This is a genomic window from Kribbella rubisoli (assembly GCF_004217145.1).
GTDB classification, from domain to species: Bacteria; Actinomycetota; Actinomycetes; order Propionibacteriales; family Kribbellaceae; genus Kribbella; species Kribbella rubisoli.
The window spans coordinates 55,832-113,267 of sequence record NZ_SHKR01000019.1; the positions used below are offsets into that span (position 1 = coordinate 55,832).

At 68.7% G+C, this 57,436-nt stretch carries 51 protein-coding genes (2 of these 51 cut by a window edge); 18 read left to right on the top strand and 33 right to left on the bottom strand.

What is annotated here, in order from left to right:
* Nucleotides 1–845 carry the 5' portion of a DNA polymerase domain-containing protein gene (locus tag EV645_RS40370; protein ID WP_130450405.1) on the bottom strand. It extends 247 nt beyond the left edge of the window, so 845 of the gene's 1,092 nt are visible here — the first part of the coding sequence; its start codon is at nucleotides 843–845; its stop codon lies beyond the left edge, outside the window.
* A 310-nt stretch (nucleotides 846–1,155) separates the two neighbouring features.
* On the opposite strand from EV645_RS40370, the gene EV645_RS40375 reads away from it, so the two are divergent.
* The 6 genes from EV645_RS40375 to EV645_RS40400 all read left to right on the top strand — a co-directional run bounded on the left by EV645_RS40375 (nucleotide 1,156) and on the right by EV645_RS40400 (nucleotide 11,030).
* Complete coding sequence (locus EV645_RS40375; protein WP_130450407.1) at nucleotides 1,156–2,751, top strand: M4 family metallopeptidase; 1,596 nt, start codon at nucleotides 1,156–1,158, stop codon at nucleotides 2,749–2,751.
* A 100-nt stretch (nucleotides 2,752–2,851) separates the two neighbouring features.
* The gene (locus EV645_RS40380) at nucleotides 2,852–4,591 is read left to right on the top strand and encodes an NAD(P)/FAD-dependent oxidoreductase (RefSeq protein ID WP_130450410.1); all 1,740 of its coding nucleotides are present in this window, start codon (nucleotides 2,852–2,854) and stop codon (nucleotides 4,589–4,591) included.
* On the top strand, nucleotides 4,584–5,942 hold the full coding sequence (locus tag EV645_RS40385; protein ID WP_130450412.1) for an adenylate/guanylate cyclase domain-containing protein: 1,359 nt from the start codon (nucleotides 4,584–4,586) through the stop codon (nucleotides 5,940–5,942). Before EV645_RS40380 ends, EV645_RS40385 begins: the two co-directional genes overlap by 8 nt.
* An 82-nt stretch (nucleotides 5,943–6,024) precedes the next feature.
* Nucleotides 6,025–8,412 carry a lamin tail domain-containing protein gene (locus tag EV645_RS40390; RefSeq protein WP_130450414.1) on the top strand — a complete coding sequence of 796 codons (2,388 nt, stop codon included), beginning with the start codon at nucleotides 6,025–6,027 and terminating at the stop codon, nucleotides 8,410–8,412.
* Nucleotides 8,413–8,475: 63 nt separating this feature from the next.
* Nucleotides 8,476–8,892 (top strand): peptide-methionine (R)-S-oxide reductase MsrB, encoded by a 417-nt coding sequence (gene msrB / locus EV645_RS40395; protein WP_130450416.1) that lies wholly within the window; start codon nucleotides 8,476–8,478, stop codon nucleotides 8,890–8,892.
* 68 nt (nucleotides 8,893–8,960) lie between these two features.
* Nucleotides 8,961–11,030 (top strand): AAA family ATPase, encoded by a 2,070-nt coding sequence (locus EV645_RS40400; RefSeq protein ID WP_130450418.1) that lies wholly within the window; start codon nucleotides 8,961–8,963, stop codon nucleotides 11,028–11,030.
* Here EV645_RS40400 and EV645_RS40405 read toward each other — a convergent pair.
* Genes EV645_RS40405 through hemE form a run of 5 tightly spaced genes read right to left on the bottom strand, consistent with a single transcriptional unit; the run spans nucleotide 11,027 to nucleotide 15,048 of the window.
* Nucleotides 11,027–11,404: a VOC family protein gene (locus EV645_RS40405; protein ID WP_130450420.1), complete on the bottom strand. Its 378-nt coding sequence runs from the start codon at nucleotides 11,402–11,404 to the stop codon at nucleotides 11,027–11,029. The genes EV645_RS40400 and EV645_RS40405 overlap by 4 nt on opposite strands.
* Nucleotides 11,404–12,099, bottom strand: coding sequence for a hydrogen peroxide-dependent heme synthase (hemQ, locus tag EV645_RS40410; protein ID WP_242000965.1), 696 nt, complete (start codon nucleotides 12,097–12,099; stop codon nucleotides 11,404–11,406). The genes EV645_RS40405 and hemQ overlap by 1 nt, the downstream gene beginning before the upstream one ends.
* Complete coding sequence (gene hemG / locus EV645_RS40415; protein WP_130450422.1) at nucleotides 12,096–13,505, bottom strand: protoporphyrinogen oxidase; 1,410 nt, start codon at nucleotides 13,503–13,505, stop codon at nucleotides 12,096–12,098. The genes hemQ and hemG overlap by 4 nt, the downstream gene beginning before the upstream one ends.
* Nucleotides 13,502–14,011 carry a GNAT family N-acetyltransferase gene (locus EV645_RS40420; protein ID WP_242000966.1) on the bottom strand — a complete coding sequence of 170 codons (510 nt, stop codon included), beginning with the start codon at nucleotides 14,009–14,011 and terminating at the stop codon, nucleotides 13,502–13,504. Before EV645_RS40420 ends, hemG begins: the two co-directional genes overlap by 4 nt.
* Complete coding sequence (gene hemE, locus EV645_RS40425; protein WP_130450424.1) at nucleotides 14,008–15,048, bottom strand: uroporphyrinogen decarboxylase; 1,041 nt, start codon at nucleotides 15,046–15,048, stop codon at nucleotides 14,008–14,010. The genes EV645_RS40420 and hemE overlap by 4 nt, the downstream gene beginning before the upstream one ends.
* 107 nt (nucleotides 15,049–15,155) lie before the next feature.
* On the opposite strand from hemE, the gene EV645_RS40430 reads away from it, so the two are divergent.
* Both EV645_RS40430 and EV645_RS40435 read left to right on the top strand, forming a co-directional pair.
* Nucleotides 15,156–15,758, top strand: coding sequence for a DUF3000 domain-containing protein (locus tag EV645_RS40430; RefSeq protein ID WP_130450426.1), 603 nt, complete (start codon nucleotides 15,156–15,158; stop codon nucleotides 15,756–15,758).
* Entirely contained in the window at nucleotides 15,755–17,017 is a 1,263-nt protein-coding gene (locus tag EV645_RS40435; protein WP_130450428.1) for a ribonuclease D, read from the top strand. The genes EV645_RS40430 and EV645_RS40435 overlap by 4 nt, the downstream gene beginning before the upstream one ends.
* 81 nt (nucleotides 17,018–17,098) lie before the next feature.
* Here the strand turns inward: EV645_RS40435 and EV645_RS40440 are convergent, their stop codons facing one another.
* The 5 genes from EV645_RS40440 to EV645_RS40460 form a co-directional block, all read right to left on the bottom strand.
* Complete coding sequence (locus tag EV645_RS40440; RefSeq protein WP_130450430.1) at nucleotides 17,099–18,370, bottom strand: MFS transporter; 1,272 nt, start codon at nucleotides 18,368–18,370, stop codon at nucleotides 17,099–17,101.
* Entirely contained in the window at nucleotides 18,367–18,957 is a 591-nt protein-coding gene (locus EV645_RS40445; RefSeq protein WP_130450432.1) for a winged helix-turn-helix domain-containing protein, read from the bottom strand. The genes EV645_RS40440 and EV645_RS40445 overlap by 4 nt, the downstream gene beginning before the upstream one ends.
* A 92-nt stretch (nucleotides 18,958–19,049) precedes the next feature.
* Entirely contained in the window at nucleotides 19,050–19,538 is a 489-nt protein-coding gene (locus EV645_RS40450) for a glutathione peroxidase (protein WP_130450434.1), read from the bottom strand.
* Nucleotides 19,539–19,540: 2 nt separating this feature from the next.
* Entirely contained in the window at nucleotides 19,541–20,203 is a 663-nt protein-coding gene (locus tag EV645_RS40455) for a dienelactone hydrolase family protein (RefSeq protein WP_130450436.1), read from the bottom strand.
* Complete coding sequence (locus EV645_RS40460; RefSeq protein ID WP_130450438.1) at nucleotides 20,200–20,868, bottom strand: hypothetical protein; 669 nt, start codon at nucleotides 20,866–20,868, stop codon at nucleotides 20,200–20,202. The genes EV645_RS40455 and EV645_RS40460 overlap by 4 nt, the downstream gene beginning before the upstream one ends.
* 158 nt (nucleotides 20,869–21,026) lie before the next feature.
* Here EV645_RS40460 and EV645_RS40465 point away from each other — a divergent pair, with 158 nt between their 5' ends.
* Complete coding sequence (locus EV645_RS40465) at nucleotides 21,027–22,229, top strand: thiolase family protein (RefSeq protein ID WP_130450440.1); 1,203 nt, start codon at nucleotides 21,027–21,029, stop codon at nucleotides 22,227–22,229.
* Nucleotides 22,226–24,337, top strand: coding sequence for a 3-hydroxyacyl-CoA dehydrogenase NAD-binding domain-containing protein (locus EV645_RS40470; protein ID WP_130450442.1), 2,112 nt, complete (start codon nucleotides 22,226–22,228; stop codon nucleotides 24,335–24,337). Before EV645_RS40465 ends, EV645_RS40470 begins: the two co-directional genes overlap by 4 nt.
* Nucleotides 24,338–24,428: 91 nt before the next feature.
* On the opposite strand, the gene EV645_RS40475 is transcribed toward EV645_RS40470, so the two are convergent.
* From EV645_RS40475 to dxs, 5 genes are all read right to left on the bottom strand, one after another.
* The gene (locus EV645_RS40475) at nucleotides 24,429–25,733 is read right to left on the bottom strand and encodes a hypothetical protein (RefSeq protein ID WP_130450444.1); all 1,305 of its coding nucleotides are present in this window, start codon (nucleotides 25,731–25,733) and stop codon (nucleotides 24,429–24,431) included.
* A 54-nt stretch (nucleotides 25,734–25,787) separates the two neighbouring features.
* Entirely contained in the window at nucleotides 25,788–27,266 is a 1,479-nt protein-coding gene (locus tag EV645_RS40480) for an APC family permease (protein ID WP_130450446.1), read from the bottom strand.
* 86 nt (nucleotides 27,267–27,352) lie between these two features.
* A complete protein-coding gene (locus tag EV645_RS40485; protein WP_242000967.1) occupies nucleotides 27,353–28,711 on the bottom strand; it encodes a gluzincin family metallopeptidase in 1,359 nt (452 codons plus the stop codon).
* A gap of 67 nt (nucleotides 28,712–28,778) precedes the next feature.
* On the bottom strand, nucleotides 28,779–30,116 hold the full coding sequence (locus EV645_RS40490; RefSeq protein WP_242000968.1) for a hypothetical protein: 1,338 nt from the start codon (nucleotides 30,114–30,116) through the stop codon (nucleotides 28,779–28,781).
* Between the two features lie 27 nt (nucleotides 30,117–30,143).
* A complete protein-coding gene (gene dxs / locus EV645_RS40495; protein ID WP_130450448.1) occupies nucleotides 30,144–32,036 on the bottom strand; it encodes a 1-deoxy-D-xylulose-5-phosphate synthase in 1,893 nt (630 codons plus the stop codon).
* A gap of 178 nt (nucleotides 32,037–32,214) precedes the next feature.
* On the opposite strand from dxs, the gene EV645_RS40500 reads away from it, so the two are divergent.
* Nucleotides 32,215–32,715 carry a ribonuclease FAU-1 family protein gene (locus EV645_RS40500; protein WP_130450450.1) on the top strand — a complete coding sequence of 167 codons (501 nt, stop codon included), beginning with the start codon at nucleotides 32,215–32,217 and terminating at the stop codon, nucleotides 32,713–32,715.
* A gap of 181 nt (nucleotides 32,716–32,896) precedes the next feature.
* On the top strand, nucleotides 32,897–33,391 hold the full coding sequence (locus tag EV645_RS40505) for a DUF402 domain-containing protein (RefSeq protein ID WP_130450452.1): 495 nt from the start codon (nucleotides 32,897–32,899) through the stop codon (nucleotides 33,389–33,391).
* Here EV645_RS40505 and EV645_RS40510 read toward each other — a convergent pair.
* Nucleotides 33,388–34,023: an alpha/beta hydrolase gene (locus EV645_RS40510; RefSeq protein ID WP_130450454.1), complete on the bottom strand. Its 636-nt coding sequence runs from the start codon at nucleotides 34,021–34,023 to the stop codon at nucleotides 33,388–33,390. The two genes, EV645_RS40505 and EV645_RS40510, sit on opposite strands and share 4 nt — an antisense overlap.
* 4 nt (nucleotides 34,024–34,027) lie before the next feature.
* Complete coding sequence (locus EV645_RS40515) at nucleotides 34,028–35,536, bottom strand: CocE/NonD family hydrolase (protein WP_130450456.1); 1,509 nt, start codon at nucleotides 35,534–35,536, stop codon at nucleotides 34,028–34,030.
* Between the two features lie 133 nt (nucleotides 35,537–35,669).
* On the opposite strand from EV645_RS40515, the gene EV645_RS40520 reads away from it, so the two are divergent.
* Nucleotides 35,670–37,577, top strand: a complete 1,908-nt coding sequence (locus EV645_RS40520) for a Na+/H+ antiporter (protein WP_130450458.1) — start codon at nucleotides 35,670–35,672, stop codon at nucleotides 37,575–37,577.
* A 4-nt stretch (nucleotides 37,578–37,581) separates the two neighbouring features.
* Nucleotides 37,582–37,998 (top strand): HIT family protein, encoded by a 417-nt coding sequence (locus EV645_RS40525; RefSeq protein ID WP_130450460.1) that lies wholly within the window; start codon nucleotides 37,582–37,584, stop codon nucleotides 37,996–37,998.
* On the opposite strand, the gene EV645_RS40530 is transcribed toward EV645_RS40525, so the two are convergent.
* The 8 genes from EV645_RS40530 to EV645_RS40565 form a co-directional block, all read right to left on the bottom strand.
* Nucleotides 37,975–38,526, bottom strand: a complete 552-nt coding sequence (locus EV645_RS40530; protein WP_242000969.1) for a GNAT family N-acetyltransferase — start codon at nucleotides 38,524–38,526, stop codon at nucleotides 37,975–37,977. The two genes, EV645_RS40525 and EV645_RS40530, sit on opposite strands and share 24 nt — an antisense overlap.
* Nucleotides 38,507–39,064: a HEAT repeat domain-containing protein gene (locus EV645_RS40535; RefSeq protein ID WP_130450464.1), complete on the bottom strand. Its 558-nt coding sequence runs from the start codon at nucleotides 39,062–39,064 to the stop codon at nucleotides 38,507–38,509. Before EV645_RS40535 ends, EV645_RS40530 begins: the two co-directional genes overlap by 20 nt.
* Before the next feature lie 44 nt (nucleotides 39,065–39,108).
* A complete protein-coding gene (locus EV645_RS40540) occupies nucleotides 39,109–39,339 on the bottom strand; it encodes a S1 domain-containing protein (protein WP_130450466.1) in 231 nt (76 codons plus the stop codon).
* 3 nt (nucleotides 39,340–39,342) lie between these two features.
* The gene (gene acnA / locus EV645_RS40545) at nucleotides 39,343–42,117 is read right to left on the bottom strand and encodes an aconitate hydratase AcnA (protein WP_130450468.1); all 2,775 of its coding nucleotides are present in this window, start codon (nucleotides 42,115–42,117) and stop codon (nucleotides 39,343–39,345) included.
* Nucleotides 42,118–42,273: 156 nt separating this feature from the next.
* The gene (locus EV645_RS40550) at nucleotides 42,274–43,206 is read right to left on the bottom strand and encodes an LLM class F420-dependent oxidoreductase (protein ID WP_130450470.1); all 933 of its coding nucleotides are present in this window, start codon (nucleotides 43,204–43,206) and stop codon (nucleotides 42,274–42,276) included.
* Nucleotides 43,207–43,216: 10 nt separating this feature from the next.
* Complete coding sequence (locus tag EV645_RS40555; protein ID WP_130450472.1) at nucleotides 43,217–47,359, bottom strand: hypothetical protein; 4,143 nt, start codon at nucleotides 47,357–47,359, stop codon at nucleotides 43,217–43,219.
* Nucleotides 47,360–47,394: 35 nt separating this feature from the next.
* Nucleotides 47,395–48,594, bottom strand: coding sequence for a class I SAM-dependent RNA methyltransferase (locus EV645_RS40560; RefSeq protein WP_130450474.1), 1,200 nt, complete (start codon nucleotides 48,592–48,594; stop codon nucleotides 47,395–47,397).
* Between the two features lie 115 nt (nucleotides 48,595–48,709).
* The gene (locus EV645_RS40565) at nucleotides 48,710–50,737 is read right to left on the bottom strand and encodes an APC family permease (protein ID WP_130450476.1); all 2,028 of its coding nucleotides are present in this window, start codon (nucleotides 50,735–50,737) and stop codon (nucleotides 48,710–48,712) included.
* 94 nt (nucleotides 50,738–50,831) lie between these two features.
* Here EV645_RS40565 and EV645_RS40570 point away from each other — a divergent pair, with 94 nt between their 5' ends.
* Both EV645_RS40570 and EV645_RS40575 read left to right on the top strand, forming a co-directional pair.
* On the top strand, nucleotides 50,832–51,494 hold the full coding sequence (locus EV645_RS40570; protein WP_130450478.1) for a potassium channel family protein: 663 nt from the start codon (nucleotides 50,832–50,834) through the stop codon (nucleotides 51,492–51,494).
* Nucleotides 51,494–52,168 (top strand): potassium channel family protein, encoded by a 675-nt coding sequence (locus EV645_RS40575; RefSeq protein WP_130450480.1) that lies wholly within the window; start codon nucleotides 51,494–51,496, stop codon nucleotides 52,166–52,168. The genes EV645_RS40570 and EV645_RS40575 overlap by 1 nt, the downstream gene beginning before the upstream one ends.
* Before the next feature lie 33 nt (nucleotides 52,169–52,201).
* On the opposite strand, the gene EV645_RS40580 is transcribed toward EV645_RS40575, so the two are convergent.
* From EV645_RS40580 to dut, 4 genes are all read right to left on the bottom strand, one after another.
* The gene (locus EV645_RS40580; RefSeq protein WP_130450482.1) at nucleotides 52,202–52,984 is read right to left on the bottom strand and encodes a DUF3159 domain-containing protein; all 783 of its coding nucleotides are present in this window, start codon (nucleotides 52,982–52,984) and stop codon (nucleotides 52,202–52,204) included.
* On the bottom strand, nucleotides 52,977–53,366 hold the full coding sequence (locus EV645_RS40585) for an OB-fold nucleic acid binding domain-containing protein (protein ID WP_130450484.1): 390 nt from the start codon (nucleotides 53,364–53,366) through the stop codon (nucleotides 52,977–52,979). The genes EV645_RS40580 and EV645_RS40585 overlap by 8 nt, the downstream gene beginning before the upstream one ends.
* A 19-nt stretch (nucleotides 53,367–53,385) precedes the next feature.
* Entirely contained in the window at nucleotides 53,386–54,039 is a 654-nt protein-coding gene (locus EV645_RS40590) for a DUF3710 domain-containing protein (protein ID WP_130450486.1), read from the bottom strand.
* Nucleotides 54,040–54,125: 86 nt separating this feature from the next.
* A complete protein-coding gene (dut, locus tag EV645_RS40595) occupies nucleotides 54,126–54,578 on the bottom strand; it encodes a dUTP diphosphatase (RefSeq protein ID WP_130450488.1) in 453 nt (150 codons plus the stop codon).
* Between the two features lie 52 nt (nucleotides 54,579–54,630).
* Between dut and EV645_RS40600 the strand changes: the two genes are divergently transcribed.
* Both EV645_RS40600 and EV645_RS40605 read left to right on the top strand, forming a co-directional pair.
* Nucleotides 54,631–55,086: a DUF3093 domain-containing protein gene (locus EV645_RS40600; protein WP_242000970.1), complete on the top strand. Its 456-nt coding sequence runs from the start codon at nucleotides 54,631–54,633 to the stop codon at nucleotides 55,084–55,086.
* 28 nt (nucleotides 55,087–55,114) lie between these two features.
* Nucleotides 55,115–55,432 (top strand): DUF4235 domain-containing protein, encoded by a 318-nt coding sequence (locus EV645_RS40605; RefSeq protein WP_130450492.1) that lies wholly within the window; start codon nucleotides 55,115–55,117, stop codon nucleotides 55,430–55,432.
* Between the two features lie 93 nt (nucleotides 55,433–55,525).
* Here the strand turns inward: EV645_RS40605 and EV645_RS40610 are convergent, their stop codons facing one another.
* The 3 genes from EV645_RS40610 to EV645_RS40620 all read right to left on the bottom strand — a co-directional run.
* On the bottom strand, nucleotides 55,526–55,825 hold the full coding sequence (locus EV645_RS40610) for a DUF4193 domain-containing protein (protein WP_130379292.1): 300 nt from the start codon (nucleotides 55,823–55,825) through the stop codon (nucleotides 55,526–55,528).
* A gap of 295 nt (nucleotides 55,826–56,120) precedes the next feature.
* The gene (locus EV645_RS40615; RefSeq protein ID WP_130450494.1) at nucleotides 56,121–56,927 is read right to left on the bottom strand and encodes an inositol monophosphatase family protein; all 807 of its coding nucleotides are present in this window, start codon (nucleotides 56,925–56,927) and stop codon (nucleotides 56,121–56,123) included.
* A protein-coding gene (locus EV645_RS40620; RefSeq protein ID WP_130450496.1) for a ferrochelatase crosses the window boundary here: on the bottom strand, nucleotides 56,924–57,436 show its end. It continues 558 nt past the right edge of the window; the window shows 513 of its 1,071 coding nt (coding positions 559–1,071); the start codon falls outside the window, past its right edge; its stop codon occupies nucleotides 56,924–56,926. The genes EV645_RS40615 and EV645_RS40620 overlap by 4 nt, the downstream gene beginning before the upstream one ends.

Genomic DNA, 57,436 nt, shown 5'->3' on the forward strand with positions numbered 1-57,436 from the left:
TCGACCTCGGCCAGCCGCTCCCAGGACATCGGCGTACTCACCGGGGCACCGGGCCGGGGCCGCAGCGACCACGCACCAGCGACCGTGCGGTCGCGGAGGTTCTGGTTGAAGTCCAGGAAGATCGCATCCTCACGGCGCTGCTCCTTCCACCACGCCGTCGTCACACCGTCGTCGCGGCGCTCGAGCTCACGGCCGAGACCGATCGCGGCGTGCCGGACCTCGTCGAAGGACCACTCCGGCCGGATCCGCACGTAGATGTGGATCCCCCGGTTGCCGCTGGTCTTCGGATACCCGCGAAGCCCCAGCTCCTCGAGGAGCTCCCGGGCGACACCGGCTACCCGTCGGGCGTCGGCGAAGGTCGCACCCGGCTGGGGATCGAGGTCGATGCGCAGCTCGTCGGGGCGGTCGAGATCGGTCTTACGGACGGCCCACGGATGGAAGACCAGCGTGCCCATCTGGGCCGCCCACACCGCGGCGGCCGGCTCGGTCAGGCAGAGCTCGTCGATCGGGCGGTCGTTCGGCGTCAGCACGCGGCAGGTCTCGAGCCAGTCGGGAGCGCCCTTCGGGAGACGCTTGGAGTAGAAGCCGTCGCCCGTCTGCCGACCGACCGCGTCCACCGACAGCGTCATCCCTTCGCGCCAGCCACCCGGCCAGCGCTCCAGGGCGACCGGTCGGTCGCCCGAGGCGCGCATGAACGCCGGAGCCACACCGATGAAGTACTCGCAGACCTGAAGCTTGGTGACCTCCGGAGCCCACTCGGTCGCCTCGTAGACAACGCGTTCGGGGCTGGAAACCCGGACCTCGCGGTCCCCCACAGTGAGCATCACCGCTGTGCTCTTCGCCATGAGCACGACGGTATCGCCCCCCACCGACCATCCCGCGTCACCACTCCCGCCGACCATCCCGCGTCACCACTCCCGCCGAGGCCGTCTGAGGGGTCAACCCCGCAGGTTGCCGGTTGCCCCCCGAGAATCAGCCTCCGCAACCGGCCAGGTCAGGGGTTGACCCCTGAGACGTCCGGGAGCGGGGAGGAGTGCTGGGCGGGAAAGGCAACCTTTCCCGAGCTATGGCCACGGTAGGTGACCGAGCGGTAACGTTCCTGCACCTCGTTCCTGGGGCGTGAGGCCCCCGGGACACCTGAGAAGGAGCGCGAGGATGAACAGATCCGCCCTGTTCGCCGCTGCTACCGCAGTGGTGACCACTACCGCCCTCGGACTGACCAGCGCCACCACAGCAACCGGCGCGCCGACGGCCTCGCCTGTCCCCACCCCCGCCGCGGCCATCGCGAAGGCCAAGTCAGCAATCACCAGCAACCTCACCGCGCTACGGGCCACGACTGCCGACGCCTTCGTGGTCAAGGACGTCATCGTCGACGCCGACGGGTCCAACCACGTCCGGATGGACCGCACGATCGGCGGCCTCCCGGTGCTCGGCGGCGACGTCGTCGTGCATCAGGCCAAGGACGGCGCGTTCAAGGGCGCCAGCCTGACGCTGAGCAAGAGCGCGAACGTCGGCCGTACGCCGAAGGTCAGCGTCGCGACCGCGACCGCGAAGGCACTCGTCAAGGGCCTCAAGGCCGAGGGCAAGCCGAGCCTGGTGATCGAGGCCCGCAAGGGCGCTCCGCGGCTGGCCTACCTCGTCACCACCGGCGGCACCCAGGCCGACGGCACGCCGAGCCGCATCACCACGACGATCGATGCCCTGACCGGCGCGAAGCTGGTCAGCGAGCAGCACATCGAGACCGCGGCCGGTGACGGCAAGAGCCTGTACTCCGGGACCGTGCCGCTGCAGACGTCGACGGCCACCGGCGGCTTCACGCTGACGGACGCGACTCGCGGCAACGGCTTCACCGCGGACGCGAACAACAAGACCGACTCGATCCTGTGCCAGATCCTCCAGCTGGGTTGCCCGACGCCGACGAAGTTCGTCGACGCGGACAACCACTGGGGCACCGGCACCACCGCCGACCGCGCATCGGCGGCCGTCGACGCGCACTACGGCGCCGCGACCACGTTCGACTACTACAAGAACGTGCACGGCCGGAACGGGATCTTCGGCGACGGCAAGGGCGTTCCGAGCCGCGTGCACTACGGCACCAACTACGTGAACGCGTTCTGGGACGGCAAGCAGATGACGTACGGCGACGGCGACAACGTCGCGGCGGGACCGCTGGTCTCGATCGACGTGGCCGGCCACGAGATGTCCCACGGCGTCACCGAGCACACCGCCAACCTCACGTACTCCGGTGAGTCCGGCGGCCTGAACGAGGCGACCAGCGACATCTTCGGCACCCTCGTCGAGTTCTACTCCGACAGCGCCGCCGACCCGGGTGACTACTACATCGGCGAGAAGATCATGAAGGACCGTCCGGCGCTGCGGTACATGGACAAGCCGAGCAAGGACGGCCAGTCCCCCGACTGCTACAGCTCCGGCGTCGGCAACCTCGACGTGCACTACTCGTCGGCGATCGCGAACCACTTCGCGTACCTGCTCGCGGAGGGCACCGGCGCGAAGACGATCGGCGGTCTGCCGCACAACTCGCCGACCTGCAACGGTTCGTCGATCACCGGCATCGGCCACGACAAGCTCGGCAAGATCTGGTACCGCGCGCTGACGACGTACATGACCAGCGGAACGACGTACGCCCAGGCCCGGACCGCGACGCTGAACGCGGCCACCGACCTGTACGGCGCCGGCAGCGGCGAGCGCGCAGCCGTCGCGGCCGCCTGGTCCGCGGTCGCAGTGAACTAAAGGGTTTTGCCGGATCCCTGTCCCACTGGGGCGGACAGGGATCCGGCGAACAAACGCTTTACGCATTGCCACGCGGTTTGTGCGGACCTACCGTCACACCATGGGTGGGGAGCCCCGGGGGCATCGTGAACCGAAACGGCCGCGCTTGAAGGCGGCCAGACCGCTACTGCTCGTCGTCGACGCTGACCCGGAGCGTCTGGAGCGTTGCGAAACGGAGTTGGACCGCGGCTTCGGCGCCGACTTCCGCGTGCGGGGCGAGGCGACGACCGCGGCTGCGTTGGACGTTCTACGCCGAGCACACGAGTCGGAACAGCGGGTCGCCGTCGTCATGGTCGACAACGCGCTGCCCGACGACGAACGCGCCGATCTCTTCGCGGCCGCACGGACCCTGCATCCGGACGCGCGCCGTGCGCTGCTGATCGAGTGGGGCGCGTGGGCCGACCGTGCGACGGCCTCCGCGATCCTGACCGCGATGTCGGTCGGCGACATCAACTACTACGTCCTCAAACCGTGGATCGGGCACGACGAGCTGTTCCACCGGACCGTGGCCGAGTTCGTCCAGGAGTGGTCGCGGTTCGAGGTCGCGAACCTGCGTGAGGTCGTGGTGATCGCGGCCGAGCTGTCGGTCCGGGGCCAGGAGATCCGCAGCCTGCTGGCCCGCAACGGGATCCCGAGTGCGTTCCGGGCCAGCGGTACGCCGCTCGCGAACGACGCGCTGGAGTTCATCGGCGAGCCGGATCCCGGCGACCGTGTGCTGGTGTGGATGCCGGCAGTCGGCGGCACCCTGCTGCGTGATCCGACCGATGTGGAAATCGCCGAGGCCTGGGGTGTGCCGACGACGTTGGCGTCGGACGACACGTCGTTCGACGTACTGGTGATCGGGGCCGGTCCTGGTGGATTGGCCGCCGCGGTGTATGCGTCGTCCGAGGGTTTGCGGACGCTCGTCGTCGAGCGGGAGTCGATCGGCGGGCAAGCCGGTACGAGTTCGCTGATCCGGAACTATCTCGGTTTCTCGCGCGGTATTCGCGGGTCGGATCTGGCGCAGCGCGGGTATCAGCAGGCGTGGGTGTTCGGGGCGCATTTCGTACTGATGCGGACGGTCGAGCATCTCGAGAAGAGCGACGGCGAGTTCCGTGCCGTGATCGGTGATGTGGGCGAAGTGACGGCGAGAGCAGTCGTCCTCGCGACGGGCGTCACGTACCGGCGGCTCAACGTTCCCTCGCTGGAGAAGCTGATGGGGAACGGCGTGTACTACGGCGCGAGCGTCTCGGAGGCGCACGGGCTGATGAATCGGGACGCCTGCGTGGTCGGCGGCGGGAACTCAGCGGGACAAGCGGTTCTGCACCTCGCGCGCTACTGCCGGCAGGTGCTGCTGGTGATCCGCGGCGAGGACCTGACGGCGAGTATGTCGAAGTACCTGATCGACGCGATCGATGCCGCGGACAACGTCACGGTGCGGGCGTCGAGCGAGGTGGTCGACGGCGGCGGCGACGGGCGGCTGCAGCGGATGACGCTGCGCGATCGCAAGACCGGCGCCGAGGAGACCATGCCGATCGACGGCTTGTTCGTGATGATCGGCGCGGTGCCGGGGACCGAATGGCTGCCGGAGGGCGTGGCGCGGGATCCGCGCGGGTTCGTGCTGACCGGATCGGACGCGGCCGCGGATCCGTTGTGGCACGAGAACCGGCCGCCACAGCCTTACGAGACGACGGTCCCCGGGCTGTTCGCCGTCGGGGACGTGCGGTCGGAGTCGGTGAAGCGGGTGGCCTCGGCGGTGGGCGAAGGATCCGTGGTGGTCTCGCAGATCCACACCCATCTCAGGGTCTCGTCGGATGCCTGAACGGCGGTTCGTCTACACGCCGGCGATGGTGGCGCTCACCGCGCTGGTGCTGCTCGTACCGCTCGCGGGTCTGGTGTTGCTCCTGCGCCAGCCACAGTTGGACCTGCACTGGGAGCATCATCCGACGCACTTCTGGCTGGTACTGCTGACGGCGAGCCTCAGCGCCGGTCTGGCGTATCTGACCGGCGCCACGGCACTACGCCGAGGCGACGCGCGCGTGCTGTTCGTGTCGCTGGCATTCCTGTCGGCGGCTGGATTTCTCGGACTGCACGCGCTCGCGACTCCGAAGGTCCTGCTCGACACGCCGAACGCCGGATTCACGCTCGCAACGCCGGTGGGCGTCGCGCTGGGGTCCGTGTTCGCATTCCTGTCGAGTCTGACCATCTCGGGCGTCGCCTGGGGCCGTCGTCTCCGCGTCGCCCTGCTGCTCCTGATGGTGTTGTGGGCGGTGGCTTCGGTACTGCGGTTGCCGCCGCTGCACCAGACGGCGGTTCCGGAGACCGCCGACGGCATCCTGACGGCCCTCGCCATCCCCGCGATCATCCTTTATGCCGTTGCGGCGGTGCGGTATCTGCAGACCTGGTGGGCCCGGCCGTCGTTGATGCTGCTGTCGATGGTGTCCGCGTTCGTGCTGCTCGCCGAGGCGATGGTCGCGCTGGTGTTCGCGCGGAACTGGCACCTGTCCTGGTGGGAGTGGCACGTGCTGATGCTGTCGGCGTTCGTGCTGGTTGTGGCCGGGGTGCGGATCCAGTGGTACGAGGAGCGGTTCGCCGACCTGTACCAGGCCGGCACCGTGTCCGGGGAGCGCGAGCTGAGCGTCCTGTTCGCGGACCTGCAGGGCTTCACGACGTTCTCCGAGAAGCACGGTCCGGCCGAGGTCACCGCGATGCTGAACACGTACTTCGAGGTCGTCGTACCGCAGGTGGTACGACGGCACGGCGGCGATGTCGACCGGATCATCGGGGACGCGTTGATGGTCACCTTCAACAAGCGGGGCGACCAGCCGGACCACGCACGCCTGGCGGCCGCCGCGGGGCTCGCGCTGCAGGCAGCCGCGGCCGCTGTCCAGGCCACGCACCCGAACTGGCCGAAGTTCCGGGTCGGGATCAACAGCGGGATCGCGTCGGTGAGCCTGCTGGGGACCGAGGGCGGGCGGACGCACACCGTGATCGGGGACACGGTGAATGTCGCGTCCCGGATCGAAGGCAAGGCTCCCGGCGGGGCGGTCGCGATCGGGCCGGCGACGAAGGCGCTCCTGCCGCAGGCACGCACCGAGTCACTCGGACTGCTGAGTCTGAAAGGCAAGGCAGAGCCGGTGGAGGTGTACCAGTTGCTCGCGCTGGGCGAATGATCACCCGTGCGTTCGAGGCGCGCACCGGGTGTTCACGCGTTGGACCTTGGAACGCACATCTGCCGGTGTGAGAATCCGGGCCATGTCTGCCCTGAACCGACCACGGCGCCGCCTGGGCGCCCTCGTGGTCACGACCAGTCTTCTCGCCTCCGGGTTGGCGGTGGCCATCCTCGCCACGCCCGCCCAGGCCGCTTCGACCGATGTGCTCGTCACCGAGGTGTACGGCGGTGGCGGCAACAGCGGCGCGCCGTACACGAACGACTTCGTCGAGCTGACCAACAACAGCTCGGCCGCGATCGATGTGAGCGGCTGGTCGGTCCAGTACGCGTCGGCTGCCGGCAGCACGTGGCAGGTCACCAAGCTGACCGGCAGCATCGACCCGGGAGCGACGTACCTGGTCCAGGAGGGCGGCGGCGCGAACGGCCAGCCGATGCCCACCCCGAACGTCACCGGCACCATCCCGATGTCCGCGACGGCCGGCAAGGTCGCGCTGGTCACCACGCAGACCGCGCTCGCCTGCGGGGCGACCTGCCACGCGGACCCGAGCGTGAAGGACTACGTCGGCTATGGCACCGCGGGAGACTCCGAGACCGCGCCTGCGCCGGGCCTGTCGAACACCACCTCGGCCGCGCGCAACGACCCGAAGCAGGACACCGACAACAACAGCGCCGACTTCAGCGCGGGCAACCCGTCGCCGGGAACGCTGACCGGTGGACCGGCCGAGCCGCCCGTGGACGCCAAGATCCACGACATCCAGGGCGCCGCGCACCGCTCGCCGCTCGAGGGCAAGCGGGTCTCCAACGTCACCGGTGTGGTCACCGCGGTGAGCAGCAACGGTTTCTGGTTCCAGGACCCGCAGCCGGACGACAACCCGGCCACCAGCGAGGGCGTGTTCGTCTTCACCAGCTCCGCGCCGACCGTCTCCGTCGGTGACGCACTGAACGTCGAGGGCTCGGTCGCCGAGTTCCGCCCCGGCGGCTCCGGCGGTACGACGAACCTGACGACCACCGAGCTGACCAACGCGAAGATCACCGTCACCGGCACTGCCGCCGTACCGGCCGCAACGATCGTCGGCCCGGGCGGACGCGTTCCGCCGTCGACCGTGATCGACGACGACTCGGCCGGTGACGTCGAGACCACGAGTACGGCGTTCGACCCGGCCAATGACGGGCTGGACTTCTGGGAGTCGCTGGAGGGCATGTGGCTGGGCATCAACCAGCCGCAGGTCACCGGCCCGACGAGCTCGTTCCGCGAGCTGTCCGTCGTGCCGGCCGGTGCCGAGGTGCGGACGGTCCGCGGCGGGATCCTGCTGCAGAAGACCGACAGCAACCCGGAGCGGGTGCTGCTGGACGACGTACTGGTGCCGATCCCGGACGCGAAGACCGGTGACAAGCTGGCCGGTGTCGTGACGGGTGTTCTGGACTACTCGTTCGGCAACTTCAAGTTCCTGCCGACCGTCACGCCGACCGTCATCGACGGCGGCGTCAAGCGTGAGGTCACCAAGAAGTCCTCGATCGCGCAGGTATCGGTGGCGACGTTCAACGTCGAGAACCTCGACCCCGCCGACGGTCCGGCCAAGTTCGACGGGCTGGCGCAGGCCGTCGTCAAGAACCTCGCCTCGCCGGACATCCTCGGGCTCGAAGAGGTGCAGGACAACGACGGCGCCGTGAACTCCGGGACGGTCGCTGCCGACGTCACGCTGAACACGCTGGCCGCCGCGATCGTGAAGGCGGGCGGACCGAAGTACGCCTGGCGCGAGATCGACCCGGTCGACGGCGAGGAAGGCGGAGAGCCGGGCGGCAACATCCGGGTCGCGTTCATGTATCGGACCGACAAGCCGGTCAAGTTCGTCGACCGCGCGGGCGGCGGCTCCACGGTCGCGACGACGATCACCACCGACCGGTTCGGCAAGCCGCACCTGAGCTCGTCGCCGGGCCGCGTCGACCCGGCCAACCCGGCCTGGGCCGACACCCGGGTCCCGCTGGCCGGCGAGTTCACCTGGCTCGGTCAGTCGCTGTTCGTGGTCGTCAACCACTTCAGCTCCAAGGGCGGCGACGACCCGCTCTGGGGCCGGTTCCAGCCGCCGGTGCAGTCCAGCGCGCCGAAGCGTCACCAGCAGGCCGAGGCGGTACGCGGGTTCGTGGACCAGATCTTCGCCAAGGACAAGGGCGCGAACGTCGTCGTGCTCGGTGACCTGAACGACTTCGACTGGTCGCAGACCGCGGACATCCTGGTCGGCTCGGGCAAGACCTCGCTGATCGACCTGCCGCGGACGCTGCCGCTGCCGGAGCGCTACAGCTACGTGTTCGAGGGCAACAGCCAGATCCTGGACCAGATCCTGATCTCGCAGAACCTGCGCCCGGCCTCGTCGTACGACGTCGTGCACATGAACGCGGAGTTCCCGGACCAGATCTCCGACCACGACCCGCAGGTGGTGAAGCTGATCCCGCTGCCCTCCTGGGTGCGATAACCGGAGTCTTACGTCGGACGGTCCGGGCGGGGTTTTCCTTGCCCGGACCGCGATAATTGAGACGTGACTGATTCAACCAAGCAGTACGCCGTCCAGAAGTCCGACGCGGAGTGGAAGGCGCAGCTCTCCCCCGCCGAGTTCCACGTGCTGCGCAAGGCCGGCACCGAACGGCCGTTCGTCGGTGAGTACACCGACACCAAGACCGTGGGCGTGTACAAGTGCCGCGCCTGCGAGGCCGAACTGTTCCGCAGCGAGACCAAGTTCGACTCGCACTGCGGCTGGCCGTCGTTCTACGCGCCGCTGGCCGAGGACCGGGTCGAGTACATCGAGGACAGCACCCTCGGCATGAAGCGCGTCGAGGTCCGCTGCGCCAACTGCGGCTCCCACCTGGGCCACGTCTTCGAGGGCGAGGGCTACGGCACCCCGACCGACCAGCGCTACTGCATCAACAGCGTCAGCCTGACGCTCGCCCCAGCCTGAGCTTGCGAACCAGTCGCCCGGTCTAGCTCTAGACTGGGTCGGCTGGTGGCTCCTGGGGAAGGATTTTGGTGGCAGACGACGTCCGCAGACCGCGAGTTCTGGATGTGCTGGCGGCATCGGAGCCGTGGGAGGTACCAGCCGAATGGACGGCTCGGGTTCGCGCTCAGCTGCGCGCCTGGGCCGACGACCCGGAGGCACTGCGGCCGTTGCGGGCGGAGGCGTTCCCGGGCTTCATCAAGGGCACCCCGGCGTCCGTCTGGTTCACCCACGAGATCGCGCCCCTGCTGACCGGGTGGATCCCGGTCCTGCACGGTGAGTACGCCGATCTCGGCACCGAGCTCACGCACGAGTTCTACCGCCCGTCCTCCCGGCTCGGCGGCGGCGGACACGTCGTGTACGTCGCGCCGACCGACTGGCACCTGCAGGCGATCGCCGGCGCCCGCGGCTTCCGCGACCACGGCCGGCGGCAGGCGCTGCGACTGACCCGGGACGTCGTCAGCCTGTTCCTCGACGCTCCTCCGATGGCGGCCCGCGCCCAGGCGCTGACGACCGCCTTCGACCGGGTCCTCGCCGACCGCGAAGCGACCCACCTGCACGTCACGGGCGAGTACGACGACATCGCGCAGTACTGGCGCAGCGACGCGCTCAAGGACAGCGAGCGCGCCGTACTCCCCGAGCTCGGCGGCCCGACCGCGGCCCTGCGCTACTCGCTCAATTCGATCCGCGACACCCACGCCCGGCTGCTGATGACGAGCCCGGACGAGTACGCCGGTGACTACGCCCAACTGATGGCAGAGCTGATTCTCGCCACCGGCCTCCGCGGCATCCCGCAGGCGGTCGCGAAGAGCCTGGGGAGCACCACCCAGGACCTGGAGAAGGCGCTCAGCTCGATCCACCAGACGTTCAACCGGCAGGTCTGGCTGGCCCATGTCAACCAGTGGCTCGCCCGTGCGATCCGCAACGACCAGGCGCCTGTCGCCCGGGCCTGGGCCGCCGCAGCCACGCGGGCCGCGATCCATCTGTCCGGCGTACTGTCCAAGGCGCCGTGGCCGGAGCCCGAGATCCCGGACCTCACGTCGCTGTTCCACATCCTCGACCGCGAACGCTGGAGTGCCGTCGAGGCCACCGCCGCCGCGGAGAGCGAGGCGAACTCGCTCTCGTCGGTCTGGAACACCGTGCGCACGGACGCCGACAGCACCGACAGTGCCGGCAGCGCCGACGGCACCTACGGCACCGACAGGGCCGGCGGCAACCTCGACGAGCCGCTCCCGAAGCCGCTGGACTTCAGCGACGACCCGCTCGCCGAGCTCGACTCGCTGATCGGCCTGGAGTCGGTCAAGAACGCGGTCCGCAAGATGGTGGCCGAGGTGAAGACCAACCTGCGCCGGACGGAGCTCGGTCTGCCGAGCCACGAACGCGCCCGGCACATGGTCTTCGTCGGCAAGCCCGGTACGGCGAAGACGACGATCGCCCGACTGCTCAGCCGGATCTACCACCAGCTCGGCGTGCTCGAGAAGGGCCATGTGGTCGAGGTCGACCGGTCCGACCTGGTCGGACCCAGCGTCGGTTCGACTGCGCCGATGACCGCGGGCAAGTTCCGCGAGGCGCTCGGCGGCGTGCTGTTCGTCGACGAGGCGTACAGCCTGACGCCGGAGAACACGCCGGGCGACTACGGCCTCGAAGCGGTCGCCACGCTGCTGAAGCTGATGGAGGACCACCGGAACGACTGCATCGTGATCGTGGCCGGATACCACCGGGAGATGCAGCGGTTCATGGAGTCGAACACCGGTCTGGCGTCACGCTTCCCGAAGCTGCTGTCGTTCAGCGAGTACGACACCGACCAACTGGTCGCGATCTTCGAGCTGCAGTCGCGGCAGAAGGGCATGATCTACGGCGAGGACGTGCTGGACAAGGTCCGCACCGTCATCCCGCCCGCGCCCCGTGGCCACAGCTTCGGCAACGGCCGTTTCATCCGGAACGTGCTCGAGGAGGCCATATCCAACCAGGCCACCCGGCTGTCCACCCGCGACCCCGAGAGCCTGACCGAGCGCGACCTCCGCGAACTCATCCCGATCGACGTGAAGCCGCCGACGTCGATGCGCGCCGAGGACTACCTGCTACAGAAGCCCGGCACCTAGACCGGCGTCGCCAGCGCGACCGGGTTGCCCTCGGGGTCGGCGAGGTAGGCCTGCCGTTCGCCCCAGGGCATGGTCGCGGGCTCCTGCAGGACGCGGTGGCCCGCAGCTCGGAAGACTTCCACCTCGGCCTCGACGTCGTCGACGTACACGAACAGCTCGAAGCGCGGCGCCGTGCCGACGGTGATGCCCAGTTGGGCCTCGGGCCAGTTCGCGTCGGACAGGCCGAGGGACGAGTCGCCACGCTCCAGGCCGACGTAGTGCGGGGTGCCTTCCAGCGGGAACTGGTACGTCGACTCGTAGCCGAGGAGCGTGTAGAACTCGACCGACCGGCGTACGTCCTGTACGTAGAGGACCGGGAAGGCCTTACGAGTCATCACACCAGGTTGGCGATCAGCTCACCGAGCTCGGTGCGCTTGCCGGTGTAGAACGGGACCTCTTCACGCACGTGCCGCCGGGCCGTCGACGCGCGCAGGTCGCGCATCAGGTCGACCATCCGGTGCAGCTCGTCGGCCTCGAAGGCGAGGATCCACTCGTAGTCGCCGAGTGCGAACGAGGCCACCGTGTTCGCCCGTACGTCGGGGTACGTGCGCGCCATCTTGCCGTGCTCGGCGAGCATGAACCGGCGCTCCTCGTCCGGCAGCAGGTACCACTCGTAGGACCGGACGAACGGGTACACGCAGATGTACCGGCGTGCCTGCTCGTCGGCCAGGAACGCCGGGATGTGGCTCTTGTTGAACTCGGCCGGCCGGTGCAACGCGAACTGCGACCAGACCGGGACCAGGTGCCGGCCGAGCCGCGACCGGCGCAGCGCGTGGTACGCCTGCTGCAGCGCGTCCGACGTCGACGCGTGCCACCAGATCATGAAGTCGGCGTCCGCCCGGAACCCCTCGAGGTCGTAGATGCCGCGGATCACCACGTCGTCGGCCGCGAGCTTGCCGACCAGATCGTTGAGCTCGGTGGTCAGCTCGTCGCGGTCGGCATCGCCGAGCGGCGTCTCGACCTTGAAGACCGACCACAAGGTGTAGCGGATGACGTCGTTGAGCTCACGGGCTTTCGGCTTACCAGTCACTTCGCCATTGTCTCCAATGCCTTGAGATGCTCCAGCACCCGGGTGGCCGCCTTGCCGCCGGACGCGATACACGCCGGAATCCCGACGCCCCGGTACGCCGCTCCACAGACAGCCAGCCCCGGTACGTCGGCCACCGCCGCCTCGACCCGATCGACCCGATCCAGGTGCCCAACGGCGTACTGCGGAAGGCCGCCACCCCAGCGCGTCACGAGCGACCCGACCACCTCCGCCTGCAGGCCGATCGCCTTGCGCAGATCGGCGGCCGCGAGCGCGACGAGCTCCTCGTCGGGGCGCTGCAGCAGGTACTCCTCACCGAGACGGCCGACCGAGGCACGCAGTACGGCCAGGTCTCCCCCGGCCTCCGCGGACCACGCCCACTTGGCGTGCGAGTACGTCGACGCCTTGATCGTGCGCTGCTCGACGGACGGCACGAGGAACCCGGATCCGGTGGCCGTGTCGGGCCAGTCGCGCTTGCGGACCGCCAGCGTGACGATCGCCATACTCGCGTACTCGATCGCCGCGAGCTCGGTCGACGCCGTCGGCGCCAGGTCGGTCAGCATCCGCGCGGCCGGGGCTGCCGGGACGGCGACAACCACCGCGTCCGCGGTCAGGTACGTCGGCGCGGGCACGGGTCCGGCCTCGAGCGTGAACCCGTCGGGCGTCCGCGAGATCCGTCGTACGGTCAGTTTGCGGCGGATCTGCACGCCGCGAGCCGTCAGGTCCTGCTCGAGCGCGGTGATGATGCGATTGATACCCCCGACGACGCCCGCGAACACCGGCTGGCCGGCGCGTTTCTGGCCCAGCTCGCGGAGCTCGGCTGTCGCGGCGAGCAGGCTCGACGCGGTCCGGAGCTTGGCGTAGAGGTCCGGTACGGCGGCTGCGAGCGAGATCTCGTCGGCCTTCCCGGCGTACACCCCGCCGAGCAGCGGGTCGATCAGCTTGTCGGTGACCGCGGACCCCATGCGATCGGCGACGAACCGGCCGATCGCCACGTCCTCGGTCAGCGCAGGCGCGGGGAGGTCAGCCTCATGGGCGACCTGCGCGGCGGCCTCTGGTCCGAGCACGTCGGCCGTCGCGGACGGATCGACCGGGACGCCCATCACGGTCGGCGGGATCGCGTGGATCCGGTCCCCGACCCACAACCCCGCAGAAGTCGTCGCCGGGTGGACGATGTCGTCACCCAGCCCGACCGCCCGGATCAGGTCGACACCCTCCGGTCGGCGCGCCAGCACCGACTCGGCGCCCAGATCTACGGGCACACCCTCGATCTCCGCACCGGCCAACTTCCCGCCGAGCCGCGGCGACGCTTCGAGCACGGTGATCTGCGGCGGATTCGGCCCGGTCGCGAGCGCATACGCCGCCGCCAGCCCGCTGATCCCGCCACCGACGACAACGACCCGGCTCACACGCCCTCCAGGATCAGTTCGTACCGCTTTCCCGGGCCGAGATCGGTGCTCGAGGTCCCGATCTGCCGGAAGCCGGTCCGGGTCAGCACCGTCTGGGAGGCGGGGTTCCGGTCCGAGGCCCCGGCCCGCAGCGTCGTGAGCGCGTACTCCGTCGCGGCGAGGCCGATGATCGCCCGTACGGCAGCCGTCGCCAGGCCCTGTCCCGCCCACTTCTCAGCGATCCGGTAGCCCAGCTCGGCCGACCCGTTCTCGAGATCGACCAGGTTCACCCGCCCGGCGACCGCGCCGGACCCGTCCACCAGCACGTGGAACCGGCAGATGCCGGCCGCCTGCTCGGCGAGCAGCGCCGCGTGCTTGGCGGCGAAGTTCGCGAAGTACTCGTCGCCGCGGTCCCAGATCCAGTTCGTGAAGTACTCGCGGTTCTCCCGCTCGAAGGCCAGGACGGCGTCGGCGTGGCCGGCGGTCAGCGGCTCCAGAGTCACCGGGTGGTCCGGCAGACGAATCACCGAGCGCTCCGGTTCTGGACGTACTTCGTGATCCGCGCCAGCACGTCGGGATCGGCGTTCGGCGGGACTCCGTGGCCGAGGTTGAAGATGTGGCCCGGAGCCTTCTTGCCCTCGTCGAGGATGCGGTCGATCTCGGGCTCGATCGCGTCCCAGCCCGCGAACAGCAGCGCCGGGTCCAGGTTGCCCTGGACCGGCTTCGGGGTGTCGAGCCGACGGACGGCCTCGTCCAGCGGCACGCGCCAGTCGACTCCGACCACGTCGGCGCCGGCCGCGCTCATCAGGCCGAGGAGCTCGCCGGTGTTCACGCCGAAGTGGACCCGCGGTACGCCGTACGACTTGATCGCCTCGAAGACCTTGGCCGAGTGCGGCAGCACAAACCGCTCGTAGTCGCGCGGTGACAGTCCACCGGCCCATGAGTCGAAGAGCTGGATCGCGGACGCGCCTGCCTCGACCTGGACCGCGAGGTACGCGATCGCGACGTCGGCGAGCCGGTCCGCCAGGGCGTGCCAGAGGTCCGGACTGCCGTGCATCATCGCCTTGGTCTTCGCGAAGTCCTTGCTCGGCCCACCCTCGACCAGGTACGACGCGACCGTGAACGGCGCGCCCGCGAAGCCGATCAGCGGCGTACCGCCGAGCTCGGAGGCGAGCTGCTGGACGGCCTCGGTGGTGAACGGCACGTCGGCCGCGGTGACCGGGCGGACCGCCGCGACCCCGGCCGCGTCCCGGATCGGGTCCGCCGCCACCGGGCCGACGCCGGGCTTGATCTCGATGTCGTAACCGGCGAACTGGAGCGGGGCGACGATGTCGGAGAAGAAGATCGCCGCGTCGACGCCGTAACGGCGGACCGGCTGCAGCGTTATCTCGACGACGAGGTCGGGACGCATACAGGACTCGAGCATCGTGATGCCCTCGCGCACCTTGCGGTACTCGGGCAACGCCCGGCCCGCCTGTCGCATGAACCACACGGGCGTATGCGGGACCGGCTCCCCCCGGGCAGCCAGCAGGTACGGGGAACGGTCGAGTGACGTCGAAGGCACACAGCGATGATCCCACGCGGTCCGCGGCGACTTGTCAGCACCGTCGCGGCCAGTTACCGGCGCGTCTAAACAAGCGTCGGTGAGTAATCGGTCGTAGGCTGCGAAGCATGGGTGCCCGCAAGCAGGTCGACGCGCCACCCGCGGAGTTCGCCGAGGCAGTCTCGCAGTTACGAGGTGCCCGGTTCCGGCCCGAGGTTTTCGTCGAGGAGATGCCCGCACCGCAGCGGATCGCACCGCACGCGGCCGCGGTCAGCGCCGACGTGACGGTTGACGGCGACGATGTCGCCACCGGCCGACTCGTCATCCTCTACGACCCGGACGGGAACGACGCCTGGCAGTCGACCTTCCGCTGTGTCGCGTACGTGCGTGCCGCCGTCGAACCGGAGATGGTGACCGACGCGCTGCTCGGCGGCGTGGGCTGGACCTGGCTGATGGAGGCGCTGGCCGACCGCGGCGCGGACTTCCTGGCCCCGAGCGGTACCGTGACCAGAGTGGTATCGGAGAGCTTCGGCGGCATGGCCGACGACGACGCGACGGCGGAGATCGAGATCCGCGCGTCCTGGAGCCCCGTGCCCGGACCCGGTGGAAATGTGGACGTGACCCGGCACGCCGAGGCGTGGGGCGAGGTTCTGTGTACGGCCGCCGGACTGCCGCCGGTTCCGCCGGGGGTGGTCGCGATGCCGACCCGGCGCGGACAGCGGGGCCGATGACCTCAGCCAACACTCCGCAGCCGTCCACCGCGGACGACCCGATCGCGAACCTGCCCCTGCTGGAGCTGCGGGACGGGCTGTCCGACGTGATCGACGTCGAGTCCGCGCTGACCGAAACGGTCGAGGCGTTCCGCGCCGGCACCGGCCCGGTGGCCGTCGACGCCGAGCGCGCCTCCGGCTACCGCTATTCGCACCGCGCGTATCTGGTCCAGCTGCGTCGTGAAGGATCCGGCTCCGCCCTCGTCGACCCGATCCCGTTCGGTGACCTGTCCGCGCTCGGTGACGCGATCGTCGATGCCGAGTGGATCATCCACGCCGCCAACCAGGACCTGGCCTGCCTGGCCGAGGTCGGGATGGTGCCGCGACAGGTGTTCGACACCGAGCTGGCCGGCCGTCTCCTCGGCTACCCGAAGGTCGGGCTCGCCTCGCTCGTGAGCGAAGTGCTCGGCTATCGGATGCGCAAGGAACACTCGGCCGCCGACTGGTCCACCCGTCCGCTCCCGTCCCCCTGGCTCGTGTACGCCGCTCTCGACGTCGAGATGCTGATCGAGCTGCGGAACGCGATCGAGCAGGAACTGCGCAGCGAGGGCAAGTGGGAGTGGGCGGAGCAGGAGTTCGCCGCGATTCTCGACGCTCCCCCGCGCGAGCCGAAGCCGGACCCGTGGCGTCGTACGTCGGGTATGCACCGGGTCCGTAACCGTCGCAGCCTGGCCGTCGTCCGCTCCCTGTGGGAGGCGCGGGACCAGATCGCCGAGTCCGCGGACATCTCCCCCGGCCGGATCCTGCCGGACGCCGCGATCGTCGAGGCCGCGTCGGCGATGCCGGCCGACCGGGACACGCTGCAGAAGCTCACGGCCTTCAAGGGCCGCGGCGCGCATCGGCACATGCGGACGTGGTGGGAAGCGGTCGACCACGCCCGCAAACTCCCCGACTCCGAGCTCCCCAAGCAAGGACCGCGGTACGACGGCCCGCCACCGGCCCGCGCCTGGGCCGACCGCGACCCTGATGCCGCCGCACGCCTCTCGGCCGCCCGCACCGCGGTCGCCGAGATCGCCGAGGCGCACCGCCTTCCGACGGAGAACCTGCTGGCCCCGGACACGATCCGCCGCCTCGCCTGGTCCCCGCCGAGCAATGTGAACCTCGAGGTCGTCACGACGTTCCTCCGCGACCATCACGCGCGCCCGTGGCAGATCGGCCTCACCGCCGACGTACTCACCGACGCCATGACCTCAGAGGCCCCGGCCAAACCGCTCGACTAGCGCTTCGCCCGGCGCGTTTGGGGGGTTGACCCCTGAGCTTGTCGGATGCCCCCTCAGATTCTCTGGGGCCAACCGACCGTTTCAGGGGTCAACCCCCGAGACGGTGCGCGGGGGCGGGCCGGCGGCGTCCGGCTGGGGTTCTGTTGGCGGCTCGCTGTCTCCGTAGGTCAGGTCGGGGTGGAGACGGTCGCGGAGGGTGACCACGATCTGCAGTGCGCCGAGAAGGATGACCGTGGCGATGATCGCGAAGATCTGGCGGTAGCTCAGCAGGCTGACGAGCAGGCTCCCGAGCGCGAGCGAGATCGCCTGCGGGGTGGACAGCAACACCTCGACCGCGGTCGACACCCGGCCGATCAAATGACCCGGCGACCGCCGCTGCATCAGCGTGGTGAACGAAACGAAGGTCCACGGCAGGCCAAGGCCACAGATGCCCGCGCCGATCAGCACCACGGCAATGGTGGGCGCGACGATGCAGACGATGGTGGCGACCGCGAGGGCGACCAGGCCGACCGCGCAGGTCGTGACCTCACCCAGCCGGCGCACGGCGCGGGCGGCGGTGAGTCCGCCGATGATCGCGCCGACGCCCTGGGCCGTCACGAAGGCGCCGGCGAACGTCGCCTGCTTGCCGAAGGCATCGAGCAGGGCGTAGATCGACGATTCGAAGAAACCGATGACGAGGATCGAGATCCCGAGCCCGGCCAGGACGTGGCGGAGTACGCGGTCACCGATCAGGAAGCGGATCCCGCCCATCACCTCCTCGCGGAAGGCGTGCTGGGTCGGGGCGGGTGTCTCGGTGACCTTGAGCGTCGCGATCAGGAGACCTGCGACCACGAAGGTAGCCGCGTCGACGACCGCGACCAGCCAGCCGCCGACCGTCGCGAAGATCGCCGCCCCGACCAGCGGGCCGAAGAGCCGGAAGCCTTCCTTGATCGTCGCCAGGCTGGAGTTCGCGTCGACGAGCAGCTCGTCCGGCAGCAGCTCTTTGAGCAGGCCGTTGAGCGCGGCCGGCAGGACGACGAACGAGACGCCGTACAGGAAGGCGACGACCCAGATCAGCCAGACATCGTCGGCGTTCCGCACGAGGACCAGCGGGAGTACGGCGGCCGCGCTGGCGAAGTTGCCCCAGACGAGGATCGCCTTGCGGGGCAGGCGATCCACCCACACGCCGAGCAGCGGGGCGCCGAGCGCCGGCAGCACCATGAAGAAGAACGTCAGGCCGGCCATCGCGTTGGAGCCGGTGAGCGTCTTCACCCACATGCTCAGCACCAGCAACATCACCGAGTCGCCGAGCATCGACGTACTCAGACCGCCGAACAGACGCGGGAACCCGGGCTGCGCAAACAGCTTCCTCATGCCGGCTCAACTCCCGGGAAGTACACCGGGACACCCCAGGCCACGAACTCGCAGAGTCGCGAACCCGCCGGCCGCTGGGTGGGATCGGTCAGCCGCTCGACATGGCGATCGAGGACGGCGTTGATCGCCTCGTTCATCTCCTTGAGCTCGTCGGCCGTCAACCAAGCGACCATCTCGGTGTTGCTGTTCGCCGCACGCCACTCCTCCGGCGCCTCCGGCGCGCGTTGCTGCGCCTCCCGCAACCGGTCGATCGCGCGGCCCATCACCACCTCGGACAACGCCTGGGCGGCCCGCCGCTCGTCGAGCGACCCCGACGCGTGCTCCTCGTCCCAGCGGAACCCGAGCCCCGGCACCTGCCACGGGCGCTGGCGGCCCTTCCCGCCTGCGGCCTCCTCGACGAACCCGTGCTGGGCCAGCTTGCGCAGATGCCAGGAGCAGTTGGCCGGCGTCTCGTCGAGCCGGTCGGCCAACTCGGTCGCGGTCAGCGGACCGCTGACCGACAGCAGTTCGATGATCGCCATCCGGACCGGATGGGCGAGCGCATTCAGCTCGCGGGGGTCGCTCAGGCGACGATGCGGGTCGGGCATGCGTCGAAAGTACTCTTTCGAAAGAGTTGTTGCAATCCTTCGCAAAGGAATCGCCCGCCGCGGTTTGCGACGGGCGATCCGATCGACAGGTGTTACTTCGGGAGCTGGGTTTCGATCGCGGCGACGACCTCGGCCGACTCCGGCTCGGTGCGGGGGCGGAAGCGGGCGGCGACGGTGCCCTCGGGGCTGACCAGGAACTTCTCGAAGTTCCACTGGATGTCACCGGCCTCGCCCTCGGCGTCCGGGGTCAGGGTCAACTCGGCGTACAGCGGGTGCCGGCCGTCGCCGTTCACCTCGAGCTTGTCGAGCATCGGGAACGTGACGCCGTACGTCGTCGAGCAGAAGGTGTCGATCTCCTCGGCCGACCCCGGCTCCTGGCCGCCGAACTGGTTGCAGGGCGCGCCGAGCACCGTGAACCCACGGGACTCGTACTTCTTCTGCAGGTTCTCGAGGCCTTCGTACTGCGGCGTCAGACCGCACTTCGACGCCACGTTGACGACCAGGACGGCCTTGCCCTTGTAGTCACCGAGCGACGTCGAGGCGCCGGACAGAGTGGTCAGCGGAATGTCGTACAGGCTCATGCTCATCCTTGGGAGGTTGGGAGGTGACGGGCAAGAAAGTCTTCGGTACGGCGCCACGCGAGCGCGGACGCGTCGGCGTTGTGGAACATCGGCAGCGGGTTGTCGAACGCGTGCCCGGCGCCGTCGTACCGGTGGATCTCGGCATCGCCGAGCGCGGGGACGATCGTGTCGACGTCCAGGTAGGCATCGGTGTTGCCGAAGTGGTGCAGGCTCGGCGCGGTGACCTGCGGGGTCAGCTCCAGAAGGTTCTTGAGGGCGGAGCCGTAGTAACTCACGAGCACATCCGGGCGCGAACGCGCTGCGACGTTGAAAGCGAGTCCGCCGCCGAAGCAGAAGCCGACCACGCCGGCGCCCTTGCCGCGTGCCTGCAGGTACTGCAGCGCTAGAAGGGCGTCGTTGACCGCGAGATCCCAGTCCAGGCGCCCGACGATGCCCATCGCACGCGGCAGCAGCTCGGGCGACGACTCATCCAGCTCGGTGTCGTCAAGGCGCCAGTAGATCTCTGGCGCGATGACGTAGTACCCCAGGGCGTGCAGATCCGCCGCACGCTGCTTGATGTAGCCGGAGACCCCGAAGATCTCCTGGAGGAGCAGGATTCCCGGCGCGTCGGCGTCGGCCGATCCCCACTCGTGGACTGGTAATCCGTCGTCGAGCTCCAAGGTCACACAGTGAAGCGTACGACCTCAGTGGGTATCGGCCTCGGCGCAGGTGCGGGCATCCACGACTTCGTCTCGGCGACCGCGTCGACGAGCAGCCGGTACAGCCTGTCGTCCGGGTCCGGCACGCACGCCTGCGAGATGCCTTCGACCGCGCAGGACACCGCGCGTGGCGCTGTCCGGCGAGCGAAGTCCGGCGCACCGCGGCGGGAGCGTGCGGTGAACGCCCGCGCCCACTTGGTCGCCGACGGGACCGCCTGCAGTACGGCGAGCGAGTCCGGCTCGATGTGGTCGAGCGGCCGCCCGTCGAGCTCGGCCAGCTGCTTCTCCCCCACCAGCAACGCGACGGCCAGGATGTACTGCCGCTCCTGCGAGACGACCGGCAGCGCGTGCTGGATGCAGCGCGCCGTGACCCGCGGTACGACATGCGGGTCGTCCGGGGTCATCCCGATCACCGAAGGGATCATCGGCGCCAGGCGGGACCGCCCGGAGTCCGTCGTACAGTCGTTGACGTCCCGCGCGACCCCGGCCAGCAGCGGATGCGTGCAGGCGGGATGGTCGGACCACGGTTCGCCGGCCAAGTAGGAGGCGAACTCCATGAAGCAGGCGCCCTTGCGTGGATTGCGGTGCTTGCCGCGGCTCAGGACCGGTACAGCGAGATCAAGGTTGTTCATTGAACGGCTCCCCATCGCTACTGCCACCAGCATGCGCCGAATCCAGGCGGTTGGCCACGGGTTGCTGTGAGCAGCTCCACAGGCACAGGGTGTTTGGCAGTTCTGTTACTCACGGGTAGCATCGAGGTAGCTTTCCCGACCCCCAGAGGAGGGCCCTCGTGCCCCGTGAGATCCGCGATGTCGTGTTCGTCGACGGCGTTCGCACCCCGTTCGGCAAGGCCAAGGGCCAGTACGCCGAAACCCGCGCCGACGACCTGGTGATCAAGTGCATCCGGGAGCTGCTGCGGCGGAACCCGGGTCTCCCCCCGGAACGCGTGGACGAGGTCGCGATCGCGGCCACCACCCAGATCGGCGACCAGGGCCTGACCATCGGCCGGACCGCGGCTCTGCTGGCCGGTCTGCCGAACACCACGCCCGGCTACGCGATCGACCGGATGTGCGCGGGCGCGATGACCGCCGTCACCACCACCGCGGCCGGTGTCGCCTTCGGTGCGTACGACGTGGTGATCGCGGGCGGGGTCGAGCACATGGGCCGGCACCCGATGGGCGAGGGCGTCGACCCGAACCCGCGGATCATCTCCGAGAAGCTCGTCGACACCTCTGCCCTGGTGATGGGGTCGACCGCGGAGAACCTGCACGACCGCTTCCCAGGGATCACCAAAGAGCGCACCGACGCGTACGCCGCGGCGTCCCAGGAGAAGGCCGCGAAGGCCTACGCCAACGACCTGATCCAGCCGGACCTGGTGCCGATCGCGACTCGCTCGGCCTCGGATGGCTGGGGTTACGCCGCCACCGACGAGCCGATGCGGCCGGGCACCACGGTCGAGGACCTCGCTGCTTTGAAGACGCCCTTCCGTCCGCACGGCCGGGTCACCGCGGGCAACTCGGCCGGTATCAACGACGGCGCGACCGCTTGTGTGCTGACGTCTGCTTCAGCGGCGGAGGAGCTGGGTCTGAAGCCGAAGATGAAGCTGGTCTCGTACGCCTTCGCCGGTGTCGAGCCCGAGGTGATGGGTGTCGGGCCGATCCCGGCGACCGAGAAGGCGTTGAGGCTGGCCGGGCTGACGATCGACGACATCGAGGCGTTCGAGGTGAACGAGGCGTTCGCCGTTCAGGTGATCGCGTTCCTGGAGCACTACGGCATCGCGGACGACGATCCGCGGGTCAACCCGTACGGCGGTGCGATCGCCTACGGCCACCCGCTCGCGTCGTCCGGCGTCCGGCTGATGAACCAGCTGGCCACGCAGTTCGAGCAGCGCCCCGAGGTCCGCTACGGCCTCACCACCATGTGCGTCGGCCTCGGCATGGGCGGAACCGTCATCTGGGAGAACCCCAACTGGGAAGGGAACGCGGCCGCATGAGCCTGCAGGAACTGATTGACTCGGCGTCTGCTTTGTCCACCGACGAAGTCGTCACGCTCGCGCACTCCCGAGACGTCGTACTGCCGGGCAAGGCCGGCACGATGGCGCTGATCACGCTGGACAACGGGCACGACCACACCAAGCCGAACACCTTCGGGCCGAAGGGTCTGGGGTCGCTGAACGCCGCTCTGGATGCCGCGCTGGCTCGCGACGAGATCGTCGCGATCGGCGTCACCGGGAAGCCGTTCATCCTGGCCGCGGGCGCCGACCTGAGCGGCGTACCGAAGCTGGCCGATCGGGAGCAGGCACTGGCGCTCGGCAAGATCGGGCACGGCGTGATGCGGAAGCTGGTCGACGGCGGCAAGCCTTCGTTCGCGTTCGTGAACGGGGTTGCGCTCGGCGGCGGGCTCGAGGTCGCGCTGCACGCGACCTACCGGACTATTTCGGTTGCCGCGGGCATGCTGTCGACGCCGGAGGTCTTCCTCGGGCTGATCCCGGGCTGGGGCGGCAACTTCCTGCTGCCGAACCTGATCGGCGCGGACAAGGCGGTCAAGGTCGTCGTCGAGAACGCCCTCAACCAGAACAAGATGCTCAGCGGACCGGAGGCGGTGAAGCTCGGCATCGGCGACGTACTGCTGGAGTCGGCAGACTTCCTCGAGCAGTCGCTGCTGTGGGCTTCGAAGGTGCTCACGGGCGCCGTCGTTGTCGAGCGGCCTTCGGTTGACCGGGGCGAGGCATGGGATGCAGCTGTTGCCCGGGGCAAGGCTTTTGCCGACCTGAAGGTCAGCGGAGCGGCGCCGGCGCCGTACCGGGCGCTGGAGCTGATCGCGGCGGCTCGCGACAACGACCGGGACCGTGGGTTCGCCGCGGAAGACGAGGCACTCGCGGATCTGATCATGAGCGAGGAGCTGCGGAGCGGGCTCTACGCGTTCGATCTCGTGAACAAGCGGGCCAAGCGGCCGGCCGGTGCGCCGGACAAGTCGCTGGCGCGGCCGGTGACCAAGGTCGGGGTTGTCGGCGCGGGGCTGATGGCCGGCCAGCTGGCGCTGCTGTTCGCGCGGCGGCTCGAGGTTCCCGTCGTACTCACCGATCTCGATCAGGAGCGCGTGGATCGCGGCGTCGGGTATGTGCACGGTGAGATCGACAAGCTGCTCGCGAAGGGGCGGGTGCGCTCCGACAAGGCGAACCAGCTGAAGGCACTCGTCACCGGGTCGGTCGACAAGGGCGCGTTCGCGGACGCGGACTTCGTGATCGAGGCCGTGTTCGAAGAGCTGCAGCTGAAGAAGACGATCTTCGCCGACCTGGAGAAGATCATCCGGCCGGACGCGATCCTCGCGACGAACACCTCGTCGTTGTCGGTGACCGAGATGGCCGCGGACCTCGAGCACCCGGAGCGGGTCGTCGGGTTCCACTTCTTCAACCCGGTCGCGGTGCTGCCGCTGCTGGAGATCATCAGGGCTGACCGGACCGACGACGCTTCACTGGCTACTGCGTTTGCGGTTGGCAAGACGCTGAAGAAGTCGTGTGTGCTGGTGAAGGACGCGCCGGCGTTCGTGGTGAACCGGCTGCTGACGCGGTTCCTGGGCGAGGTCAGCGCGGCGGTGGACGAGGGTACGCCGATCCCCGAGGCCGATCGCGCTCTGTCCGCGCTGGGCCTGCCGATGCCGCCGTTCGTGCTGCTGCAGCTGGTCGGGCTGCCGGTGGCGCTGCATGTCGCGGAGACGATGAACCGCGCGTATCCGGATCGGTTCGCGGTGTCGGAGAACCTGGCGAAGGTTGTTGCTGCAGGCAAGAGTTCGTTCTATCTGTGGCCGGAGGGCAAGCCGGTCGTGGATCCGGAGGTCGAGGCGCTGGTAACGGTCGGCGACAAGCCCTCCACCCCCGACGAACTCCGCAACCGCGTGCTGACCGCCCTGGCCGAAGAAATCAAGATCATGCTCGACGAGGGCGTGGTCGCCGAAGCCCAGGACATCGACCTCTGCCTCCTCCTCGGCGCCGGCTGGCCCTTCCACCTAGGCGGAATCACTCCGTACCTCGACCGAACCGGCATCTCCGAAAAGGTCAACGAATCCCGCTTCCTCCCGCGCGGCGTAGCCGGCCTCGCCTAATACCCCCGGCGCAGGACAGTGCTGTTGGGCGTTTGAGGGGTTAACCCCTCAAACGCCCGGCGGTCCCGAGATACAGCGGGCCGTGCAGGGTTCACCCCTTGAACTTCTTGGCGCCGGCTACTACCTGGGCGGGCGTCAGGCCGGTGTCTTTCTTCAGGACCGAGGGGCCGTGTTGGGACATGTCGGTGTAGAGGGCGGCCAGCTTTTTCTCGCCTAGTTTGTTGGCCAGGTATTCGACTATCCACCAACTGGTGCCGTAAGCGCGGTCTGCGTCGGCATCGAAGACGGTGGTGTCGGGGAGCGCGGTGAGCTTCGGAAGGTACGCCGACTTCACGCGCTTGCGGTACGGGTCGACCGACCAATGCGGATCGTCCTCGATCGAGCGGCAGCGGACGTACTCCGCCATACCCTCGACCATCCAGATCGGCGTATAGATGCCGAGCGTCGACGTCGCGACGTGCGTCATCTCATGCACGAGCAGATCCTTGTCGAGGCGCTTGCGGAGTGCAGGATTGACCACGATGCGACTGCCGATGGGCGCGCCGATCGGCTTCCCCAACTGCTCGCCTTCGAAGAGCGTCACCGCCTTTGCCGCGATCGTCCAGCCGTCCCCGGTCCCCGCGGTCCAGATCGTCGACATGACCCGGTCCTGCGGCATCGCCACCACCAGTACGGCGCCGTTCCACGGTCGGGCCCAGTGCTTGCGGACCGACTTCACCGCCTTCTCGGCGACCTGCGCGACCTTCGTACCGAGGCTCGCTTCCCGCTTGTCCACGACAACGACGACCGTGCCACGCCGTACCACCTGGACCTCGTCGAAGTCCCACGGCTGCCGATGACCGTCGCGGCTGAGGTTCTCGTCCGTGCCGATGTCGTCGACGAGCACCCACGCCGAACCCCGCTGGACGAACGTGTACCCGAGGTCGGTCTGCACCGGCCGCGGATCCAGCCGCACCAACTGGTACCGCATCATCACGCGCGTCGAGAACGTCGTCGGCCCGAACTTCGCGACCAGCCCCGGCACCGGCCGGAACGCATCGGCGGTGAAGTACTTGAGCGAACTGAACCCGAACTTCCGCAGGTTCACGAACAGCAGCCGCTCACGCGCGACCAACTCGGCCTGCTTCGGGTCGACCGAGGCCAGGAAGCCCTTCAGGTCGCCCTTGAGTACGGCGGCCGACCGCCGGGCCAGCACCGCATCGATCGCCTGCTTGCGGGCCAGCTCCTCAGCCGGAGAGAGCTCCCCCGGCGCCGGCGAAGTCGCCCGCGTCGCGACAGCGGCGACCGCGCTGCCACCAGGTTCCTCGCCGTTCCGGGCCCGTACGACAACAACCGCGCCGGACGCAGCGAGCGCCAGCGCGGCAACGCCTGCGAACAGGCGTTTCGGGTGATTCATTGGTGATCCCCTCGGATGGTCGGCTGATCCTAGCCGACCATCCGAGGGCGACGATCACGCCTTCTGTGCCTCGCCGGTGCGCTCCTCCACGCCGACCCGGCTGCGCCGGTAGCCGTACAGGGCGTAGATGGCGAAGCCGATCACCATCCAGATCAGGAACCGGATCCAGGTCTCCAGCGACAGGTTCAGCATCAGGTAGATGCAGATGAGTGCTGCCAGGATCGGGATCACCGGATTCCACGGCACGCGGAACGACCGCTCGATGTCCGGCCGGCTCTTACGCAGCAGCGGAACGGCGATCGACACCAGCGTGAACGCGGCCAGCGTGCCGATGTTCACCATCTCTTCCAGCTTGCCGATCGGGGTGACCCCGGCGATGATCGCGACGACGATGCCGATCCCGATCGTCAGGCGGTACGGCGTACCCCACTTCGGGTGCGTCTTGCCGAGCTGACGCGGCATCAGGTGGTCGCGGCTCATCGCGAACACGACGCGCGCCGCACCGATCATCAGCGTCAGTACGACGGTGGTCAGACCGGCGACCGCACCCGCGGAGATCAGCGTCGCGAAGCCGCCCCGGCCGACCGACCGGAACGCCTCGGCCAGCGCCGCTTCACCGTTGATGTCGGTGTACTTCACCATGCCGGTGATGACGATGCAGACCAGCACGTAGAGAACCGTGCAGATGGCCAGCGAGCCGATGATGCCACGCGGCAGGTCGCGTTGCGGGTTCTTCGCCTCTTCGGCCGTGGTCGCGACCACGTCGAACCCGATGAACGCGAAGAACACCAGCGAGGCGCCGGACACCAGGCCCATCACGCCGAACGCCGACGGGGCGCCGAAGACGGCCTGGATCAGCGGGGTGGTGAGATCGACGTGCGCGTTCGGCGACGGGACGCTCGGCGGGATGAACGGCGACAGGTTCGAGCCCTTGATGTAGAACAGGCCGGCGATGATCACGAACAGCACCACGAACAGCTTGATACCGACCAGCACCAGGTTGACCCGCAGCGACTCCTTGATGCCGATCGTCGCCAGTGTCGTCAGCACCAGGACCAGGATCATCGCGAGCACGTTCACATGACTGTCCGGCCCGATCGACGACGGCCAGCCCAACCCGATCTGATCGAGGAACAATGCCGCGTACGTCGACCACCCCTGCGACACGACGCTTGCCCCGAGCATCAGCTCGAGCAGCAGGTCCCAGCCGATGATCCAGGCAAAGATCTCACCGAGCGAGAAGTACGAGAACGTGTACGCCGAACCCGACACCGGCACGGTGGACGAGAACTCGGCGTAGCACAACGCGGCCAGCGCACAGCAGAACGCGGCCAGCACGAAGGACAGTGCGATGCCCGGCCCGGCGTACAGCTTGGCGGCACGCCCGGTCAGGGTGAAGATGCCGGCACCGATGATGACACCGATGCCGAAGACGGTCAGGTCTATCGCGGTGAGGCGTTTCTTGAGCTGGTACTCCGGCTCGTCCGTGTCGGCTATCGACTGCTCGATCGTCTTCTTCCGCACAAGACTCATCTGCGCCTCCTCGACTGCGTCTTCTCAAAGACAGGGACGGAACCCTTCGAGGTTGCCCCTCTGACAGCGCGAGGTCAAACCGCCACTCAGCGTTGCGGCGTGTATGTTGCCAGCGACGTCCACAGAGTCGCTTCGGTGAGGCCGGTCCGTTCCATCAGGATCCGGTCCCGCGCGGCCTGGTCGGTACCGTTCGTCGCCATGTCCTCGTACAGGTCCTCGACCTTGTCGAGCCCGATCCGCTGGACGAGGTACCGGACGGCGAGCCAGCTCACGCCGTACACGTCGGCGGAGTTCTGGTAGAAGCCGGCGTCGCTCGGCAGCGAAGACAGTTGCGGCAAGGCCTCGTCGATGACCTCCTGCTCCCACTTGCCGACCTGGCCGGGTCCGCTGATCGCCTCGATCCCCTTCCAGGACACGTACTCCGCGGCGCCTTCGGCCAGCCAGAGCGGCTCGTACCCGCCCAGGTCCGCGGTGTCGACGTGGGTGATCTCGTGCGACAACAGGATCTCGTCGACGCGGTCGCGCTCGTTCGGGTTGATCACGATGTAGCCGCCGGCGACCGTACCGTCGGCGGTGTCCTGACCGGGCAGCGAGGAGAACGTCGAGCCGGTGCTGGCCGCGGACTCGATGTCCTCATCGGCGAACCGCGCGTCGCGTACGTCGGTCTCGTCGAGCGCGATCACGAACACCGAGCCGTCCCACTTCCGCGGCCAGTACGCCGTCACCTCGTTCAGGCCCTCGGTCGCGGCGGCCACGATCGCCCGCCCGCGTTTCGTGTCGCCCTTCTCGACCACTACGAGTACGCGCGGCCCGCGCTGCACCTCGATCCGGCCCAGGTCCCAGGCCTCGCGATGCGCGCCCGGGCCGAGGTCGGTGTCCAGGTCGTTGTCGTCGGTGAGCAGCCAACGGCCGGCCTTGGAGATGAACGTGTAGCCGAGCTCGGTCGTCACCGGCGTGAAGTCGACCTTCGGGATCTGGTACCGCATCAGCACCCGCACGAGGTACGTCGTACCGCCGTGGGCTCGTACCACGGCCGGGTTGAAGCGCTCCTCGGCCTGGCTGTACCCGACCTCGCTGAAACCGATCTCGACCAGGTTCGCGAACAGGATCCGCTGCTCGGCGCGCAGCTTCTTGTCGGCCGGATCGACATCGGCCAGGAACTCCGCCTCGTTGCCGGTCTGCACGGCCTGCGCGCGGCGGAGCAGGATCGAGTCGACGGCGAGCCTGCGCGCGGCGATCTGGGCGGCGACCCGCGACGGCTTGGTCGCCTTCGGCGTGGTCGGGGTGGCGGTCCGAACGGCCGTCGGGCGGTTGCGGGCGTCCTGCTCACGCTGTTCAACGGTGTAAACGACGCCGCCCGACACCAGGACCACGGCCAGCACCAACCCCAGCCAGCGGCGGGGGCCGGTGGGCGGCGGCCCTGTTTCAGGCGTCGTTGCACTCACTTCGGGTTGGTTCCCCTCCGAGTACCCGATGGTCGCAGACGGGTTACCCTAACCGACCTTCCCCGCTTTAGGCTGCCGCAGCAGCCTTCAACGCGGTGAAAAGTCCCGTCTCGGTCATCCCGATGTGCTCGAGCATGATCCGGTCGCGTTCCTTCTGGGTCGAGCCCATCGCGGCGAGTTCGCGGTACAGCGTGCCGACCTCGGTCCCGCCGAACCGCGTGAACAGGTAGTCGAGCGCGAGCCAGGACAGCGGATACGAACTGTCGGCCTGGTCGAAGAAGGTCGCGTCCGCGGGCAGGCTCTTCGCCTTCGCGAGGTACTTCGTCCGGACGTCCTGCCGGTACTGCGGGATCGCGAGGTTGGTCTGCCCGGCCATCGGGAGGAACTCGACGTACGTCGCGGCGCCCTCCACCATCCAACGTGGCGCATACGGACCGTACGGCGCCGTCGCGACGTGGGTGAACTCGTGGGCGAGCGTGCGCGCGTCGACCTTGTTGCGGTTGTACGGGTTGATGACGACGTACGAGTCGGCCCGCTCGCCCGCGCCGGTGACCTCGCCGGGCAGCGTGCGGTACACAAACGTCGCCATCGCGATCGCGTCCTCGGCGTTCATCGGCTGGGTGTAGTCCGCGCCGCGAACGACCTTGTCGTCCAGCGCGATCACGACACCGGAGCCCTTCCAGCCGCCGGGCCAGCTCTTGGTGACCGCTTGTACCGCGCTGGTCGACATCGTCACCAGCTTGTTCGCGAGCGCGTCCTGGCCCTTCTCGACGACGACCAGCACGCGCGGAGCCCGCTTGACCAGGACCGGACCGGTGTCCCACGCCTCCTGGTGCGAGCCGCGCGGGAGGCGCTTGTCGATGTCGGTGTCCGAGACCAGCATCCAGGACCCGTTCGCACGCTGGGTGAACGTGTAACCGAGCATCGCGCGGACCGGGACCAGGTCGATGCCGCGGATCTGGTAGGTCATCGCGACGGCGACCAGGTACGTCGTCGGGCCGTCCTTCTGGACGATGCTGTCGTCGTACTGCTGGGCCAGCTGCTGGTACGTCAGCTTGGCGAAACCGAACTGGCGCAGGTTCGTGAACAGGGTCCGCTGGCTCGCGACGAGACGTGTGTTGGCGGGGTCGACGTCGGCGAGAAACGCGGTCTCGTTGCCGGCCAGCACGGCCTTCGCGCGTCGCTGCAGTACGACATTGACCGCGGCGGTGCGAGCAGCGAGGTCGACGCTCGCCGTACTGGCGGCGTTGTCCACCGAGCCGTCGGCCCGCTGGCTCGAGCGATGCAGGGCCAGACCGCCCACGACTGCGGCGCCGACCAGGACCAGCGACAGCAGGATCGGCCACACGCGGCCGGACCGCCGTCGGGCGGCACCGTGACGGCTGTGCCGCCCTGCCTCAGCCATGGTCCTGGGTCCTGGCCGGTGAAGTGCCTAGGCGTTGCCCGGACGGTCGCCCGCCGGGTCGGGCGCGTTGAGGGCATCGCCGTCGTGCTCCGACAGCAGCTCGGTGATCTCGCGGGCCAGCTCCTGCCCGGTCAGGCCGATCTCCTGCAGTACGGCGGGACGCTTGGCGTGCCGGAGGAACTCCTGCGGGATGCCGAAGTCGCGCACCGGCGTCTCGATGCCGGCGTCGCGGACCGCCTGCGCGATCATCGAGCCGCAACCGCCGGCCCGGCCGTTGTCCTCGATCGTGGCGACCAGCTTGAAGTCCTCCGCCAGCTCGACCAGCTCGGGAGCCACCGGCTTCACCCAGCGCGGGTCGACCACTGTGACACCGAAGCCGTGCGCCTCGAGACGATCCGCCACGTCCATCGCGGTCGCCGCCATCGCGCCGATGCCGACGAGCAGTACGTCGTTGCCGGTCCGCTTGAGCACGTCGAGCTGACCGATGCGCTCGATGGCCTCGATGTCCGGGCACACCTCGCCCTTGGAGTAGCGCAGTACGGTCGGGGCGTCGTCCACCTCGACTGCCTCGTTGAGGAGCTCCTGGACCCGCTTGCCGTCGCGCGGCGCGGCCATGCGAAGGCCGGGGACGACCTGGAGGATCGACATGTCCCACATGCCGTTGTGGCTCGGGCCGTCGTCACCTGTGACGCCGGCGCGGTCGAGTGCGAACGTGACGCCGCACTTGTGCAGCGCGACGTCCATCAGGACCTGGTCGAAGGCGCGGTTGAGGAACGTGGCGTAGATCGCGACGACCGGGTGCAGACCGCCCATCGCGAGACCGGCCGCGCTCGTGACCGCGTGCTGCTCCGCGATGCCGACGTCGAACGTCCGGTCCGGGAACTCGTCGGCGAACCGGGCCAGACCGGTCGGATGCAGCATCGCCGCCGTCACCGCGACCACGTCCGGGCGGCGATGGCCGATCTTGATCAGCTCGTCGGAGAACACGTCCGTCCAGCCGCGCGGCTTGTTGGCCGGGCGGATCTGGTGGAAGTTGTCCTCCTCGTCCTGCTCGGCGGCCGCGTAGCCGAAACCCTTCTTGGTCACCGCGTGCACGATCACCGGTCCGCCGAACGCCTTCGCGCTGCGGAGGGCGTCCTCCATCGCCTCACGGTCGTGGCCCGCCACGGGTCCGACGTACTTGAGGCCGAGGTCCTCGAACATGCCCTGCGGGGCGAGCATGTCCTTCAGGCCCTTCTTGATCCCGTGCAGCACCTCGTACATCGGCGGGCCCACGTACGGCGTACGGCCGAGGTTCTTCTTGATCAGGTCGAGGACCTTCTCGTACCGCGGGTTGGTGCGGAGCGTGGTCAGGTGCGTCGCGAGGCCGCCGACGGTGTCGCTGTACGAGCGGCCGTTGTCGTTGACGATGATGACCAGCTTGAGGTCCTTGCCGGCGGCGATGTTGTTCAGCGCCTCCCAGGCCATACCGCCGGTCAGACCGCCGTCGCCGATCAGTGCGACGACGTGGCGGTCCTCCTTCGTGAGCCGGTACGCCTTGGCCAGGCCGTCGGCGTACGAGAGAGCGGTGGAGGCGTGGCTGTTCTCGATGACGTCGTGCTCGGACTCGGCGTGGCTGGGGTAGCCGGACAGACCGTCCTGCTGACGGAGAGTGTCGAAACGCGGGGCGCGGCCGGTGACCAGCTTGTGCACGTAGGCCTGGTGGCCGACGTCGAAGAGGAGGCGGTCGCGGGGCGAGTCGAAGACGCGGTGCATCGCCAGGGTGATCTCGACCATCCCCAGGTTCGGGCCGAGGTGACCCCCGGTCCGGGACACGGTCTCGACCAGCACGTCCCGGATCTCCGCCGCGAGATCGGTGAGCTGCTGATCAGTCAGCTTCTTGAGGTCCGCCGGACCTCCTACCGTCTCCAGCACGCGCATCGAGCTCCTCCCGCAGGTCTTCCTCGAATGCTTGAGTCTATGCTCGCGTCGCCCGGAATCCGAACTCGGCAAGGCCCGCTGAGCCTGGCTCGAGCAGATGTTGGGCAATCTCACACTCCAAGACGCTTCCCGGGAGTCGCTGGTTCGACGTGGTGTGCGTCTCACTTAGAGTCATCGTATGGACCTGGTGAGGACCCTGTTCCGGAAGTACGACGGGCAGCCGCATCGACTCGTCGAGGCGATCCGCCTCGGCGAGGACGAACACGGCCTGTGGGTCGGCTCCGTCCCCGGCACCCAGGGCCAACGCGCCGACGGCAGCTGGAAAACCATCGACCACCACCGCGTTCGGCTCTTCCCCCGCGGCCAATGGTGGAGCGCCCTCTTCAACGACGAGCCCCACCAGACGGCGATCTACTGCGACATCACCATGCCGGCCGAATTCGGCGTCGACTCGGTGACCCTGGTCGACCTGGACCTCGACATCCGGCTGTTGCGAGACGGCACCGTCCACGTCATGGACGAAGACGAGTTCCACGCCCACCAGGTCCGCTACAACTACCCGCCCCAGGTAGTAGCCACCGCCCAAGCCACCTGCGACCACCTGGCCGCCACCATCACCACCACAGAACCCTTCACCACGGCTTACAAGCCGTACCTGGAACTCATCCGCAGCATGTAAAGGCAGTGTGGAGACAGCAACCGGCCCCCGTCGGCTAGGAGCCCCCCTGAGCCGACAAGGGCCGATCACGCGTGTCGGTTAGTCCGGCACCACAACATCCTCGGTCGCATAACGCGAGCAGTCCACTCCCCACAGCAAAGTTGCATGAACCTGCAGACCCTTGGGCCGATAGGTTGGGGGTATGCGTGATGTTCGGGTGGTGTATCGGAAGTTTGATGAGAAGTTGCACTGGCATCAGTGGATGCGGTTTCTCGGGGAGGACGAGTACGGGGTGTGGTTGGGGGCGGCGGCGGGGTCCGTGTCTCAGCGGGGTGATGAGCCGGTGGTGACGCAGGAGCAGGCTCATGTGCAGTTGTTTCCGCGGGGTAAGTGGTTCACGGCGCTGTTCAACGACGAGCCGCGGTACACGGAGATCTATGCCGATATCACCACCCCGGTGGAGTTCTCAGACGATGTGGTGACGATGATCGATCTCGATCTGGATGTGATCAAGCGCCGGGACGGGAACGTGTTCATCGACGATGAGGACGAGTTCGCCGAGCATCAGGTGCAGTACGGGTATCCGGCCGACGTGATCGCGACCGCGCGCGAGACCTGTGACTGGCTGGTGGAAGCGGTGTCGACCGACGAGCCGTTCCTGACCGTCTACAAGACGTACCTCGACAAGGTTCGTTAGGCGAAGGCCCAGGCTGCCATCAGCGGGAGTTCCTGGCGCCAGAAGTCGTCGCCGTGGTCGCCGCGTCGCTCCGTGAGGACGACGTCGGCGCCGGCGTCACGGAGAGCGTCGGCCCAGCGGGTCGCATTCTCCAGGAACCACGGCTCCTCGGTGCCGCCGACGAAGTACCCGCGGGGCAGCGAGCTGCCCATGTCGCCGGGTGGCTGGTAGCCGCCGCCGGGTGACGCGCAGAAGATCGCACCGTAGACGTCGGGATGCCGGAGCCCGATCGCGAGTGCCAGTTCGCCGCTCGCCGACACCCCGAAGACCGCCGTACGCTCGGCCGGCAGCGCGATGCGAAAGCGCGTCCGCACCCACTCCCGCACATCCTCGACGAAGAACTTCTCGTGCGCCGCGAACCGCTCGGGCTCGAACCCGGGCGAGTACTCGTGGATCCGCTCCATCTCGTCGTCCAGCCGATGCGTCGCGACGAGCAGCGTCGGCGGTACGTCGTCCGCCGCGTTGAGGAACTCGCCCCACCGCGAGATCAGCTGACCGTCGCCCGCGAACACGACCGCTTCAGGTGTCTCCGCGGGGACGTACGCCGTGACGTCGCGACCGCCGCCGTACTCGAACGTTTCCGTGACCAGCATCGTCCTACCTCACCGCGTGGATGCTCAGCGTGCCGTTCTTCAGCATCATCACACCCGGGAGGGGTCCACGCTGGCCGGCGTACATGTCGGCGACCGGCGCGACGGTGAGGTAGAGGTTCTGGCCGGCTGGTACGTCGACCGCGATCGCCGGCAGTTCGATCGTGCGCGAGACTCCCCGCGCCGGATGCTTCTCGCGCAGCGGCATCGTGTTGTTCTGCACGATCTTCGCGGTCAACGGGCTCGTGCCGACACTCAGCGCGAAGTACGCCGCGGATTGCGGGACCACCGTATAGACGCGGGCGCTCAAGGTCGGCGTACCGGCGATCGTCAGCGGGCCCTTGGCGATCGGCAGGTTGACGGGCAGACCGACACCGGTCGGCGTGACGATCTTGCCGAGCCGGAAACTCTTGTTCGGCGTCAGGTTCTGTTGCGTGAGGCAACGACCGTCGGCGGTCGACAGATGGTAGGTGCCGAAGCCGGTCAGGCCGGTCGACTTGTGGAGCAGCTGCAGCTGCATGAAGCGGATCGAGAGACTCGCGTAGTTCGGTGATCCGAGAGCTATCGAGCACGGGTCGCCAGCGATCGCATAGCCAGGCGGTACGACGCTCGGCAGCGTATGACCGCCGTTGTACCCGACGAAGATCGACCGCGCGCGTGCTCGTGACGTCAACGCGTGATCGAAGTTCGCGAGACCCTGATTGAGATTGAAGAGGTTGTCCGAGATCCCCTGACCGAACAACACCGGCAGATCCAGCTTCCGGCCCTGCGCGACGTGCCAGGCCGGGCCGTTGTGTGCGAAGAACGCGTCGAGATCGCGACCGGCCTTCCCCGCCGGCCACGCGCCGGTCGCAATCAACGCGACGAATGCGGCCGACACCGCAGGCGGAAGATGCGTGCCACCACCCGCGAACAGGATCGACAGCCACATGGTCCGCGCGGCCTCCTGCGGCGCGAGGCTCTGCTTGAGGTCCCACCAGGTGACCTCCGGCGCGAGCGCGTCGAACCGGGTTCGCCCACTGTCGCGCAGTTCGGTGAACGCGCCGGCGAACTGGTACCCGCCGCCGTACGACCCGCCAATCGCGCCGATCAACGGATCGCCCGGCCGCTGCTTCGTCACCCAGTCCAGGCCCGCGACCAGATCGACCAGCTTCACGACATCGCGTCCCTCGAAGTCCGGGTTCATCACATGCGCGACGCCCGTACTCTCGCCGAAGCTCCGCTGATCGAAGCTCAGTACGCCGAAGCCCGCGTCGAGCCAGTCCTTGAACGCTGCGGGATCCTTCGTGCGGCTCCCGCCCCACCCATGGCTGTGGAAGATCAACGGCACGGTGTGCTGCGCCGAGGCCGTCGCCGGTTTGAAGAGCGAATAGCAGATCCGCACCGGCGTCGTCGTACCAGGCTCTGGTACCGATGCGACACATCCGTTGACTACCGTGCCGTCGGCGGCCGCTGGGACCACCGGCGACAACAGCAGGGCGACCACACCTGCCAGAGCAAGCACACGACGACGCATCAGTGACTCCTGGTGATCGGCTGATCACACGCTAGAGGACTGCCTGCCGACTGACCAGACCCGAACCAGCCCCGGACTCAGCCGTGGGCGAACCGAGCAGTGCAAATCCGCCGCGCACTGCGACACTGTGCGCGTGCATATCGCGATCGAGGTCGTGGCCCTCGTCGCCGTCGTCGCGGCCGGTGCCGCGCTGGCGCGACGGATCGGGGTCTCGGCTCCCCTGCTGCTGGTGGTCATCGGGATCGCCGTGTCGTACCTGCCGTTCATCCCCCGGATCGAGCTCTCGCCAGAGGTCGTCCTGGTCGGGTTCCTGCCGCCGCTGCTGTACTCCGCCGCGATCAAGACCAGCCTGGTGGACTTCACCAAGCACCGGCGGTCGATCGGTCTGCTGTCCGTCGGCCTCGTCGCGTTCACCGCGCTCGGCGTCGGTCTGGTCGCCTGGTGGCTGCTCGGCTCGGTCGCAGAGTCGATCGGTCAGGAGCCGCTGCCGTTCTGGGCCGCGTTCGCGATCGGCGCCGTCGTCGCGCCACCCGATGCGGTGGCCGCGACCGCGATCGCCAAACGCGTCGGCCTCCCCCGCCGGATCGTGACGATCCTCGAGGGCGAGAGCCTGATGAACGACGCGACCGCGCTCGTGTGTCTGCGTACGGCGGTTGCCGCCGCCGTCGTCGCCCCGACCGTCCTGCATGTCAGCCTGGACTTCCTGCGCGCGGCCGGCGGCGGTGTGCTGATCGGCCTGGTGGTCGCGTTCGTGCTCGCGAAGATCCGCCGCCGGTTCACCGATCCGGTCCTCGACACGACGCTCAGCCTGACCGCGCCGTTCATCGCCTACATCGCGGCCGAGAACCATTACGTGCACGCGTCCGGCGTACTCGCCGTCGTCGTCACCGGGCTGCTCCTCGGACACAAGGCGCCGATCATCCAGTCGGCGAAGTCGCGGATGTCGGAGCGGACCAACTGGCGGACGTTCCAGTTCCTGCTGGAGAACACGGTCTTCCTGCTGATCGGCCTGCAGACCCGGTGGATCCTCGACGCTCTCGGCAACAGCCCGCTGCCGGCGTGGCTGATCGCGACGTCCACGGTCGCGGTGTTCCTCGCCGTGGTCCTGCTGCGGCCGATGTGGATCATTCCGACCACGCTGTTCTCGCGGCGAGTGCTTGGTCCGTCGCGCCCCGGACCCGTTTCACGGCGAGCACTCATCGTCGTGTGTTGGGCCGGCATGCGCGGTGTCGTCACGCTGGCGGCGGTCTTCACGCTGCCCGAGAACACGCCGCATCGCGAGGTACTCGTGTTCATCGCTCTGACCGTGACCGCGGGCACGCTGCTCGTCCAGGGATCGACCCTGCCCTGGCTGGTACGGCGGTTGCGCCTGCCCGGACCGGATCCGGCGGAGGACGCGTTGCAGGAGGCCGCCGTACTGCAGGGAGCGCACCGCGCCGCGATCGAGAAGCTCGACGAGATCTCGTCGCCATCGGATCCGCCGGCCGTGCTCGACGTACTGCGGCAGCGGGGCGAGGCGCGCGCACAGGCCGCGTGGGAGCGACTCGGGCGGCCGGAGAGCGAATACGAGACGCCGAGCGAGGCGTACCGGCGGTTGCGGATCGCGATGCTCGAGGCGGAGCGCACCCACATTCTGAAGGTCCGCGACGCCGGGCTGGTTGCCGACGAGGTGCTGCAGCGGGCGCAGAACGCGCTCGACATCGAGGAGTCGATCCTGGACCGCGACGAGGACGACGACGTCGGCGGGCGCTCGGAGGATCTGCGGCCGAAGATGCTGCCGGGCGGCGAGTGCGAGCACCTCTCGCAGGCGCCGCTCGTAGTCGCGCCGAATACTCCGGACGGCTGCGAGGAATGTCTGGCCGACGGCACGTCCTGGGTGCACCTGCGGCTCTGCCTGGGCTGCGGTCACGTCGGGTGCTGCGACTCGTCGGAGATGAAGCACGCCAGCAAGCACTACGACAAGGACAAGCATCCGGTGATGCGCAGCTTCGAGCCGGGCGAGACGTGGCGGTGGTGTTTCGCCGACGAGAAGCTAGGTTGACGGCATGGCGGACTGTCTCTTCTGCTCCATCATTGCCGGTACGACGCCTGCGCAGATCGTGCTGGACACTCCGGATGTTGTCGGTTTCCTCGACATCCGGCCCGTGTTCAAAGGCCACACGCTGATCGTGCCGCGCACGCATGTGCCGACGATGGTGGAGATGTCGGACGAGGTGATGGTCCCGCTGTTCGGCGCGGCCCGATCGGTCGCGGACGCCGTGCGTACGGCGTTCGGGGCGCAGGGGTCGTTCGTTGCCGTCAACAACGTTGTGTCGCAGTCGGTGCCGCACCTGCATGTCCACGTCGTACCGCGCACCAAGGGCGACGGTCTCCGTGGGTTCTTCTGGCCGCGCACGAAGTACGCCGACGAGGCCGAGGCTTCGGAGTACGCCGGGAAGCTACGCGCCGCCCTTGCCGACTAGCTCGTACTCCACTTGCGGGAGGGGGTTGCCGTCGCCGAAGTCGCGGGTCTGGGTGGCGCCGGTCTCGGTGAAGCCGACCTTCGTGTAGAAGCGGCGTGACTGCGGGGTGTCGCGCAATGTCCACAGGTGAACGCGTTCGAAGCCGTCTGCGCGCAACTGCTCCAGCGTGCTGGTCATGAGCGCGGCCGACACTCCGCTCCCCCAGCCGTCGGGGTGCGTGTAGAAGCTGTGGATCTCCGCGAAACCGGCGCGGGTCCCGGACGGCTCCGACCAGGAAATCGCCAGTGGTCGGTCATCGACGAGTGCGAGCATGATCAGGCCGTCGCCGTCCGCGATCCGCGCATGCCAACGGGTCAACCGGCTCTCGATCCCCTCGCGAGCGACCTCCGCCGGGAACAGCGGCGCGTACGCCGCCGCCCACGAGGCAGCGTGAACCTCGCCGACCGACGCACCGTCGGCCGGCGTCGCCCGCCGCGCAGAGATCCGACCGATGGGATGGTTGGTGTGGTCAGCGGATGGGGCGGTCAAGGCGGGACTCCAGCTTCTCGAGGGCGCGCTCGACGGCGGCGCGGACTGTTTGATCAGGGTCGTCGGCCAGCGGCCGGATCGCCTCGGCATGTTCGTACTCCCCCGCGACACCAACCGCACGAACGGCGGCCGCCCGAACCCGCGGCAACTCGTGCTCCAGCATCGGCAGCAACGCATCCACGAGCTGACCGAGCTCCCGCTGCGCCGCGATCCGCGCAACATGCTCACGAACCCGCCACGCCGGATCGCCCGCCGCGATCAGCAACGTGTCGACGACGTCATCGCGCCACACATACAGGAACACCCGGGCCGCCCAGACCCGGATCCAGTAGTAGTTCACCGGATCAACAGGCGCCTGCCACCCGCCGGGGTTGTCCGACCCGGTGATCGCAACCAGCTTCGGCAACTCAGCGCCGTACGCCGCCTCGCCCGGGATCTCCCCGCTGAGGAATGCGACGCACCAGTCGATCACCGCGTCCTCGCCGTACTCCGCGCACGCGGCACGGACGACGTCGCGCGGCGACTCCCTCTCGCTCATGAGGTCAGTAAACCGCGCGCCGCCGACAGTTCGGGAGACACGCCCTAGTGCTGCTTGGCCCACTCGGCTCGGTAGTCGTATCCGTCTTGGCCGGGTGACTCCCAGCGGACGCGCACCGAGCCGCCCGGCGGCAGCGAACGGAACCCCTCGGCCTCGATCACCGAGAAATGGGTCCAGCAACCGCCGGGGGTGCTGGGGCAGTCAACGACGCCCCAGCCCTCGTCGTCGTGCCAGACCCGGACGACACCATCGTCCTCGCCTGCACGACGCTCCACCCGTCAGCTCGCGATCAGTGAACGCAGCACGTACTGCAGGATGCCGCCGTTGCGGTAGTAGTCGGCCTCACCGGGAGTGTCGATCCGGACGACCGCGTCGAACTCCTTCTTCGACCCGTCCGTGCCGGTCACGGTCACGTGCACCGTGCGCGGGATGTCGCCGTCGTTCAGCGCCGTCACGCCACTGATGTCGAAGGTCTCCTCGCCGGTCAGGCCGAGCGACTCCGCGGTCTCGCCCTCCGGGTACTGCAGCGGGAGGACGCCCATACCGATCAGGTTGGACCGGTGGATGCGCTCGAAGGACTCCGTGATGACGGCCTTCGCGCCCAGCAGCGCCGTACCCTTGGCGGCCCAGTCACGCGACGAGCCCGAGCCGTACTCCTTGCCGGCCAGGATCACCAGCGGCGTCCCGGACTCGGCGTACGACTGGGCGGCCTCGTAGATGCTCGTCACGGGAGCGTCGGACTTGGTGAAGTCGCGGGTGAAGCCACCCTCGGTGCCGGGCGCGATCTGGTTGCGCAGCCGGATGTTCGCGAACGTGCCGCGGATCATCACCTCGTGGTTGCCGCGGCGGGAACCGTACGAGTTGAAGTCCTTACGGTCGACGCCGTGGTCCGCCAGGTACTTACCCGCCGGGCTGTCGGCCTTGATCGAGCCGGCCGGGGAGATGTGGTCGGTGGTGACCGAGTCGCCCAGCTTGGCCAGCACGCGGGCACCGGCGATGTCGGTGACCGGCGACGGGTCCTTCGCCATACCCTCGAAGTACGGAGGCTTCCGCACGTACGTCGACTCGGCGTCCCACGCGAACGTCTTGCCCTCGGGCGTCGGCAGCGACCGCCAGCGCTCGTCACCGGCGAAGACATCCGCGTAGTCCTTGGTGAACATCTCCTTGCTGATCGAGCTCGCGATGACCCGCTCGACGTCCTCCGCGGCCGGCCAGATGTCCTTCAGGAACACGTCGTTCCCGTCCTGGTCCTTGCCCAGGGCATCGGTCTCGAAGTCGAAGTCCATCGTCCCAGCGAGCGCGTACGCGATCACCAGCGGCGGGCTGGCCAGGTAGTTCATCTTCACGTCCGGGTTGATCCGGCCCTCGAAGTTCCGGTTGCCGGACAGCACACTGACGACGGCGAGGTCGGCTCCCTGGACACCGGCCGAGACCGCCTCGGGCAGCGGGCCGGAGTTACCGATGCACGTCGTACATCCGTAGCCGACCAGCTGGAACCCGAGCTTGTCCAGGTACGGCGTGACGCCGGCCTTCTCGTAGTAGTCCGTGACGACCTTCGAGCCCGGCGCCAGCGACGTCTTCACCCAGGGCTTGCTCGACAGACCCTTGTCGACCGCGTTCTTCGCGAGCAGCGCGGCGGCCATCATCACCGACGGGTTCGAGGTGTTGGTGCAGGAGGTGATGCTCGCGATCACGACGTGGCCGTGGTCGAGCTCGACCTCCTGGCCGTCCAGGGAGATCGTGGTCTTCTTCGACGGACGCCCCGGGCCGCCGTGCGGCACGTGCGGCTCGTCGTTCACGTCGCCGTGCCCGTTCGGCGCGTCGCTGGCCGGGAAGCTCCCGGTCTCCGACGGGTCGACGTCCAGCTCCTCGGTCGCGTAGTCGGTCAGCGCGCCGCGGAAGGCCTCCTTGGCCTCGGTCAACGCGACCCGGTCCTGCGGACGCTTGGGGCCGGCGATCGACGGCACGACGGTCGACAGGTCCAGCTCGAGGTACTCCGAGAACCGCGGCTCGACCGACTGGTCGTGCCACAGGCCCTGCTCCTTGGCGTATGCCTCGACCAGCGCGACGTCCTGGTCGCTGCGGCCGGTCAGCCGCAGGTACTCCAGGGTGACGTCGTCGATCGGGAAGATCGCGCAGGTGGAGCCGAACTCCGGGCTCATGTTGCCGATCGTGGCGCGGTTCGCCAGCGGCACAGCCGCGACGCCCGCGCCGTAGAACTCGACGAACTTGCCGACCACGCCGTGCTTGCGCAGCTGCTGGGTGATGGTGAGCACGACGTCGGTCGCGGTGGCGCCGGCCGGCACCGAGCCGGTCAGCTTGAAGCCGACGACCTTCGGGATCAGCATCGAGACGGGCTGGCCGAGCATGGCCGCCTCGGCCTCGATGCCGCCGACGCCCCAGCCGAGCACGCCCAGGCCGTTCACCATCGTGGTGTGGCTGTCGGTGCCGACACAGGTGTCGGGGTACGCGATGCCGTCACGCACCATGACCGTGCGCGCGAGGTGCTCGATGTTCACCTGATGCACGATGCCGGTGCCCGGCGGGACGACCTTGAAGTCGTCGAACGCGGTCTGGCCCCAGCGGAGGAACTGGTACCGCTCGCCGTTGCGCTGGTACTCGAACTCGACGTTGCGCTCGAACGCGTCGGCGCGGCCGAAGACGTCGGTGATGACCGAGTGGTCGATGACCAGCTCGGCCGGCGCCAACGGGTTGATCTTGGTCGGGTCGCCGCCGAGCTCGCCGACCGCCTCGCGCATCGTGGCCAGGTCGACCACGCACGGGACGCCGGTGAAGTCCTGCATGATCACCCGGGCCGGGGTGAACTGGATCTCCGTGTCGGGCGCCGCGTTCGCGTCCCAGTTGCCGAGCTTGGTGATGTGCTCGGCGGTGATGTTCGCGCCGTCCTCGGTGCGCAGCAGGTTCTCCAGCAGGACCTTCAAGGAGTACGGCAGCGTGTCCGCACCCTCGATGCCCGCCAACCTGAAGATCTCGTACGACTGCCCGTTGACCTCGAGTGCCCCCTTGGCACCGAAGCTGTCGACGCTCGCCATCAACCCGCTCCTCTGTCCAGAACCATGCCTGCTGACTGTCCGCTGCGCCCATCCTGCCCAGCGCGTTGACCGGCCGCGAGGTCAGGTTCCCCTAACCCCGCGCCGAAAACTCTCTCGACATCAAGATACACGACATCGAGCCAACTTCGTGAGGCGTTATGAAACCTGTGGAAGAACTTCGGCCGCGATCAGGTCGAGGTGGTCGAGGTCCTTGAGGTCCATGATCTGGACGTACTGACGCTGCGAGCCGGCCGCGGCGAACTGGCCCAGCCGATCGACGACCTCGGCCGGCGTACCGGCGATGCTGTTCGCCTTCAGGTCGTCGACGTCGCGGCCGATCGCGTCGGCGCGCTGCTTCACCTCGGCGTCGTCCTTGCCGACTACGACGGTGTGCGCGGTCGACAGGGTGAGCGTCTTCGGGTCGCGGCCGATCTCCTCGCAGGCAGCCTGAACGCGCTTGTACAGCTCGCCGGCGGCTTCGACCGAGCAGAAGTTCGCGTTGAACTCCGCGGCGTACTTCGCGGCCAGCGCCGGCGTCTTCTTCTTGCCGCTGCCGCCGATGATGATCGGCGGGTGCGGCTGCTGGACCGGCTTCGGCAACGCCGGGGAGTTTTCGAGCTGGTAGTGCTCGCCTTGGAACGCGTACTTCTCGCCGACGGGCGTGTCCCACAGGCCGGTGATCAGCTCGAGCTGCTCTGCGAGCAGCTCGAAACGCGTGCGGGTGTCGGGGAACGTCAGGCCGTACGCCTTGTGCTCGCCCTCGAACCAGCCGGCGCCGAGGCCGAGCTCGGCGCGGCCGCCGCTCATCTGGTCGACCTGCGCGACCGAGATCGCGAGTACGCCGGGGTTGCGGAACGTCGCGGAGCTGACGAGCGTGCCGAGCTTGATCGTGCTGGTCTCGCGGGCCAGGCCGGCGAGCGTGATCCAGGAGTCGGTCGGCCCCGGAAGGCCGTCGCGATCGCCCATGGCGAGGTAGTGGTCCGAGCGGAAGAACGCGTCGAAGCCGTTCTCCTCGGTCTTGCGGGCGACCGCCAGGAGGTCGTCGTACGAGGCGCCTTGCTGCGGTTCGGTGAAGATCCTGAGAAGCATGGCGCCAACGCTATCTTGCGCTGGTGTACAGCTTCTCCAGGTACGACGGCTGCCATTCCGGGCCGCGGCTGTACAGGCGGCGTACGAGCCCATTGACGTCGAGGCGCGGCTCGATCGGGTTGTCCCACCAGTCGGGCACCTGGTCGTACCACCGGTCGATCCGGAGCGTGCGGCCGGCGGCGTCGATCCGCGCGAACAGCCACCCGCCCAGCGCGCTGCGCTGCTCGGTCAGCCACAGGTCGCCGAGCAGTCCGCTCAGCTTGTCCGCGGCGTACTCCGGGTCGTCCACGTCGGGCGGCTCCAGATCGAACCGGTACGACGGGGCGGCCGGGTCGAGCACCTGCACCTGAATCGTGAACCCCGAAGGCACAATCGCCGTCCGAGCCCGACACCAGGCCCGCAACGCCAACACCGCATCCGATTCCTCAGGCCGCGGCCGAGGCCGCTCCGCCTCCGCCCGCATAGCCTCCTCAATAGACCCCGGCACCACCGCAATCCGAGGCCCATCCCCGCCCACCAACCCCAACCCCGGGATAGACATCCGCCCGGCAACCACAGCCGCATCTACCCCGGCCTGGTCCCCGTGGTCCGGGTGGTCCTCGCGCTCGCCCTGCTCCTCGCGGCGCGTCTCCCAGTCGGCCGCATCCGCCCAAGCGGGATCGCCTACCTGATCCGCACGCGACCGAGCAGCACCGTTCGTCTGCTGCGCCCCGTTCGCGCCGTACGCCCGATCCACGCCGTTCGTGGCCTCGGCTTCTCGACCCCACTCATCACGCTCACCCGACCACGCCGTCGCCTCGCCCTCCCCCGCAGCAGGCAGGTCGTCGAACCCGACCGCCTGCGTCTCCCCCGTCGGCGCATCGTCATCAACAACCGGCACAACCCCGGTCGGCCAGTCATCCTCAGGATCCCCGACATAGTCAGCCCGCTCGTCGGCCCCGCCACCAGCCCACTCCGCCGACGCGGACCCAGCCGAAGCACCCGCGGCCGAGACATCCCCGGGCCTAGCCCCCTCGGACGACGGCGCGGCATGGTCGCGCGGCGCAGGTTCGGTGGCCTCCGGGGTACGCGCCGAGCTGTCGGCGTACATATCCCATCTCGCATCGAGCCGAGCCACCTGCGATTGCTCGGAATCGGAACCAGGCCAGGTCTCCGGCTCAGCAGTGGACAGCCCGTTCGCGCTTGCGGCAGGCCGCGACTGCCGCTCCAGCGGATGGGGCTCAGCTCCTGGCCGCGAGGCCGGCCGAGCCTGCTCCGGGTTCGGGAGTGGCTCGGGTTCCGGGTCCGGTTGCGGCTGGGGTTCTGGTTCCGGCAGCGGTTCGGGCGCAGGTTCGGGCTCCGGCTCGGGGAACGGCTCGGGCTGCGGTTCAGGATCCGGCTGCGGCTCCGGATCAGGGAACGGCTCCGGCAGAGGCTCCGGCTGCGGGAACGGTTCCGGATCAGGCGTCGGCTCCGGCCCCGGGAAGGGCTCAGGCCGCGGCCCTGGGCCGGGGAACGGCTCAGGATGCGGCGTCGGACCTGGCGTCGGCTCAGGGCTCGGACCCGGGTACGGACCAGGGCCTGGGTGCGGTGCTGGCTCGGGGTGGGGCGGATTCGGCTCGGGCCATGGGGCGGGGTGCGGCTCTGGCTGGGGCCAGGGCTCTGGGCGCGGCTGCGGCTGTGGCCAGGGCTGAGGATCTACTTGACCCTTAGCCTCGCCCCACCCAGCCTCAGCACCACCCTCAGCCGCCTGCGACTCGGCATCTGCCTCAACTGCACGGCTCCGGGCGTCGCGAGTCGCCGCGGGCCGACCGTAGATCTCGTCCTCGTCGGCATCCGCCTCAAACGCGTCGTACCGTCCACTCGGCCGATCGAGCGCGGATCCAGCTCGCCGGTCGTCTCGCGCTTGTGCCGACTCGTCCTCAGCTCGCGCCGAGTCCTGCGCGCGTGTGTCTGCCGAGTCCTGCACGTGTGCGTCTGCGGAGGCTGGGAGTACGTCGGATGCCTCTGCGGCTGAGGGCTCCTCGAGTACCGCGGGGATCTCGGCGGTCTGGTCGTCGGCGTCCAGGTCGCCGGACAGCTCGTCAGCGGGACGGTCGGGCTCGGCGGGATCGGCTGTGCGGGCGACCGGGCGGGGCTCGCTGGGCTGCTGGGTTGTCGATTGGTTGTCGTGGGAGGACTCGACTGGTGGGTACTGCGGGGCCGGCGGCTGAGGCTGAGTGGCGGTGACTGGGGCGAAGGGTGAAGGGCCGGTGAAGGAGGCGAGATCTTCCTCTTCCTCGTGCTCTTGCTCGGTCGCGGGGGGTGGGTCGAGGACTGCGGCGATTTCGGCGGTGGGGGCGTCGTCGTCTTCCTGGTCGGCGGATGACGGACCGCCTGCGGCCTGCGACTGTGCGAAGGTCGAGTCGGGTGCGGCTGCCTCGGCTGAGGCGCTGGGGGCGAACGGCGAGCCGGATGGGGCTGCGTGGGGGGCGTTCGGGGCGAAGGGTGAGTCAGCTGGTGCCGCGTCCGGGTGTGAGGCTGGGGCGAACGGGGAGCTCGCGGGGGCGGCAGCTGGAGGCGCGGTTGGCTCTTGGGCCTGGGGCTGGCCCGCAGCACCGGGCTGGGCGAGCTGGAAAGGCTGCGGAGGCGCTCCGAAGTGGGCGGTCGCGCCGGACTCGGCGGGTGTGCCGGGGTGGGCAGGCTGCTCGGAGTAGGCGGTGGCCGGGTTGGTGCCGGGGTGGGGTGGCTGGGCCTGCGTCGGGTTGGTGGTTCGGTGGGACGGTGGGTTTTCTACCCATTCGCCGTTGATCCAGGCGGGGCCGGTCCAGGCAGGGTTGTTTTCGGCGGTGTCGTCGGCGAAGGGGTTGTATTCGCTGGTGGCTTCTTGGTTGGACCAGTCGGGTTGTTCGGCGGTCTCCCAGTCCTGCTCGTCGGGGGACGGGGCTGCGGCGGCGGGGGCGTCGGCGAAGAGGCTGTTGTAGAAGTCGTCGCCTTCGTACTGGCCGCCGCCTACGCGTGGGGGCTCGGCCGACGGGAGGGTCGGGTCGTACGTCGGCGTCGGCAGGCCGGGGCTCTGGACGTCGTGGGGCAGGTACGTGCCTGGGCCTGGGCCGGCGGAGGGCTGGTGCGGCTCGGGTTGTACGGCGGGGGTGGAGCCGGTGTCGTGTTTGCGGCGGCGAAGCCAGCCCTGCTTCTTCCCGGTGACCCCGTAGTCATCCTGCCCGCCAGTCCCGCGCCCGTCGGTGTCGTAGGAAGCCGTTCCGTACGCTGCAGCCTCCTGCCCGGCAGCATCGTGGCCGCTGGCTCCAGCCTCGGCTGCGTCGGGCCAGCCCGCCTCGTACGCGGCAGGCGGCTGGCCGGCCGGCGGGTGGGGAGGTGGGGCGTCGATGGGTTGGCCGGTGAAGGGGCTGATGCCAGGTGGGACGACGTACGACTCTTCGTCCTCGGGGGGCGAGGACGGGGGTCGGCTGTCGGGACTTCCAATCACGAGATCTTCAACGACCGACACCTCGGCTGTGTCAGGGTCGTCGGCGAAACTTGCCGGTACTGCAAAGTTTCGGGTGAAGTCCTCTGCCGCCGCGACCCCCGCCGCGATCTCCGGCTGCACCGGCGAGCGCGGGTCGATCCGGAAGTGCGAGAAGAACCTCCCCAGCGCCTCCTCGGTGATCCCCGGCCCCAGCGCCGCCCGGATCAGCTCGACGCCGTACGGACGCAACTCGTCGAGTCCATCGAGGTAGTCGGCCCACTCGGCGACCCACTCGATCATCTCGTCGGCCGCAGCCTCGTCCGAGGTGATCCACCCGCCGATCGGCTGGAACCCGTCGTCGACCGGCTGCCACGGATCTCCCGGGTACGACGCCCGCGCCCACGTCCCGTTGAACGCGCCGTACACGAACCCGAGCTCGCCCGCCGCTTGCCGCTTCCGAACCTCGGGCTGACCGATCCAGTCCGGCGACCCGGCCAGCAGGTCAGCTCCCGCGGTCGCGCTGTGCTGCGTGTGGAAGCCCCACAGCACCACCCGGCCGTCGCCGAGCCGGGCCAGTCGCAGCACGGAAGCGGTCTCGTCCTGGTGGTGGTACCCGTCGGCGTCGGCGTACCACCGGCGGTCGAAGCCCGTGGCATGGGCGACCGCTGCGAGTGCGGTCCAGCGGGACCGCAACTCCTCAGGGTCGTCCAGGTCAACGAGCGGCATCAGGTCTCCAGCGCATTGGAATCCAGCCCCAGACGCTACCCGAGGGTTCCCCCACTCACCAGTTCACTATCCACAGGCTCGAGGATGGCCACGCACTCGATGTGGTGGGTCATCCCGAACAGATCGAAGGCCCGCAGCGACGCGATCCCGTAGCCGAGCCGCCCGAACGTCTTCAGGTCCCGCGCCAGGGCCGCCGGGTCGCACGCCACGTACGCGATACGCCGCGGCCCGAGCGCCGCAACCCGCCGTACGACGTCCTTGCCGGCGCCTGTCCGCGGTGGATCCAGTACGACGAGGTCCACGTGCTCGAGGCCCTGCCCGGCCGCCGCGTTCAGCACCCGGTCGACGTCGCCGCTCTCCAGCGTCACGTCCTTGAGGTCGTGCAGGTTCCGCCGGGCGTTCCGGACCGCGTCCTTGTCGCCCTCGATCGCCAGCACCGCACAACCAGCCTCGGCCAGGAACGCAGCGAACAGCCCCACACCGGAGTACAGATCCAGCGCGGTCTCCCCCGCAGCTGGCTCCAGTCCGCTGAGTACCGCGTCCAGGAGCGTCTCCGGCGCCGCCGGGTGGACCTGCCAGAAGCCACCGGCCTCCACTAGGAAGCGCCGCTCCCGCACCACCTCGACCAGCCGCTCGCCAGGGTCCCGGTCGGTCTGTACCGCGGTCTTGCCCTCCGACGACACCACCGCCTGTACGGACGACACGCCGGGCCACCGCGACGACAGCACGTCCGGAGTCCCCGGATGGGCGATCAGGCACCGGTCGATCGGCACCAGGTCGTGTGAGCGGTGCGCGTACATGCCGGGCCGCTCGTCTACGACGGCGTACCGCATCCGCGTCCGCCAGCCCAGACCATCATCGCCGGGCGACTCCATCACGATCGACCGCTCGATCCCACCGATCCGCCGGAGCGTGTCCGACACCACGGTCGCCTTCAGCCGGCGCTGCTCGACGATGTTCGCGTGCTGGAAGTCACACCCGCCGCAGAGCCCCGGACCGGCGTACGGGCACGGCGGCTCGATCCGCTGCGGGGACGGCGTCAGTACGGACACCGCGTCCGCGCGCAGGTACTTGGCGGTCTGCTCGGTGATCCGGGCGTGCACCAGCTCCCCCGGCAGCGCATGCCGGACGAACACCACCTGCCCCTCGTGCCGGGCGACACAGTGTCCCCCGTGCGCGACTGGCCCTACCTCCAGCTCGACTACCTCCCCAACCAGACTGTCTTCGCCGGTCATGGGGCCTCCCGCCCTGGACTGAGGAGCGGAGGGAGCAAAGCGACCGGAGCGACGAGGGAAGGGCGGGAGTTACAGCCCCATGACCCGCCGCGACGAAGTCGCGGCATCAATACTGTCACCGATCTCCTGACGCCTTGCGGGCCCCGCGCCGTACCTGGCCGGCGACCCGTTCTACCCGGTCCTGCCGTTCCTCGGCCCCCTGCGAGGAGAGCAACTGGTAAGGAACGGACGTAACCATCACACCAGGTGTGAACAAGAGCCGCCCCTTGAGCCGGAGTGCGCTCTGGTTGTGCAGGATGTGTTCCCACCAGTGCCCGACGACGTACTCCGGGATGTAGACCATCACCACATCGCGCGGAGACTGCCTCCGGATGTCGCGGACATACTGCAGGATCGGCCGGGTGATCTCTCGGTACGGCGAGGCGAGCCGCTTCAGCGGGATCGGGATGCCGCGGGCCTCCCATTCGGCCTGCAGCTCGTCCGCCTCGTCCCGGTCGACGTCGACCGTGATCGCCTCGAGCGTGGACGGCCGGGCCGCCTTGGCGAAGGCCAGCGCCCGCAGCGTCGGCCGGTGCAGCTTCGACACGAGCACGATCGAGTGCACCCGCGACGGCAGCATCAGCGGCTCGTCGCCTTCGGCCGTCATCTGCTTGCGGACCGTCTCGTAGTGCCGGTGGATGCCCTTCATCAGCAGGAACAGCGCGCCCATCGCGATGATCGCGATGTAGGCGCCGTGGGTGAACTTGGTCAGCAGCACGATGATCAGTACGACGCCGGTCATCGTCAGACCGATCGCGTTGATGATCCGCGACCGCATCATCTGTCGGCGTTTGGCCGCGTCCGTCTCGGACTTCAGATGCCTGGTCCAGTGCCGGATCATGCCGAACTGACTGAGCGTGAAACTGACGAACACGCCGACGATGTACAGCTGGATCAGCTTGGTCACCTGGGCGTCGAACGCGATGATCAGCGCGGCCGCGCACAGGGCCAGCAGGATGATCCCGTTGCTGTAGGCGAGCCGGTCGCCCCGGGTGTGCAGCTGGCGGGGCAGGTACCCGTCGCGGGCCAGGATCGAGCCGAGCACCGGGAACCCGTTGAACGCGGTGTTGGCGGCCAGCACCAGGATCAGCATCGTCGCGCCGATCACCAGGTAGAAGGCCGGCTGGAAGTTCGAGAACACCGAGTCGCCGATCTGGCCGATCACGGTCTTCTGGGTATAGCTGTCGCCCACCGGCTGCCCGTCGCGGTACAGCTGCGTCGCGGGATCCTCGGCGTACCGAAGTTTGATCTTGCTGGCCAGGAACAGGATGCTCATCAGCATCGTCACCGCGACCGTGCCGAGCAGCAGCAGCGTGGTCGCCGCGTTCTTGCTCTTCGGCTTGCGGAACGCCGGTACGCCGTTGCTGATCGCCTCGACACCGGTCAGCGCAGCACAGCCGGACGAGAACGCCCGCGCCAGCAGGAAGACCGCGGCCAGCCCGGTGAACGCCTCGTGACCGGACTCGGCATGTACTTCGAAGTTCGCGCTCTCCGCCATCGGCAGGTTGCCCGCGCTCAGCCGGATCAGGCCCCAGATCGCCATCCCGATGATCGAGAACATGAAGATGTACGTCGGGACCGCGAACACCGCCCCGGACTCACGGACCCCGCGCAGGTTCATCGCGGTCAGCAGAAGCACCAGGCCGACCGCGAGCGGTACCTCGTGCCCCTCCAGGAACGGCAGCGCCGACTTCGCGTTCTGTACGCCGGACGAGATCGACACCGCCACCGTCAGCACGTAGTCGACCATCAGCGCGCTGGCCACGGTCAGCCCCGCCGTCGGGCCGATGTTCACCGTCGCGACCTCGTAGTCACCGCCGCCCGACGGGTACGCGTGCACGTTCTGCCGGTACGACGCGACCACGACGAGCATCACGAACGCGACCAGCAGGCCGATCTTCCAGGAATAGCTGTAGGCCGCCAGTCCGGCGATCGACAGCGTCAGGAAGACCTCGTCGGGGGCGTACGCGACCGACGACAGCGCGTCGCTCGCAAACACCGGGAGGGCGATGCGCTTCGGCAGCAGGGTCTCACCCAGCTGCGTACTGCGCAGTTTGCGACCGAGCAGCAGCCGTTTGCCGAGGTCACCTAGAGCGGGAGTCACACCGGTGATGTTAGAGGGCCCCGCAGGTCGGTGTAGCGTCTATCCCTGCCGAACCGAGCCAGCGGCCCCAGGTGGGGCAAGGAGTGATCACTCAGTGCACGTCGTCATCATGGGCTGCGGCCGCGTCGGGTCGATGCTCGCGCGTGGCCTGGAGAGACGCGGCCATACGGTCGCGATCATCGATCAGACGGCCGACGCGTTCCGGCGGCTCAGCCCGAACTTCACCGGCCGGACCATCGTCGGCATGGGCTTCGACCGCGAGGTGCTGATCGAGGCCGGGATCGAGGACGCCGAGGCGTTCGCGGCGGTCTCCAACGGCGACAACTCGAACATCCTGGCCGCCCGGGTCGCCCGCGAGAACTTCGGCATCTCCAACGTGGTGGCCCGGATCTACGACCCGGGACGCGCCGAGGTGTACCAGCGGCTCGGTATCCCCACGGTCGGCACGGTCCGCTGGACGGTCGACCAGATGATGCGCCGGCTGCTGCCCGAGGGTTCCGAGCCGGAGTGGCGGGACCCGTCCGGCACGATCCGGCTGGCCGAAGTACACGTCCACGCGGAGTGGGTCGGCCGGCTCGCGTTCGACATCGAGAAGGCCACCGGCGCCCGGGTCGCGTTCCTGACCCGGCTCGGCGAGGGGATGCTGCCCCGGCCCGACACGGTCATCCAGGAGGGTGACCTGGTCCACGTCGTGATGCCGGAGCGGGATGCCGCAGCGATCGAGTCCCAGCTCGGCACGAAGCCTGAGGAGCTGTGATGCGGGTAGCCATCGCCGGTGCCGGGAACGTCGGACGTTCGATCGCCGCCGAGCTGCTGGAGAACGGCCACGAGGTCCTGCTGATCGACAAGGACCCGCGGGCGATCAAGGCCGAGTCGGTGCCGCGCGCCGAGTGGCTGCTGGCTGACGCGTGCGAGCTGTCCTCACTGGAGGAGGCGGCGTTGCAGCGCTGCCAGGTGGCGATCGCCAGCACCGGTGACGACAAGGTCAACCTGGTCGTCTCGCTGCTCGCGAAGACGGAGTTCGGCGTACCGCGAACCGTTGCCAGGGTCAACCATCCGCGCAACGAGTGGATGTTCAACGAGGCCTGGGGCGTGGACGTCTCGGTGTCGACCCCGCGGATCATGTCCGCACTGGTCGAGGAGGCGGTGTCGGTCGGCGACCTCGTCCGGCTGTTCACCTTCCGCCAGGGCGACGCAAACCTGGTCGAACTCACCCTGCCCGAAGACTCCCCGATGATCGGCCAACGCGTCGGCGACATCGACTGGCCCCTCGACACCGCGTTGGTCGTCATCCTCCGCGAGGGCCGAGTACTACGCCCCGACCCCGAAGGCACGCTCGAACTGAACGACGAACTCCTCTTCGTAGCAGCCGACGAAACCGAAGAGCAGCTCGAAGACATGCTCTCCCCCCACCACCGCAAGTCGGAGTAGCGGCAAAGGCAGTCGCCGCGGAGCGGTGTCCGATTACTTCTTGTTGCCCCGGAGTAGGTGCGTGATGTGGTCGCGCGCCTCGTCCCACTTCTCCGCCGGTAGCGAGCCTCGGAGTACGGCGTACGCGAGCCAGATCGCCAGTGCGTAGAAGGGCAGGCCGAGGCCGATCTTCGCGATGCCGAGGGCGTTCAGGGAGCCGGTGAAGTACAGCGGGACCTGGACGATCAGCCGGATCGCGAACAGGCCGACGAAGACCAGCGTGGCCCGGGAGAAGCCCTTCAGCATCGCGGGGTCGCGGCGCCAGGCGGTGCCGGTCTGCGTGATCACGCCGTACAGGACGCCGAAGAGCGGCCAGCGGATCAGCACAGTGATCAGGTATAGAGCGCCGTACCCGAGGTTGGTCAGCAGACCCGGGACGTAGAAGTCCTTGGCGTTCCCGGTGCGGTTAGCGACCCAGGCCGAGATCAGTACGCCGATGAAGCCGCCGATGATGTTGCGCAACTGCTGCCGACGCACCAGCCGCACCACCGCGATCACCGCCGCAATACCCACCGCGATGATCAGCGACAGCTGCAGCTTGTGGTCGGTGACGGCGTACGCGACCAGGAACGCGATCCACGGCAACCCGATGTCGAGCAGCGCACCCCAACCACCGAGTGCCTGGAAGAAATCCTTGTCCGTAGACCGGGCCGGCTTCGCAGGCTCGTCGGACGCAGGCTCAGTGGCCGCGGCTTCGAGTTCGGGTTTCAGGATCTCGACCAGCTTCTCGTTGAGGTCCTCGTCGAGCTGGTCGCGGCGCGACGTCGGCTCAGCCATGAGCTGCCTGGGGACGCAGCTCGTAGCGGGGGTTGAACATCACCCGGTCGCCGTCGACGACGCCGATCCGGCCGGACGCGATCAGCTCCGATCCGGCGTGGATGCCACCGATCTTGCGTCGGCCGAGCCAGATCAGCTTGACCGTGCCGGTGCCGTCGTACAACTCACCCTCCAGTGCTGGTACGCCGCCGCGCGGGCTGAACGTGATCGTGCGCAACGTGCCGTACAGCGTGACGAGTTCCCGGTCGTGACAGCCGGTGATGGAGCGCGCGCCGCAGTCCTGCGCGAAGTCCTGAAGGACCTCCGCGTCCTGCTGATCGCGGTCGCCGGCCAGGCCGCGGAAGGCACGCTTCCACAACCCCGCGGGTTTGCTGCTACCCATGACGTCGAGTGTAGTCCGCTCAGGCTTCCTCGGTCGGAGTCGGCTGGGCACCCGGCGGCATCCGCAACGGCAGCGACTCACGCACGGCCATCGGCTCGTCGCCGCGGACCACGATCGCGTTGCGCAGCGTCTCCTCCATCGGCAGCGCCGCGTCCGGCTCGACCGCGGCGCGGCCCAGCACAGTGGCGCGGAGCAGCCAGCGCGGACCGTCCACGCCGATCACACGGGAGGTCTGGCTGAAGATCTGCCCCTCCGGGTCCTCGACCGGTACGACGAGCACCAGCTCGGTGCCGAACTGGCCGTCGTGCTCGGTCGCCGTACCGCCCATCCGGCTGGCCTCGGCGGCGATCTCCTGCCGGACCTCGTCCCAGATGCCGCTCGACCGCGGCGCCGCGAAGGCACGCAGCTCGAGCGCGGAGTCCTCGAGCATCAACAGCACCGCCTGGACCACGCCGCTCTGCTCGTCGACCTGAAGGCCCAGCTCCATCCCTTGCACGATGGTGACCACCAGCGCGCCCAGGTCGATCCGGTTCTCCGCTTCCAGCAGCAGGTCGGCGTCGACCTCGGTCGAGTCGAACGGACCCTCGGAGCGGACGTCCAGCGGGCCCTCGTCGGCCACTGCATCGGTGTCGTTCGTCTCAGGATCGTTCTTGCCCTTGCGGCGGAAGATCACAGCTCTTGCCTACTTCCTTGGTATTAGTACAACTTCAGCACCGCGCCGTAGTCTCGCGTATCCGTCAGGTCAACGGATGCACGTGCTCAGCGTGTCACATCGCCGAAGCCGCCGGTCGACCCGTGCCCCTGGTCACCGCGGGCGGAACCGGGCAGCGAGGTCACCTCGACGAACCGGGCCTTCTCCACCTGCTGGATGACGAGCTGGGCGATCCGGTCGCCGCGTCGCACTGTCACCTCGGTGTGCGGGTCGAGGTTGATCAGGCAGACCTTGATCTCGCCGCGGTAGCCGGCGTCGACGGTGCCGGGCGCGTTGACGATCGAGACGCCGTGCTTGGCCGCGAGGCCGGACCGCGGATGCACGAAGGCGGCGTACCCGTCCTGCAGGGCGATGGCGATGCCGGTGCCGACCAGGCCGCGCTCCCCCGGCTTGAGGGTCAGGTCGGCCGCCGCCACCAGGTCCGCGCCGGCGTCGCCGGGATGCGCGTACGACGGGAGCGGGAGTTCGGGGTCGATGCGCTGGATGAGTACCTCGGTCACGAGAGGCGACCCTATCGAGCGCCTCGCGACGGGTTCGTGCCAGGCTGGGTCCGTGGGTAGCTATCGCGAGAGTCTGCGCGTGCCGGTGTCGTGGTGGATCATCGCCGCTGCCGCTGTGATCACGCTGTTCGTCATCACCGCGGTGCCGGCCGGACTGATCGCCGGGAGCATCGTCGGCGGGGTCGCGGCGGTGCTGCTGGTGACGCTGTTCGTCCGGTACGGCGGTGCGCGGGTCGAGGTCGACGACGTACGGCTCCGGGCCGGACGGGCCGAGATCGACCGGTCGTACCTCGGCACGGTCGAGGCGCTGACCGGTGAGGACGCGCGGCTGGCGTTCGGGCGCGACTGCGATCCGAAGGCGTATCTGGTGCTGCGCAGTTACCTGCCGGGCGCGGTACGGGTGCAGATCACCGACCCGGGCGATCCTGCGCCGTACTGGCTGATCGCCACGCGGCACCCGGACCGGTTGGCTGCCGCGCTGAGCGGGCACAGCGTGGGAAGATCCTGACTGTCAGCAGTCGCGTTAGGAGAGTGCAGTGATCGGAGCGAAGATCGGCTGGAAGCTGGTGCAGGCCGCCTTCACGATCGTGGTCGGCCTGGCCGCGAGCAAGGCGGTCACCACGGCCTGGAAGCTCGGGTCCGGCGGGAAGCCGCCGAAGGACGGCACCGGAGGGTACGCCGAGGTCATCACCTGGGCCGCTGCGAGCGCTGGAGCTGCTGCCGCGGCGAGGTTGTTCGCCGAGCGGCGGGCGGCGGCGTACTGGCTGAAGTCGACCGGCTATGCGCCCCCGGGCTACGAGCAGGCAGCCGCCGACGGCAGCCTCCTCAAGAGCATCAGCAAGAAGGACGACTGAAAGTCGCTCGAGCGGTTTCAGACAGCAGCGGGACCGTTTCCAGGGGTCTGGAAACGGTCCCGTTGGTGGTTGTTGCGAAGAAGGGCGCTGGTGTCAGGCTGCGCAGTCGCGGCAGATCAGCTGCCCGTTCTTCGTCTCGGCGAGCTGGCTGCGGTGGTGAACCAGGAAGCAGCTCGAACAGGTGAACTCGTCGGCCTGACGCGGGAGGACCCGGACCGCCAGCTCCTCGTGACTCAGGTCCGCGCCGGGCAGCTCGAAGCTCTCCGCGGCCTCGGCCTCGTCCTCGTCGACCTTGCCGGAGTTCTTGTCGTGACGGCGAGTCTTGAGCTCCTCGATCGACTCTTCGGAAGCGTCCTCGTCCGTCTTGCGCGGGGCGTCGTAATCAGTCGCCATGGTGTTTCCCTGCCCTCTTCGTACCCGTGGTGTTGCCTGCTGAGCCCTTGAACAGGTAGAGCGGCCGAGAAATTCCGCGTCGGCGCACCGCGCTGAATCTTCGTCCCCCGAAACCCTTGACAGCCAGGCCGGGATCGGCAATCACCTCTCCCGAGGACGGGATTGTGCCCTATAAAGCGCCGTAATGCACGACTGGGTCCATGCTGTGGCCCGCGTGTCGCCACAAATGTCAGGACCGAACACCAAAATGCTCATTAGTGCGCGATACTGCGCAGCAACGAGCACACAACGACACCTAGGCGCGCAACGGGTTCGCAGCGGCCAACAGCTCGTGGAACGGCGCGAAGAGCGCCGGACTCGCCGCGATCGACATCTCCGGCGACACCGGAGCACCGTTCAGCCCGCCGACCGTCGCCCCGGCCTCGGCCGCGATCAGCGCACCCGCTCCGTAGTCCCACGGGTTCAGTCCGCGTTCGAAGACGACGTCCAGCCGGCCGCAGGCGACATAGCAGAGGTCGATCGCGCCGACCCCGATCCGGCGGATGTCGCGGACCTTGGTGATCAGGTGCTGGATCACCTCCGCCTGCACCTGCCGGCGCGCTGGGTCGTACCCGAAGCCGGTCCCGACCAGGGCCTGGCTCAGCTCGGTCGCGCCCGACACCTGGATCGCCTTGCCGTCCGCGAACGCGCCGCCGCCCTTCGTCGCGGTGAACACCTCGCCCTTCGGCGCATCCACCACTACGCCGGCGACGGTCTCCCCGTCGTACTCGACGGCGATCGAGACGGCGTACGTCGGGATGTCGTAGAGGTAGTTGACCGTGCCGTCGATCGGGTCGACCACCCAGCGGACGCCGCTGGTGCCGACCACGTCGTCACCCTCCTCGCCGAGGAACGAGTCGTCCGGGCGGGCCTGGAGGACCCGGGCCCGGATCAGCTCCTCGGACTCGCGGTCGACCGCGGTGACCACGTCGGTGAGGGTGCTCTTGGTGTCGGCGACCGTGATCGTGCCGCGGCGGCGTTCGACGATCAGCCCGGCCGCCTCCTCCGCCACCTCCACGGCAAGCTTGAGAAGGTCTTGCGGGCTTTCCGGGGAGGAGGTCATACGGCTTCCTTCTGAGGAGTAGGGCGACGCAAGGGTGGGCAACAGTCGTGGCGGCAGTCGTCCCAGGCCGGGCCGAGTTTGCCGACGCAGGGCCGGTCCGGCTGCTCGCCGCGCTCGGCCGCGGCCCGCTCGACGACCAGGTCGCGGAGCATCGTGACGAACTTCGGGTCGGTCCCCGGGGTCGCAGCCCGCGCCATCGGCAGGCCGACCTTCTCGGCAGTCTTCGCGGCCTCGGTGTCGAGGTCGTAGATGACCTCCATGTGGTCGCTGACGAATCCGATCGGCACCACGGCCACCCCCGGCACGCCCGCGGCGGCCAGGGCCTCCAGGTGGTCGTTGACGTCGAGCTCGAGCCACGGCACCTGCGGCGGCCCGGACCGCGAGCAGTAGACGAGGTCGGTACGACGTACCTTGCCGGTCCGCCGCTCCAGCTCGGCGGTGATCTCCGCGGCAACGTCCAGGTGCCAGCCGACGTACCCGTTGCCGTCGGGTCCGCTGGTCGCGTTCAT

What these genes read in the sequence shown, in the direction of transcription:
- EV645_RS40375 (WP_130450407.1), top strand. Translation starts at nt 1,156, where the DNA reads ATGAACAGATCCGCCCTGTTCGCCGCTGCTACCGCAGTGGTGACCACT.
- EV645_RS40380 (WP_130450410.1), top strand. Translation starts at nt 2,852, where the DNA reads ATGGGTGGGGAGCCCCGGGGGCATCGTGAACCGAAACGGCCGCGCTTG.
- EV645_RS40385 (WP_130450412.1), top strand. Translation starts at nt 4,584, where the DNA reads ATGCCTGAACGGCGGTTCGTCTACACGCCGGCGATGGTGGCGCTCACC.
- EV645_RS40390 (WP_130450414.1), top strand. Translation starts at nt 6,025, where the DNA reads ATGTCTGCCCTGAACCGACCACGGCGCCGCCTGGGCGCCCTCGTGGTC.
- EV645_RS40405 (WP_130450420.1), bottom strand. Translation starts at nt 11,404, where the DNA reads ATGACTCGTAAGGCCTTCCCGGTCCTCTACGTACAGGACGTACGCCGG.
- EV645_RS40430 (WP_130450426.1), top strand. Translation starts at nt 15,156, where the DNA reads ATGGGTGCCCGCAAGCAGGTCGACGCGCCACCCGCGGAGTTCGCCGAG.
- EV645_RS40435 (WP_130450428.1), top strand. Translation starts at nt 15,755, where the DNA reads ATGACCTCAGCCAACACTCCGCAGCCGTCCACCGCGGACGACCCGATC.
- EV645_RS40440 (WP_130450430.1), bottom strand. Translation starts at nt 18,370, where the DNA reads ATGAGGAAGCTGTTTGCGCAGCCCGGGTTCCCGCGTCTGTTCGGCGGT.
- EV645_RS40445 (WP_130450432.1), bottom strand. Translation starts at nt 18,957, where the DNA reads ATGCCCGACCCGCATCGTCGCCTGAGCGACCCCCGCGAGCTGAATGCG.
- EV645_RS40450 (WP_130450434.1), bottom strand. Translation starts at nt 19,538, where the DNA reads ATGAGCCTGTACGACATTCCGCTGACCACTCTGTCCGGCGCCTCGACG.
- EV645_RS40460 (WP_130450438.1), bottom strand. Translation starts at nt 20,868, where the DNA reads ATGAACAACCTTGATCTCGCTGTACCGGTCCTGAGCCGCGGCAAGCAC.
- EV645_RS40470 (WP_130450442.1), top strand. Translation starts at nt 22,226, where the DNA reads ATGAGCCTGCAGGAACTGATTGACTCGGCGTCTGCTTTGTCCACCGAC.
- EV645_RS40475 (WP_130450444.1), bottom strand. Translation starts at nt 25,733, where the DNA reads ATGAATCACCCGAAACGCCTGTTCGCAGGCGTTGCCGCGCTGGCGCTC.
- EV645_RS40480 (WP_130450446.1), bottom strand. Translation starts at nt 27,266, where the DNA reads ATGAGTCTTGTGCGGAAGAAGACGATCGAGCAGTCGATAGCCGACACG.
- EV645_RS40490 (WP_242000968.1), bottom strand. Translation starts at nt 30,116, where the DNA reads ATGGCTGAGGCAGGGCGGCACAGCCGTCACGGTGCCGCCCGACGGCGG.
- dxs (WP_130450448.1), bottom strand. Translation starts at nt 32,036, where the DNA reads ATGCGCGTGCTGGAGACGGTAGGAGGTCCGGCGGACCTCAAGAAGCTG.
- EV645_RS40500 (WP_130450450.1), top strand. Translation starts at nt 32,215, where the DNA reads ATGGACCTGGTGAGGACCCTGTTCCGGAAGTACGACGGGCAGCCGCAT.
- EV645_RS40505 (WP_130450452.1), top strand. Translation starts at nt 32,897, where the DNA reads ATGCGTGATGTTCGGGTGGTGTATCGGAAGTTTGATGAGAAGTTGCAC.
- EV645_RS40510 (WP_130450454.1), bottom strand. Translation starts at nt 34,023, where the DNA reads ATGCTGGTCACGGAAACGTTCGAGTACGGCGGCGGTCGCGACGTCACG.
- EV645_RS40515 (WP_130450456.1), bottom strand. Translation starts at nt 35,536, where the DNA reads ATGCGTCGTCGTGTGCTTGCTCTGGCAGGTGTGGTCGCCCTGCTGTTG.
- EV645_RS40525 (WP_130450460.1), top strand. Translation starts at nt 37,582, where the DNA reads ATGGCGGACTGTCTCTTCTGCTCCATCATTGCCGGTACGACGCCTGCG.
- EV645_RS40535 (WP_130450464.1), bottom strand. Translation starts at nt 39,064, where the DNA reads ATGAGCGAGAGGGAGTCGCCGCGCGACGTCGTCCGTGCCGCGTGCGCG.
- acnA (WP_130450468.1), bottom strand. Translation starts at nt 42,117, where the DNA reads ATGGCGAGCGTCGACAGCTTCGGTGCCAAGGGGGCACTCGAGGTCAAC.
- EV645_RS40550 (WP_130450470.1), bottom strand. Translation starts at nt 43,206, where the DNA reads ATGCTTCTCAGGATCTTCACCGAACCGCAGCAAGGCGCCTCGTACGAC.
- EV645_RS40555 (WP_130450472.1), bottom strand. Translation starts at nt 47,359, where the DNA reads ATGCCGCTCGTTGACCTGGACGACCCTGAGGAGTTGCGGTCCCGCTGG.
- EV645_RS40560 (WP_130450474.1), bottom strand. Translation starts at nt 48,594, where the DNA reads ATGACCGGCGAAGACAGTCTGGTTGGGGAGGTAGTCGAGCTGGAGGTA.
- EV645_RS40575 (WP_130450480.1), top strand. Translation starts at nt 51,494, where the DNA reads ATGCGGGTAGCCATCGCCGGTGCCGGGAACGTCGGACGTTCGATCGCC.
- EV645_RS40580 (WP_130450482.1), bottom strand. Translation starts at nt 52,984, where the DNA reads ATGGCTGAGCCGACGTCGCGCCGCGACCAGCTCGACGAGGACCTCAAC.
- EV645_RS40585 (WP_130450484.1), bottom strand. Translation starts at nt 53,366, where the DNA reads ATGGGTAGCAGCAAACCCGCGGGGTTGTGGAAGCGTGCCTTCCGCGGC.
- EV645_RS40610 (WP_130379292.1), bottom strand. Translation starts at nt 55,825, where the DNA reads ATGGCGACTGATTACGACGCCCCGCGCAAGACGGACGAGGACGCTTCC.
- EV645_RS40615 (WP_130450494.1), bottom strand. Translation starts at nt 56,927, where the DNA reads ATGACCTCCTCCCCGGAAAGCCCGCAAGACCTTCTCAAGCTTGCCGTG.